Genomic DNA, 57,414 nt, shown 5'->3' with positions numbered 1-57,414 from the left:
GGCCCCGGTGACGATGGCAACCTTCCTGTTGGCAGTTGGACTCATCGGCGCATCCTCCCCAGTCCGCCGGCCCGCCATTCTCAAGGGGCGGGTCCGGGCCCTGACCGAGCCCTCAGAATGACACAGAAGAGCACCGCCAGACCGCAGGAAATTGCACCCTCACGCCCCTGCCCGCTGCGCGAGCGCCTCAAGATCAATGAGATGGCCGGCGCGCTCCCGCTTGGCCGCCAGATAGCCGGCATTTTCGGCCGTGGGCCGCCCCAGCACCCGCTCGTCGCCCGCCACCTCGATGCCCGCCGCAGCAAGTGCCGCGATCTTCTGAGGATTGTTGGTGATAAGCCGCACCCGCCGCACGCCCAGCTGCCGCAGCATCTCGCCCGCGAAATCGAAGCGTCGCTGATCGAGCCCGAAACCCAGCGCCGCGTCGGCGTCGAACGTGTCGTAGCCTTCGGACTGGAGATGATAGGCGCGCATCTTGTTAGCGATGCCGTTGCCCCGCCCCTCCTGGTCCAGATAGAGCAAAATGCCGCCGTCCCCCTCCGCCATCAGGCGGGCCGTGTCACGGAGCTGGTCGCCGCAGTCACATTTCAGTGAGCCGAACAGATCACCGGTCAGGCAGGCCGAATGCAGGCGCACCGGCACAGGCCCCGAAAGGTCCGGACGGCCCACGATGATCGCCACCTGGTCGCGCAGCCCCTCGCCGCCGCGAAACACCACGAATTCCGTCTCCGGCGCCCCCTCCAGCGGCACCCGCGCGCGGCCCACCACGCGAAGCTTGGCCACCTGCGCCTTGCGATAGGCGGCGATGTCGGCCTTCTCCACCTTCAGCAGGCCCGGCGCCGCCTCGGGCGCGACATCGGCGACCACGGCCGCAGGCAGCACCAAGGCCAGCCCCAGCAGATCGAGCCCGGCAACATCAAGGTCTCGGGCAGGCTGAACGGCGACGCCCGGCGGCAGGCGCGCCTCCACGTCCAGCGCAAACGCGGCCACCTGTGGAACCGCCGGCAGCGAGAGGAGGATGCGCCCGGCCGTGGCGGCCGGCCGGCCGAGCTTTTCCAGCCGCGGGGCGGGCAGCACCAGGCGCAATGTCCCGCCCACCCGGGCGAACGCCTCGGCCAGATGCGCATCCAACGCTTCGGCCCCGAGCAGCAGCACCGCCTCATCGGAGCCCGCGCCGGCCATGATCCGCACCGGGCGGCCGGCGCGCAACTCGGCGATGGCGCGCTCAACCGCGACCTCCGCGCCGCCCACCACGCCGAATTGATCCGCCGCGAACACCATGCACCCCCACAATCCGGCCACCCGGCCACCCTTTTGTTCCCACACCAGAAATGGCGAGCCTTCAGGCCGCGCACAAGGGCGCGACGCGCGCGGCTGCCCGGCGTCGCGGGCGGCACGCTGGGGAAGGTGGGCGGCGCGCGATCCCCAGCCCCGGAAGCGTAACCTTCCCCTCCGTTGACACGCCGGCAAACGACACCTACTCCTGTTAAGCCGGCCGGTTTGTAAAACAGAGCGGGCCCGTCTCGAGAAGGCCCGCTCAAAGAGGATCAAATCGCATGGCCCTACGCGTGTCGGGAAAGAACATGGACGTCGGAGAGGCCCTTCGGGCCCGGCTCACTGAGCGTGTCTCCGAAGTTATCGCAAAATATTTCGACGGCGGATGGTCGGGGCACGTGACGGTGTCTCCGGAAGGGTCCGGCTATCGCTCGGAATGCTTGCTGCATCTTGATTCGGGCGTGAACATCCAGGCCCAGGGCAACGCGCAGGAGGCCAATGCCTGCGCTGACTCCGCTGTGGAAAAGCTGGAGAAGCGCCTGCGGCGCTACAAGCAGCGCAAGATGCGGCTGAAGGATCGCTTGTCCGCCGCCTCGGTCGCGGACGAAAACTCCAAGGCGCAAAGCTATGTCCTGAGCGCCGTGCCCGAATCGGAAACCGAGGAGGAGCTCGACGCCTGGAGCCCCACCGTGGTGGCCGAGCAGGTCACCCGCCTGCGCACCATGTCGGTGGCCGATGCGGTGGTGGAGCTGGACATTACCGGTGCTCCGGTGGTTGTCTTCCGTCACGGAGGCCACGGGCGCGTCAGTGTGGTATACCGTCGGCCGGATGGCCATGTCGGGTGGATCGACGCTTCCGCCGAGGAAGTCCATTGACCCTCAACCCGGCTTGAGATTAGCGTCCGCGCCTTCTTGAAGTCCGGGCCTAAGCCGCAGGGAACCGATCTATGCCCCTTGCCGATCTCCTCGTACCGAACGCGGTTTTCCCGATGTTGCGGGCGAGCAGCAAGAAGCAGGTGCTCCAGGAGCTTGCCCAGCAGGCGAGCCAGCTGGTGGACCGGGACCAGCGGGAAATCTTCGAGACGCTCCTGCAGAGGGAGCGTCTCGGCTCAACCGGCGTGGGCAATGGCATCGCCATTCCCCATGGCAAGCTGCCGAATCTCGACAAGCTGGTGGGCCTGTTCGCGCGGCTCGAAAAACCCATCGATTTCGAATCGCTGGACGGCGAGCCGGTGGATCTCGTCTTTCTCCTGCTCGCACCCGAGGCGGCAGGGGCGGACCACCTGAAGGCGCTCGCCCGCGTCGCCCGCATGCTGCGGGACCCGGATGTGGTGGAAAAGCTGCGCGCCACCCGCGACGCAACGCTGATGTACAATCTGCTGACCGCCACCTCCGCCTCGAACGCCGCCTGAGCGGCTCGAGGCCAGAGCACCTCTGAGCCAAGCCAGCGCTCGCAGGGCGACATGACGGGGGCAGCGCCACCCGTCGGCGTCCGCACGCGAACTCCCAGCCAAACCCCTCCATCCCCGGCGAATCACCGTCGCGGATACAGATGGCAAAGGACTTGCGAGCGCAGGGCCGCAGGCGCGATTTCTTGTGAAGGCCTTGGCCGCTGCCCCGCGCGGTGGCTGTCCCGCCAGCCGCGTTCCGGTCAGGCTACGCTTGCAGATCAGGCGAGCGTGGCCGACGTCAGGGCACACCCTCGGCGCCAGCGGCGCGGCTCCGCAACGCGCGCAAAGGCGCAGCTTCGCCCGGCAATGTCACAGAGGTCCGCCGCGCTTTGCGCGCGGCGTTCCCGATTGGTCTTGTCTCAGTGCACGTCGCCCCTGGCTCAGTGCACGCTCACGGTGACCAGCTCATGCTCCATGGCATTGGCCAGCGCCGCCTCGCGGCTGTCCGTCAGCATAATGGGCGTGCCGTCCGCCGCATGAAGGGTGAACAGGGTCATTCCCGGCGCGATCTGGGGCGCCTGCGGGAAGAGGGCCTTCACGTCCTCCGAGCGGATGGTCCGGACATAGGCTATCTCGCCGCCACCCAGGCCTGCCAGGGCTTCCGGCGTCATCGCTTCAGGGGTCGTCCCGTGTGCCGAATTCGCAATCATCATTTCAACTCCTCACTCTGGCACGCCACCGTTCCACGCCCTCAGGGCCGCGAGACGATATCGATCCGCTTGACCTGCCGCTCCGGCTCGGGGCGGATCAGGTCCACGGAAAGCAGGCCGTTGCGCAGCTCAGCGCCGAGCACGTTCATGCCTTCCGCAAGGACAAAGGTGCGCTGGAACTGCCGCGCCGCGATACCCCGGTGCAGGAAGACGCGGTCTTGCCCGTCATCCAGCTGCCGGCCGCGGATGGTCAGCTCCTTCTCTTCGAGGGTGATCTCGATCTCATCGGCGGCAAACCCCGCCACCGCCAGCGTGATTCGCAGGCAGAGCGGCTCCCCCGCCGCCGCTTCGATCCTCTCCACATTGTAGGGAGGATACCCGTCGGCGCTCTTGGTCACCCGGTCGAGCACCCGCTCGACCTCGTCGAAACCCAAGAGAAATGGGCTCGACAACGAAGACACTCGCGACATGCCTCAAGTCCTCATCAAGCGACTTGGTCAAGCAATCTGGCTTGCCGGACGCGCACCTATCCGGCCGCGCCCACCGGGACCCTCAACGGCATCCCGACGATGGGGATATGGTGCGCACCTTGCCCCCGCGCAAGACGCCAGCCGCCGCGCCGAAGGAACCGAGCGGGCAACCCCGACCGCAGCGGGGGAAGCGACTGCGAGGACAGGTCTCCGCCCCGTGTCGGAGATGCCACAGGCCCTCGCCGACACATGCCGGAGCACTCCCGGAGGAGGCCCCGGCAGGGATCAGCCACGCGGTTCAGACTAGGGGGCTGCTCCGTGCGCCCCAGCGGCTTGAGCCGGCCGGGGCGCAGGGCGGTGCCTAGGCCACCCGCCGCGGACCCACGGCGAGGCGGGGGCTGAAGCTGTCCGGGTCCGCCGCCGCCCAATCCCCCGCATAGTGGGTCGAATCCGGCGCCGACAGGAGGATGTCGGCCGGCAGGAAAGGATAGATGCGGTCGAGGCGCTTGACCTCGTTGGGGCTCACCCGGTGCCAGATGTGGCTGGGCACGAGCTCGCTGGGATGGGAAAGGCCGGCGGCCGCCACCAGCTCGGCCAAGGCGGCCACCGTGTGCTGCTGGAAGTTGCGCACCCGCTCCGCCTTCTCGTCCACCACGAGGCCGCGCTGCAGGTGCGGGTCATTGGTGGTGACGCCGGTGGGGCACTCGCCGGTGTGGCAGCGCATGCTCATCACGCAGCCGAGGGAGAACATGAAGGCGCGGGCCGCGTTGCACCAGTCGGCGCCGATGGCCATGTTCGCCGCCATGGAGAAGCCGGACGTCACCTTGCCCGATGCGGCAAGCCGCACCTGCGAGCGAAGCCCGGTGCCCACCAGCGCATTGCGCACGATGATGAGCCCCTCGCGCAGCGGCATGCCCACATGGTCCGCCAGCTCGTGCGGCGCGGCGCCGGTGCCGCCCTCCGAGCCGTCCACGACGATGAAGTCCGGGTGGATGCCGGTCTTCAGCATGGCCTTCACCATGGCGAAGACCTCGGTGGGATGGCCGACGCACAGCTTGAGGCCCACCGGCTTGCCGCCGGACAATTCCCGCAGCCGGCCGACGAACTCCATCATTTCGGCGGGCGTGGAAAAGGCGGAATGGCGGGCCGGGGAGATACAATCCTTGCCCACGGGAATGCCCCGGGCCTCGGCGATCTCGGGCGTCACCTTGGCGCCGGGCAGCATGCCGCCATGGCCGGGTTTGGCGCCCTGCGAGAGCTTGATTTCGATCATCTTCACCTGATCGTCGGCGGCCCGCTCCCGGAACCGCTCGGCGGAGAAGGTGCCATCGGGATTGCGGCAGCCGAAATAGCCGGACGCGATCTCCCACACGATGTCGCCACCATGGATGCGATGGTACTTGGAAAGGCTGCCCTCGCCGGTATCGTGATAGAAGCCGCCCCGCTTGGCGCCCAGATTCAGCGCCTCGATGGCATTGCCGCCGAGCGAACCGAAACTCATGGCCGACACGTTGAGCACCGAGGTGGAATAAGGCCGGCTGCAATCCGCGCCCCCCACCATCACCCGGAACGGCTCCTTGCTGACGGGGGTCGGCGCGAGGGAATGGGTCATCCATTCATACTCGGCGGCATAGGTATCGAGCTCGGTGCCGAAGGGCTGGCGGTCCTCCTCGTTCTTGGAGCGAGCATAGACCAGGGAACGCTCGTCACGATTGTAGGGCTTCTCGGAAAGGTCGTCCTCCATCAGATACTGGCGCAGATAGGGCCGGATGGCCTCGAACAGCCAGCGCATGGAGCCGATGACCGGATAATTGCGCAGCAGCGAATGGTCCGGCTGGGTCACGTCGAACACGCCGAGCAGCACCAGCGGAAACAGCACGCAGAAGACGATCAGCCACCATTGGTGGGACGTGAACGACAAGATCACGCTGATCACGGCCCCGAGCGTGACGGCGATGAAGACGCTGTAGCGGCTCAGCAGCTTCTTGGTCCCTGGCGTCAACCATGCGCTTGGGGTGGTATTGCCCGTCATGATGGCGGTCTCCCGTTTGGACAAGCGCCAAGCTAGAGCATTTTCAGGCGAATGCGACCCCGCTTCCCGGCCGCCCCTGGCCTGTCCCCCTTCCCATCCACACCCGGCAGCGCGCAGGGCTGCGCCAAAGGCGAGCCGCTCATGGGCGGGTGGACACCCCGCGCAAAGGGCGCGAAAGCCGTGCCCTGTTTTGCCGCCCGACGTCACGGATTTGCAGTCTGCCGGGGGACAATCGCGCAGTGCATCTCAGCGCGAGATTTGCCCAGGCGTGTATCCATCCCTCGTCCCCAAACAAGACGAGGGAAACGCTTCCATTTCGGAGCAGCAAATGTATCTCTGGAAGGGGATTCAGAAGCGCAACTCCGGCACTTCTGATTAAGGGTTCCCGTTAAAGGAACACCAATAAGTTGGGGGCACGCTATGTTCTCATTCTCGATCCGGTCGCGACTTCTTCTTCTCTTTGGGGCGTTCATCATCGGCCTGGTCGCGATCAGCGCCGTCTTCCTGTCCGCGCTCAAGGACAGCATGCTGCACGAGCGCAAAGCCGGCGTGAGCCAGATCGTCGAGGCGGCGTACACGCAAATCCAGGGCCTTCACGCGGCCGCGCAGAAGGGCCTCATCACCGAGGCGGAGGCCAAGCGGCTGGCCGGCGACATCATCCACCGGACGCGGTTCGACGGAAATAACTACCTCTTCGTCAATGACGGCGAGGGTGTTTCCGTGTTTCACGGCGCGCGACCCGAGGTGGAGGGCCGCGACCGGAGCCAGGACCGCGACTCCCACGGCAACCTGTTCGTGCAGATGCAGCTGGCCAGCGCCAAGGCTGGCGGCGGCTTCACCAGCTATTACGCACCAAAGGCCGGAAGCGACTCGACCTCGCTCGAGAAGATTTCCTACAATCTCATGTTCAAGCCCTGGAACTGGGTTGTTTCCGCCGGCGTCTATATCGACGACATCGAAAACGAATTTTATGCGCAGGTGGTCCGGCTCGTCATCGTCATCGCGGTGGTTCTCGCTGTACTGGCCATCGTCGCATTCTTCCTCTACCGCTCGATCATGCGGCCCATGGAGCATCTCTCTTCCGAGCTGCACGCCATCGGCGACGGCAACCTCGGCATGGAGATCGCCACGGCAGAGCGCACCGACGAATTCGGGGCCATCGGCAAGGCTGTCATCTACATGCGCGACCGCATGCGGGAGGGCGAGCGGCTGAAGGAAGAGCAGAAGGCGCGCGAGGCCTCTGAACGCGAGATCCTCGCCCGCCGCGAGTCCCTGGCCGGCACCTTTGTGGAGCGGATGCAGCAGCTTGCGGGCAATTTCGCGGGCTCCTCGGGCGAGGTGGCAGATGCCGCCCGCAACCTCTCCGCCACCGCCGAGCAGACGTCGCAACAGGCCCATGTGGTCTCCGGCGCCGCCGATGAGGCATCGGCCAATGTCCAGACCGTCGCCGCCTCGGCCGAGGAGATGGCGGCCTCTATCCGCGAGATCAGCAGCCAGGTCGCCCATTCGGTGCAGATCGCGGACTCCGCTTATGTGGAGGCCCAGACCTCCAACGCCCGCATTTCCGAGCTCGCGGCTGCCGCCTCCGCCATCGGCGACGTCATCAACCTCATCAAGTCCATCGCCGACCAGACCAACCTTCTCGCCCTCAACGCCACCATCGAGGCGGCGCGGGCCGGCGAGGCGGGCAAGGGCTTCGCGGTGGTGGCCGAGGAGGTCAAGCAGCTGGCCCAGCAGACCGCCAAGGCCACCGAGGGCATCGCCGAGCAGGTGGCGGAAATCCAGAAGGCCACTGAAAGCTCGGTGCAGTCCATGGGCGGCATCGCGCGTGTGATCAGCTCCATCAAGGAGATTGCCTCGGCCATTTCCGGCGCCGTGGAGGAGCAGAGCGCGGCCACGGCGGAAATCGCCCACAACTGCCAGCGGGCCGCCAGCGGCACCCATCAGGTGATGGAGAGCATTTCCGGCGTCGGCCAGGCGGCGGGCATGACGGGGGCGGCCTCGTCCCAGTTGATGGCGCTGTCATCGGGCCTGTCGGGTCAGGCCCGGGAACTGCGCCAGGTGGTCGACACCTTCGTCGCCGATTTCGCGGCCGCCTGAGGGCACGCCTCAAGCGCGCGGCGCTGAGCAGCCCACCGGCAGCGCTCAGCGCCGCGCGCATCTGATACAGCGGCGCGCGGTCACGTCTGCGGCAAGCCGGCGCGGGCATGAACCGTAACGGCCCCGCGGCCACCGCCAGCGGGGCATTCGTCGAACCGGCCACCAGCCAAGGCGGCGGCAGAACCAAGCCTCAGCCCCACACCGACACGCCCCCGCTCCGGCGCGACGCCGTCACCGGAAGCGCGCATCGTCGACCACGCAGCCTCACCAAGCGTTTCAACGTGAAGCGCCCCGGAGTGAAATGGCAGCCGATTCACGCATGAACGGCACGCCCCTCCCGGAAGGCCACTGCGCCTATTCCCAAGCCCCTGCGCGCACGACGCGCCCTCCTGCGCGAACCGCTGAAGAGCCCCAACCGCACCTAACACCGCGCGCCAAGACACGTCGGCGCGAGCACATGAGATTTGATTGATCTGAAAGCTGGTGCTGCGAGAGAGGATTGAACTCTCGACCTCTCCCTTACCAAGGGAGTGCTCTACCACTGAGCTACCGCAGCATCTCGTCCAAGGGAGGGGAGGGAAAAATCATCCCCGCCTCGAACGCCGGCGAAGCATTGCTCGCCGTCAGGCGGCTTCATCTGCCACATGGATTCGGGGAGTGCAAGGGTGTTGGCGACACCTTTTTCATTCACCCCCTCCAGAGGCGGAGTTATGAACAGGTCACGCAGCAGGCCCCCTCGCCCGCTCCGCCGCGCCTCATCTGAAAGCCGCTTCGCCGGAGGAAGGGCCAAAAGGAGGGCGTTTTGCCCCGCCATTGCGCGGGGCACGCTTCTTTTTTGCGCGTGCACACGTCTTGAGCGTTGCGAGTTCCCTCTATAGCCTTCTCTCAGCAAGGCCAGTGCGGGGGACTCAATGGCTGCGGAAAAACCGCGCAATCAAACCATCGGTGCCGTCCGGCGGACATTCCAGCCCTGGGCCGATCCCGACAAAAAGCCGCTCATTCGCTTCGAGAACGTGGTGAAGCGATTCGGCGATTTCACCGCCGTCGACAATGTCAGCCTCGACATTTACGAGCGGGAGTTCTTCGCCCTGCTCGGCCCCTCCGGCTGCGGCAAGACCACGCTGATGCGCATGCTGGCCGGCTTCGAGGAGCCAACCGAGGGCCGGCTCACCCTGGCCGGCGAGGACATTTCCGGCATTCCGCCCTATCGGCGGCCGGTGAACATGATGTTCCAGTCCTACGCGCTGTTCCCCCACATGAACGTGCTGGACAACATCGCCTTCGGCCTGAAGCAGGACAAGATGCCCAAGGCCGACATCGCCGCCCGCGTGGAGGAGATGCTCAAGCTCACCAAGCTGGAGAAGTTCGCTAAGAGGAAGCCGCACCAGCTTTCCGGCGGCCAGCGCCAGCGCGTCGCCCTGGCCCGCTCCCTGGCCAAGCGGCCCAAGGTGCTGCTGCTGGACGAGCCCCTGGGCGCGCTCGACAAGAAATTGCGCGAGGAAACCCAGTTCGAGCTCATGGACCTGCAAATGGACCTGGGCATGACCTTCCTCATCGTCACACACGACCAGGAAGAGGCCATGACGGTGGCCGACCGCATCGCAGTGATGAATCACGGCGTGCTGATGCAGGTGGCCCCGCCGGCCGTGATCTACGAGCAGCCGGCCACCCGTTATGTGGCGGACTTCATCGGTGAGGTGAACCTCGTGGAAGGCAAGGTGATCTCCGCCTCCGGCGACGAGACGCGCCTCTCCTCCCCCATCACGCCCCATCCCCTGCGCGTGAGCCAAAGCCTGGGCCTCAAGCCGGGCGAGGAAGCCTGCATCGCGATCCGCCCGGAGAAGCTACGCATCTCCCTCGACGAGCCGGCCGACACCTCGGAAAACTGCTTCCGCGGTGAGATCTGGGACATTGGCTATCTGGGCGACCTCTCCATCTACCATGTGGAGCTGGAGTGCGGGCAGCGCATCAAGGTGTCCCAGCCCAATCTCTCGCGCGTGGTGCAGCGGCCCATCACCTGGGACGACAAGGTGTGGGTGACGTTCGCGCCCCATGCCGGCGTCATGCTCACCCGCTGAAGGAGGCGCTCATGGCCATGGCGGGAGAAAAGGGGCGCGGCCGGTATCTGGTCCTCGCGGTTCCCTATTTGTGGCTGGTGGCGCTGTTCCTGGCGCCCTTCCTCATCGTGTTCAAGATCTCGCTGTCGCAGGACGCGATCGCGCAGCCGCCCTATACGCCGCTGCTGGATCTCTCGGACGGCTGGGCCGGCTTCACGGATTACCTGTCCCAGCTCTCCTTCGACAATTACGCCTATGTGCTGGACTTCTCGAACGAGTTCATCCAGGCCTACGGCTCCTCCCTCATCATCGCGTCCATTTCCACGGTGCTGCTGCTGCTGGTGGGCTACCCCATCGCCTATGGCATGGCGCGGGCACCGCGCTCCATGCAGCCCACGCTGCTGATGCTGGTGATCCTGCCCTTCTGGACCTCGTTCCTGATCCGCGTCTATGCGTGGATCGGCATCCTCTCGCCGGAAGGGCTGCTGAACCAGGGACTGATGGCGCTCGGCATCATCAACGAGCCGCTGGAGCTCCTGAACACCGACATCGCCGTGTATATCGGCATCGTCTATTCCTACCTGCCCTTCATGGTGCTGCCGCTCTATTCCGCGCTGGAGAAGCTGGACCTGACCCTGCTGGAGGCGGCGGCGGACCTCGGCTGCCCGCCCACCAAGGCGTTCTGGACCATCACCTTCCCGCTCTCCTTGCCCGGTGTGGCGGCGGGCGCCCTGCTCTGCTTCATTCCGGCGGTGGGCGAGTTCGTGATCCCCGATCTGCTGGGCGGCTCCAACACGCTGATGATCGGCAAGTCGCTGTGGACCGAGTTCACCGTGAACCGCTCCTGGACCGTGTCCTCGGCGGTGGCGGTGCTGCTGCTCTTGGTGCTGGTGGTGCCCATCGTGATCTATCAGAACGTGCAGCAGCGTGAACTGGAGGCCGGAAAATGAGAAAGGGCCTCACCTGGTTCAACGTGACGTCCATCGCCCTGGGCTTCGCGTTCCTCTACATCCCGATCCTCATCCTGGTCATCTATTCCTTCAACGCGTCACGCCTTGTCACGGTGTGGGCGGGCTTTTCCACCCAGTGGTATTGGGCGCTGCTGGAGAACGACCAGCTGATCGATGCCGCGTGGGTCACGTTGCGCATCGCCTTCTTCTCATCGCTGGTGGCGACGGTGCTCGGCACCATGGCGGCTCTGGCCCTCACCCGCTATGGGCGCTTTTGGGGGCGCAGCCTGTTCTCCGGGATGATCTATGCGCCGCTGGTCATGCCGGAAGTCATCACTGGCCTGTCGCTGCTGCTGCTGTTCGTGGCGGTGAATTTTGACCGCGGCTTCTGGACCGTGCTGCTGGCCCACATCACCTTCACCATGTGCTTCGTGGCGGTGGTGGTGCAATCGCGCCTCGTCACCTTCGACCGTGCGCTGGAAGAAGCGGCCCTCGATCTGGGTTGCCCGCCGTTCAAAACCTTCTTCACCATCACCTTGCCGCTGATCCTGCCGGCGGTGGTGTCGGGCTTCATGCTGGCCTTCACCCTGTCCCTGGATGATCTCGTGATCGCGAGCTTCACCACGGGCCCGGGGGCCACCACCCTGCCCATGCGCATCTATTCCCAGGTGCGGCTGGGCGTGACGCCGGAAATCAACGCGGTCTGCACCATCCTCATCGCCATCGTGACGGTGGTGGTCATCGTCGCCTCCATCGTCACCAAGCGGGCGGAAAACCTGCGGCAGGCGGAGGAGCGCGCGGCCCTTCAAGGCTGAGCATCCGGGCCGCGCCCCGGCGCGCGGCCCCATCCCCCGCAAGGCTGCGGCTTGACCGGCAAGGGCTGTTGACCTAACTCCGACAGCACACGCGAGCGGGCCTCGAGGGGACCGCGCCTGTGGGCCTCGGCGTCAGGGCGAATGCCTCCTCCGCGGCAAGGATTATGGAGCGTTTTCGCGCGAAGTCGATGCCGGTTCGCGCGAAGAAGACGCGTCAACTCAATACATTAGAGCGTTATCCGTAAGCTGGTGCGAGCGGAGGGCGCTCTAGGGACCCTGGACATTCTCGTGCGTTCCTCTGGTAGGAGGCGGAGCGGGGAACGGGTCCACGGAGCGGACCTGGTTTATGCGATATCGGGCGGATATCAGCGGCCTTCGCGCGCTGGCGGTGCTTCCTGTCGTTCTGTTCCATGCGGGTTTCACGGCGGTGCCGGGCGGCTTCGTGGGTGTCGACGTTTTTTTCGTCATCTCCGGCTACCTCATCACCACCATCATCGCATCGGACCTCGACAAAGAGGGCTTCAGCCTGACGCGTTTCTATGACCGGCGCGTGCGGCGCATCCTGCCCGCTTACGTGCTGGTCGCGGTGGTCACCACGGTGGCGGCGCTGATCATCCTGCCGCCGGCGGTGCTTGCCCGGTATGGAGAGCAGCTGCGGGCAGCCTCGGTCTTTTTCGCCAATGACTACTTCCGCTCCACGGTCTTTTATTTCGGGCCGGATGCCCATGAGCAGCCACTGCTGCACATGTGGTCGCTCTCCATCGAAGAGCAGTTCTATCTCTTCTGGCCGCTGCTGCTGGCGGCGTTCACCCATCCGCGTCTGAAGCGCCTGCGGCCCTACCTCATCTTCGGCCTCATGGCCTTTTCGCTTTACGATTCAACGCGTAATGCGATCCTTGAGCCCAACCGGGCCTATTTCAATCTCTCGGGGCGCATCTGGGAACTGCTGCTGGGGGCCACGCTCGCGCTCGGCCTGCTGCCGCGCATCCGCCGTCCGATCATCGCGGAAGTCCTGGCGGCGGCTGGCGTGCTGATGATCCTGGGCGCCTCCGCATTCTTCACGCGGCAAACCACCTTCCCCGGCGCCATGGCCCTCATCCCCACCCTCGGCGCGCTCTTCATCCTGTGGGCGGGTGAGCAGGGACGGGTGACATGGGCCGGCCGCCTGCTGTCCATCACCCCCTTGGTGTGGGTGGGGCTGATCTCCTATTCGCTCTATCTCTGGCACTGGCCGATCCTGGTGTTCCTCTGGCTCGTGACCGGGCGGGAACCCTCCACCCTCATGCTGGTGGCGGCGATCGCCGCGATGCTGCTCCTCTCGTTCCTGTCGTGGCGGTTCGTGGAGGCGCCCTTCCGGCGTTCCGCCTTCTCCTCGTTCCGCTCCGAGATGCGCAGCATCGGCATTGGCGTGTGTGCCCTCCTCATCCTGATCGGCGTGGGATCCATTCTGAAGTGGACCCACGGCCTGCCCAGCCGCTCATCGGCCGTGGCCGAGGAAGTGGAGCGGCAGACCAAGACCCTGTGGAAGGGCACGGACGCCTGCCTGCTCGGCTCGAACGGCCGTGACGTCCCCGTTTCCGACGAGACCTGCCGGTTCGGCTCCACCGATCCGCATGCCCCGCTCATGGCGCTTTGGGGTGACTCCTTCGCCAACCACCATGCCCCGGCCGTTGATGACGTGGCGCGCGACCTCGGCTTCGGCCTGGTCCAGATGACGCGCTCGGGCTGCTTCTCGCGGCTGCCCGACGACAAGGCCAGGACCCGGGATGAGAAGGTGTGCAACGCGTTCCGCGAGCGCTCTCTCAAGGCGATCTTCGACAATCCGGAGATCAAACTGGTGGTGCTCGGCGGCAACTGGCGCGCGGCGCACGACCCTGAGGAAACCCTCGCCTCCCTTGCCGCCGCGGTGAAGGAGTTCACCGCCACCGGGCGGGCGGTGGTGCTGATCGCGCCGCCCGTGGCCTTCATGACCGGCGGCGGACGCTGCGTGATCCAGCAAAGCTTCCTGGGCAACAGCCCCGAGCACTGCGGCATCGACGCCAAGAAGTGGGCGCAACACGTCATCCCCACCGAACAGGCGCTTGCCCGCATGGCGGAAGGCAACCCGCTGGTGCGCGTCGTGATCCCCCGCGAACACTTCTGCGACGGCGACCAGTGCAGCCCGGTGCTCAATGGCAAGGTGGTGATGGCCGATGGCGGCCATCTCAACGTGGCCGGCTCCATGGTCCTGCGGGATGACATCGACAAGGCGGTGGAAAGCCTCCTGCCGGCCATCAAATCCCACTGAGCCCGGCGTCCTTCGCCGCGCTCTTTGGGGGATATCAAGGCCGATCAGCGTCACGCACCGGGGCTTGCCCCCACGGGGTGCTGCTTATTGCCCATGGTGCAGGCCTGCGGCCCGCGCGCACGGTCTTTGCGTGAGAAAGGGGCGCGGCCCGACACCGGCGGGCCCCGGGGCGCGAGGAGGCCCCGCACCCGCCGCGCCTCAGCGCGACCGCCTCCCGCGCGGTCAGGACGCGGCGCCGGGCCGCTCCTCGTCCGCCGCGAGTGCGCAGAAGTTGGTGTAGATCGCGGCCATGACGTCGGTCACGACCGGATTGCAGATGTAATAATACAGATGCCGATGCTCGCGGCGGAAGGAGACGATCCCCTCGCTCTTCAGCTTCGACAGATGCTGGGACATGGACGTCTGTGAAATGCCGGTGGCCTCCGAGAGCTCGGAGACACTCTTCTCGCCGGATGAGAGCTGGCAGAGAATGCGGAGCCGGCGGGGATTGGCGAGCCCGCTGAGAAACTGCGCCGCCGCCTCCGAGCGGTCGTCGGCAAACGCGCGCCCGCTTTCGCCGCCCGCGACCCCCTCGATTTCGGTCTGGTCGACCTCGCTCATCCCGCTTCGCCCTTGCACCCTTGTGCTCTTCGCTCCGGCCCCGGCCTCGCAACACCCATACAGCATATGGCCGCGATTGACATATCATGATGAGCTGATATTAGGACTTCATCATATGTCAGGGGTTGCCAATGAGCAAGGATTACAAGGAGCTGATCGCCGACATCTCGCGCTATACGGGCGAGCTGCGGAAGGAAGTGCCGGATGCCATGGCGGGCTTCTACAGCATGGCCAAGGCCGCCAGCGCCGACGGCGTGCTGGACAAGAAGACCAAGGAGCTGATCGCGCTCGCCATTGGCGTCACCCAGCGCTGCGACGGCTGCATCGGCTTCCATGCCAAGGCCCTGAAGGAGCTGGGCGCGACCCGCGCCGAGGTGTCTGAGATGCTGTCCATGTGCGTCTATATGGGCGGCGGCCCGGCCCTCATGTATGCCGCCGACGCCCTGCGCGCCTACGACCAGTTCAGCGCCGCCTGATCGGCCCCGCGGCAGCCGCCGTGAAGCTCTGCAAGGGGCCGCCTCAGCGGCCCCTTCTCGTTTTCCCCTTCGATTCGCATCCGTGCCGGCATCCGGCTGCCACTCACGAGAGGCGTGCACATGGCGGCGGCGCGCGATATGCTGCGCGCGTTCTTATGTCCGCGAGGCAGATCGCGAATTCATTTTTGGCTGCGGGGGGCCACCCCCGCCTTGAGGGGAGCGAAGCGGGAATGTACCGCGCCATTACACGGCAGATCCAGGTCACCGCGACACCGCGCTACGTGGCCGAACGGTCCGAGCCCGAACACAGCCGCTATTTTTGGGCCTACACGATTGAAGTCGCCAATCTCGGTTCCGAGACCGTGCAGCTGAAGGCGCGCCACTGGGTCATCACCGACGCCCACGGGCAGGTGGAGGAAGTGCACGGTGCCGGCGTGGTGGGCGAGGAGCCCCTGCTTCCGCCCGGCGGCCGGTTCGAATATACGAGCGGCGTGCCGCTCAACACCGCCACCGGCATCATGCGCGGCAGCTATGACATGCAGACCGAGAGCGGCGAGACCTTCTCCATCGAGGTTCCGGCCTTCTCCCTGGACGTGCCCGACGCCCGGCGCGTTCTGAACTGAAGACCGGCGGGCCCGACCCGGCGCGCAGCTGAAGCATTTCCCTGTTTCGCAAAACTGGGGAAATGCACTAGTTTATTGAGTTGATGCGCCTTCTTCGCGCGAAGACGCTCTAGGCGGGGGCCACATGCACGCGGCGCGTATTCCGACGGTGGAGGCCCAGGCCCTCTCCGTTCTCAATCTGCGCCCGGTGGCGGCGACCCTCGGCATCCTGCTGGCCATTCTCGGCGCCAGCATGCTGCTGCCGGCCGCGGTCGATTTCGCCTCCGGCACCACCAGCCGGGGCGCCTTCGTCGGCTCCGCCGCCATCACCATCTTCGTGGGCGTGCTGCTGTGGACCTCGGGCCGCACCACCGGCACGCAGAAGCTGGATCTTCGCCAGGCCTTCCTGCTCACCACCAGCGTGTGGGTCGTCCTCACCATCTTCGCCGCCCTGCCGCTGATGTGGGGCGCCTCCCAGCTCACCTTCACCAAGGCGGTGTTCGAGGCCATGAGTGGCCTCACCACCACCGGGGCCAGCGTGATGTCCGGGCTCGATGCGCAGCCCCGCGGCATCCTGCTGTGGCGGGCGCTGCTGCACTGGTTCGGCGGCATCGGCATCATCGGCATCGCCATCGCCGTGCTGCCGGTGCTCTCCATCGGCGGCATGCAGCTCTTCCGCACGGAATCCTCCGACAAATCGGAGAAATTCCTGCCGCGCGCGGAGGCCATCGCCAAGGGCCTCATCGTCGCCTACGTGCTGCTCACCGCCGTGTGCGCCATCTGCTACCGGGCAGCGGGGCTGAATCTGTTCGATTCCGTCACCCTTGCCATGTCCACCCTGTCGAGCGGCGGCTTCGCCAATTCCGACTATTCGATGATGGTATTCAAGAACCCGGTGGTCGACTATGTGGCCATTGTGTTCATGCTGGCCGCCGCCCTGCCCTTCCCCCTCTACGTGCGCGCGCTGAGCGGCGATGTCCGGCGGCTGTTCACCAATTCCGAAGTGCGGGTGTTCTTCACCATCGTGGCGCTGTTCACGGCCGCGTCCTTCCTGCAGCAGACCCTCCAGGGCATCGCCACTGGTGAAACCGCCTTTCGCGGCGCCCTGTTCACCGTCGCGTCCATCATCTCCACCACCGGCTTCATGACGGTGGATTATTCCAACTGGGGCGCGCTCTCGAACACGATCTTCTTCGTGCTCATGTTCCTCGGGGGCTGCACCGGTTCCACGTCCGGCGGGCTCAAGGCCATGCGCGTGGCCATCACCGGCAAGGCCATCCGCCAGCACTTCAAGCGCATCGCCTTCCGCCATGGCGTCTTTCCCCTGCGCTATGGCGGCGCCCCGGTCGCGGACGATGTGGTGGCCTCGGTGCTCGGCTTCGTCTTTCTCTACTTCTTCACCTTCCTGCTGGTGGGCGTGGCGCTCAATCTCATGGGGCTCGACCTCACCACCGCCTTCTCGGCGGCGATCGCGTGCCTCGCCAATGTGGGCCCCGGCCTCGGTCCGGTGGTCGGGCCATCCAGCAACTTCGCCAGCCTGCCCGACGGCGCCATCTGGCTGCTCACCCTCACCATGATGCTGGGGCGCCTGGAGATCATCACCGCCCTGGTGCTGCTGCTGCCGCGCTTCTGGGTGCGCTAGCACGCAGTCGATCCCGGCTCACATGCGGGGACGCGCGCCAACGCGCCCCGGCGAACTGCCCTTCAGAAATGGGCGAGATAGCCCCCATCCACCGCCAGCACGTGGCCCGTCACGTAGGACGCCGCCGGCGAGGCCAGGAACACCGCTGCGCCCGCCACCTCCTCCGGCTTCCCCCAGCGCCCAAGGGCGGTGCGGCGCGAAAGCCATTCGCACACCGCCCGGTCGCGGCCCAGCTCGGCATTGGGCTCGGTGAGGAAATAGCCTGGGGCGATGGCGTTCACCGTGATGCCATGGGGCCCCAGATCCGCCGCCAATGCGCGCGTGAGGGCCTCAAGCCCCCCCTTGGCCGCCGTATAGGCCGCATCCCCCGCCCGTGACAGCGGTCCGGCGATGGACGTGATGTTGATGATGCGTCCGCCCGCGCCGCGCGCGACCATGCCCTTCGCGACCTCGCGCGTGATGTGGGCCGGCGCCATCAGGTCCAGTTCCACCAGCCGGCGAAAGTCCGACTGTTCCATGTCGAGAAAGCCGCGCCGGTCCCGCGCGCCGGCGTTGTTCACCAGGATATGGACGGGCCCCAGCCCAGCGATGGCCGCGCTCACCGCCGCCTCGTCGAACACGTCGAGCACCAGCGGCTCGGCGTGCCCGCCCTGGCGAATGATCGCGGTGACGGCGACCGCGAGCCGGTCGCGATCACGCCCATTCACCAGCACATGGGCCCCTGCCCGCGCCAGCGCGGCCGCGATCTCGAAGCCGAGCCCCGCGACCGACCCGGTCACGAGCGCGGTGGAGCCGCTGAGGGAAAAGGAGGGATGGGACATGGGCACCTCCGCGCAGTGCAGCCCGCCGGCGCAGGCCTCTGTCCGCTCCTACACGCCGCCGACCGCCCCGTCATCCTCCCGCCGGATTTGCGCGAGCAACCGCGGCAAGGAGTGCAGCCGCGAAGATCGCACAGAACAGGAAGCCGCCGGCCACCCTCCGAACTGCACAGGAAAACAGCGTCACATCGTGCACGGGCAGCGCAAGCCGCACCGGTCGTCCCGCCCGATTGAGCCAGCGGCGCTCTGTGCCGCGCGCCGCCACCAACCGGCCGACCGGTCGGCAACGAACGCGGCAAGGATCGGAAACGCGAAAGCTTCTCTTGGAACAGGAAGCCGCCGGCCACCCTCCGAACTGCACAGGAAAACAGCGTCACATCGTGCACGGGCAGCGCAAGCCGCCCCGGTCGTCCCCCCCCCGATCGAGCCGCCCACACGCCGCGCCCGTGCGCCGCCATCCTCCGGCCGACAGGTCGGGAGCGAATGCGGCAAGGGGCGCAGGGGCGAGGGCTTCACTTAGAACAAGAAGCCGCCCGCCAAAGCGCCCAGAATGGCGCAGGAGAACAGGGATCCATCGTGCACTGCTAGCGCAAGCCGCCCGGGTCGCCCCGCCCGATAGAGCCATGCCGTGCAGCCCACCGTGGCCACAGACCAGCCCGCGCCCACGGCCAGCAGGGCCGCAGTGATTCCTTCCGCCGAGCCGGACAACTGAAGCGGCACCGCAACCGCCACCAGCGCAAGGCCGGCCATCGCCAGCAACACCGGAGACACGCGGTCACCCACCAACGCCAGCGGCACCGCCGGGGCATACATGGCGGCCACGTGCAGAGCGATGAAGCCGAACACCGCCGCCTCGCCGATGCCGCAACCCATCAGGGCCAGAGGCGCCCCCGACATCACGGCGCTCATGCCGAACCAGGCGAGCGCACCGAGCAGGGTCGGCCCCACAACGGCCGCCAGCGGCGCGACCGATTTCGGCCGGAACACCGGCGGTGGATCGGGCGCAAGAGTCACCGCGACGCCCAGGGACAACGCATGGGCCAGAGCGGCAAGCCCCGCCGCACCCACGAGGAAATAGGGGGCGGCCAGGCTCTCCGCGAAGCCGGCCAGCGTCGGTCCCGCCAGGGCCGCCAGCACGCCGCCCGCGAGCACGCCCGCCGTCGCTGCCGCCGGCCGACCGCTCGCGGCGGCAGCCTCATGCCGATAAAAGAAGGAAAAGCCCTGCGCCATGCCGAGCCAAAGGGCCCCCAGGCAGGCCCAGGCGAACTGACGCTGCAACAGTGCCGCCACGAGCAGCGCGCCACCCGCCAGCCCCAGCGAAGCGCCGAGGGCAAAGCCCGTACGCCGCCCGAACGCATCCCGCAGGAACGAGGCCGGGAACGACGCGAGCGCGGCCCCGAGCAGCATGGCGGCAAACGGCCAGGTGGCAAGCGGAGAGGTGGTGAGCCAGGGAATCGGCGAGGCCATGGGCGGCGCCAGCATCGCCCCCGCCAGCGGCAGCGCGGCGGAGGCCACGGTCTGCGCCAGCACGGCGAAGGCGAAGCCCAGCGCCAGCCCAAGGGTGGGAATGGCCTTCGGGCCATTATCGTTGGCCGGCGGATCGAACTGCGGATCGCACACGCAGACCAGCATGCCCGCCCGGGGCTCAGAAGCCTGTGCCTGGGGCCTCATGTCTTCAGATCATCGTCATTGAGGATGCGTACGGCGGCGCCGTCGAGATCCTCGAACTGGCCGCTCTTGAGGCTCCACAAAAAGCCGGCGAGCCCCAGAAGGCCCAGGAACAGAGCGATCGGGATGAGATAGATGAGGACGTTCATGCGACGGCCTCCTTGAGCTGGGTCGCGTCGAGGGCCTCATCCTTGCGCCCGGGCCGCGCCGCGCGCAAGGCATTGACGGTGACGAGAATGGACGAGCCGGACATGGCCAGCGCCGCCACCAGCGGCGTAACCACTCCGCAAATGGCGAGCGGCACGGCAACGAGGTTGTAGATGACGGCAATGCCGAGATTCTGCCGCATCAGCCGAGAGGCGATACGCGCCCCATCCACAACCGCCCGCACCGGGGCCAGACGCCGCCCCAGGAAGACCGCATCGGCGTGGGCCTGCGTCACCGCCGCGCCGGTGGCTGGCGAAAGGGAAACCGTAGCGGCCGCCAGGGCCGGCGCATCATTGAGCCCGTCGCCCACCATCAAAACCCGGTGGCCCTGCGCCTTCAGGGCGTCCAGGGCCGCAATCTTGTCGGCAGGCTTCAGGCCGGCGCCGACCTCGGTGATGCCCAGGGCCGCAGCCACCGGCGCCACGGCTTCAGCCCGATCGCCGGAAAGAATGCGGATGTCGAGTTTTCGCGCCCGGAGCGCGGCCACCACCTCCGCGGCATCGGGCCGCAGTGCCTGCTGCACGCCGATCACGAGCACCTTCTCCCCCGCCCTGAAGGCGATGAGGGACACATCCGGTTCGAGATCGTGGGGGGCCTCGGCGCGACAGAAAACGAGGCTGCCGAGGCGCAGCTCGACACCGTCCACCATGGCGCGCACGCCCTGGCCGGGCACCTCGACCACATCGGCGAGCGCACCGCCATTCGCGTGGGCCGCCACGGCATGGGAAAGGGGATGGCGGCTGGACAAGGCAAGCCGCCCCGCGAGCCCCACCAGGACCGGTTCCGCCCCCTTGGGTAAACGCAAGGCCGGCTCGGGCAGCGTGAGGGTGCCCGTCTTGTCGAACACGACGGTGTCGACTGACGCGAGGCGCTCCAGAAGGTCGCCCGCATTGATGAGGAGGCCGGCGCGGAACAGGCGCCCGGTGGCCGTCACCTGTACCGCCGGAACCGCGAGCGCCAGCGCGCAGGGGCAGGTGATGATGAGCACCGCCACCGCGATCATCACCGCGAAATGCAGATCCGCACCGGCGATCAGCCAGCCCACCATCGAGACCAGCGCCGTGAGATGCACGACCGGCGCATAGAGCCGCGCCACGCGATCGGCCAGCCGCACATAGGCGCCGCGTGCCGCCAGGGCGCCGTCAAGCAGCCGCTGCACATCGTCCACCAGGGTGTTCTGGCCACCCGCGGTCACGCGCACATGCAAGGCGCCATCGCCATTGAGGCTGCCGGCATAGACAACGGCACCGGCCGCGAGCTCGCGCGGCAGGGTTTCGCCCGTCACCAGGCTTTCATCGACACTGGAGCGGCCGGAAGCGACCACCCCGTCAGCGCCCACGCGCTCACCGGGCGCCACCAGCAACATATCCCCCGGCTGAAGGGCCTGCACCGGCACCAGCACGGGATTGCCCTCCGCATCGAGCCGGTGTGCCATTTCGCCCCGCAGCGCCGCCACATTGCCCGCCACGGCGCGGGTGCGCCGGCGCGCCTCGTGGTCCAGGTAACGGCCGGCCAGCAGGAAGAACAGCAGCATGATGGCGCTGTCGAAATAGGCATCGGGCCGGCTCATGGCGGTTTCAAACACGCTCATGCCCAGCGCCAGCGTGACGCCGATGGTGATGGGCACGTCCATGTTGAGCTTGCCGGACCGGATGGCGCGCAGCGCGCTCTGGAAGAAGGGCTGGCCCGCATAGGCCGCTGCAGGAAGGGCAATGAGCGCCGAGAGCCAGTGGAAAAAGTCGCGCGTCTCGGGCGTGATATCCGTGACGTTGCCGGACCATACGGAGATGGACAGCAGCATGATGTTCATCATGGCGAAGCCGGCCACACCCAGGCAGCGCAGCAGCCATTGGGCGCGGCGCGCCTCCTCCTCCTCCACCCGGCCGGCGAAGGGGTGGGCGCGGTAGCCCAGTTGCTCCAGCTTGGCCACCACATCGGACGCGCTCGCCTGCGCGCCCCAGGCCACGGAAAGACGGTGGGTGGAATAATTGAGCCGCGCGCGCACCACGCCGGGAAGCGACTGCACGCCATTTTCAATGTCGGAGATGCAGGCCGCGCAGTCGATACCGTCGATGGCGAGGCTCATCTGCGAGAGACCGTCATCGCCCTTCGCCACGAAGATGGAATAATCAACAGCCTCAGCCATGACCCACCCGGCACCTGCCTGCGTTCTCGCGCACCTTGTGGCACCCCTCGGGGCCTTCGCGCTGCGCGTTGCCTGAACGGCCAAAACTTCGCCAGCCGACCGCTGCGGCCGAGCCCTGCCTTCCAGCTAAACGCCCTGCGGGACAATGTGGCGGCAGGCCGCGCGCAGGGTTGCGACACGTTTTGCCCCCTCGCCGGCCGCCTCTGCATCGCAGCTTGGCCGCCGCACCGCAAGCCGCGGCGCGAGAATCCGCCCAGGCCTCAAATAGAAGTGAGTACGACGGCCCATCCGGCGCAACGAACCGGCAGCGCCATCGTACTCCAGGCAGAGATGGCCCTCCACCGGAAGCGACCATCCCGCAGCCTCGGCGCCGCACCCGTTTCCCCGCATAAGGCAGGTTCGCGCGCAACGATGCCGCTTACGGAAGCTGCACCCGATTCTTGGACCGGAACAGCCGCTCCCCGCCTTGCGAGAAATCAATCACCAGGTCCCATTGGCCCGGCCCGGCGTCGGTTTTGGCCTCGTAGCGCCCGCCGCCGAGGGGGACCAGATCGAGCACCACGTCCCGCCGGGCGTCGGTGGGGTGTGCGAAACGGCCATCCGCGACGAGATTGGTCAGCGGCGTGCCGCTGGCGTCCATCACCTTGAGGTCGACGGTCCTGGCCGTGCCTGCGGGCGTTTCCAGATCCACGTCCACTGACCAGTGGCGGGCTTCCTGCGCATCCGCGGCGCTCGATTCCTTGCTGAAGGTGAGGCCCGCTTTGTATGAGCTCTCGGTTTCAAGCCCGGCAAAGGTGCTGACGGCGTAACGCGCCATAATGACGTTGACGGTCATGACGACAGCGAAAAAGGCCAAAAGCCCCAGCAGCACCATGGTGCCGGTGATTCGCCGCGGGGGCCTCTGCCCACGTTCCGCTGCCACCATCGATCGCTCCTCACCCGCTCCCGGCCGCGATGCGGCCACTTGCTCTGATCCCGAACCCCGATGCTCCGAGGGGAGCGCCGGGGCTGGAAGGCATCAAGTCGCGAGCTTCGATGGCGCAGGCAAGCCTGCTCCAATTGATGCGCCGGAGACCGGGCGGATGCTCTTGCTCCCGCCTGGCTGCCAGCTGTCTCGCGCTTCCCTAGGGGCCGATGAAGTGGTCGGTGACCGACGCCTCACGCCCCGTCGCCACATCCCGTATCTGGAAAGTGAGCGGAAGTGAGGCAGCGGCCGGCAGCTTGTCCTGGGTCGTCACCAGCACGCGCAACTCGCGGGTCTGGTCGGGGCCGATGGTCAGGGCGCCAGCCTGATCGCCCACCACATCGAGGCGTCCACCGGGCACGCCGGAGATGGACAGCGCGAAGGTGCGGTCCTGGAGCTGCTTGTTGGTCAGCCGCAGCGTGTAAGCGTTGCGCACCGAACCATCGGAGAGCCGCACGAACAGCGGATTGCGGTCATGCAGGGCGGACACACCCTCGGTGGCCCGGTTGACCAGCGTGGTGAGCATGAGCGCGCACACCGCACCGATCAGCGCCACATAAAGCAGTGTCCGCGGGCGGATGAGGCGCTGAACGAACGGCTTGCCCGCAAGCCGCGCCTCCATGTTCGCCTCGCTCTCATAGGTGATGAGCTCGCCGGGCCGGTCGATCTTCTTCATGACCGTGTTGCAGGCGTCGATGCAGAGGCCGCACTGAATGCAGGCCAGCTGCGAGCCCTGACGAATGTCCACGCCCGTCGGGCAGACATTGACGCACTGGCCGCAATCGATGCAGTCACCCGCCGGCTGGCCCGCCGCGCGCGCGGCCGCAGCCTTCTTAACGGAAGCACGCGGCTCGCCGCGGTCGAAGCAATAGGTGACGTTAAGGGCGTATTCGTCCGTCAGCGCCGCCTGGATGCGGGGCCAGGGACACATGTAGGTGCACACCTGCTCCCGCATGTGGCCCGCAAGCGCATAGGTGGTGAAGGTCAGGATGCCGATGGAGATATAGGCCACCATGGGCGCCTGGAAGGTCACCAGCTCCTTCACCAGGGTGGGGGCATCGGCGAAGTAGAGAACCCAGGCGCCGCCGGTCCACCAGGCGATCAGAAGCCAGATGGAGTGCGTCAGCGTGCGGCGGACGATCTTTTCCAGGTTCCAGGGGGCGGCATCGAGACGGATCCGCTCCCGGCGATCGCCTTCCACCAAGCGCTCGACCGCCATGAAAAGGTCGGTCCACACGGTCTGCGGGCACATATAGCCACACCACACGCGGCCAGCGAGTGCGTTCATGAGGAACAGCACGAGCGCCGCGAGAATCAGGAGGCCAGCGACGTAGTAGAATTCCTGCGGCCAGATCTCCAGAAAGAAGAAATAGAAGCGCCGCGCTGGCAGATCCAGCAGCACTGCCTGGTTGGGCGCATCGGCGCCGCGATCCCACCGCACGAAGGGCAGGAAATAATAGATGGCCAGCGAGACAATCAGCACCGCCCACTTGATGGTGCGGTAGCGCCCGTGCACGGCCTGCGGAAAGATCTTCTTCCGACTCTCGTACAGCGGGATATCGTCATCCGGCCCGACCACATTGGGGCCGGGATTGGACGCCTGCGAGTTGGCTTCTGGCTTCGTCAGGGCAGTCATTTATTCGATCGCCGAAGTTTGACCCCAAGACCAAGACCATGAGGTCCAAGACCACGGGGCGACGCGGAGGATGCCCCCGCCGATCATCTCCCCCGGGGCCCGCCACTGGCGGTCTGCAGATCGGGGAAGGACGCGGCCCCCACGGCGGCCACGCCTTTGGGAGCGTTCAAACATTCATGCTCTAGAATATAGAACAATGTCAGTTGGTCTAAAAGCCACACCGACATTTCGTCGCGGCGGCAGCCGGCGTTCCGCCGTAATGTCTCGCCCATCGCATCAGCCGCGGGTGCCAACACCAGACCTGAGTACGGTCCCTGGCGGTGGCGCGACTTCGCTCCCGAAAGCGAAGCTGCATCGACAAAAGCCGCACGTTGGAACGCAAAAAGGCTCCCCGGACGTCGCGCGTCCGAGGAGCCCATTCCGATCGGCCAGACCTCAGCGGCCGCCGCCCAGCGAGTGGACGTAAACGGTCAGCACCTTGACGGTGGTGGGGTCGAGGCGGCCATGCCAAGCCGGCATCACGTTGCCACGACCATTGGTCACCGCATACTCGATGGTCGCCTTGTCGGGACCATAGAGCCAGATGTTGTCCGTCAGGTTGGGCGCGCCGACTTCCTGATTGCCCTTGCCCTCGGGACCATGGCACGCGGCGCAATTGGCGAGGAACACTTCCTTGCCCTTCGCATAGTCCGCACCGGGCTTATCCAGACCGGAAAGCGTGCGCACATAGCCCGCAACCGCGGAGATCTCCGGCCGGGTGAGGATGCCGTCGCGACCGAAGGCCGGCATGTTGCCCACATGGGCCTGATCGTCACCGGACCGGATGCCGTAGCTGATGGTCTGGTAGATCTGGTCGAGGCTACCACCCCACAGCCAATCGTCGTCGTTCAGGTTCGGGAAGCCCACGGCGCCGCCGCCGCCCTGGCCATGGCAGGGCGCACAATTGTCGGCGAAGGCCACGCGACCCTGGGCCCGCGCCAGCGTCAGCAGAGCGGGGGTATCCTCGATCTGCTGAAGCGAGGCGTCGGCCAGCTTCGCGGTGCTTTCCGCGCGCAGGGCCCGCAGGTCATCGATCTGCTGCGACACCGCGGAGCGCGAGTTCCAGCCCAGGAGGCCCGGCGTGGCCGTCGAGATCAGCGGCCACGCGGGGTACATGATCCAATAGGCGATGGACCACACAATGCAGGCATACCAGACCCACAGCCACCAACGCGGCAGAGGATTGTTCAGCTCCTCGATGCCGTCCCACTCATGGCCCGTGGTGCGGACGCCGGTGACCGTGTCGAGCCGGCCTTGATGAGAGTTTTCGGTCGTGCTCACGGGATCAATCCTCTTTGAGCGGAATATTGGCGGCGTCCTCGATTTCCTTCTTCCGTTTCTTGCCGGGCCAGAAGGCGTAGGCCACCACGAGCGCGAAGGCGATGACAAACAGCACCAAGCCCCACGTCTGCGCAAAACTCGCCACGGATTCGTAGCTCGCTGACATGGCTCACCTCACGTTCGCCTTGTTGTCGTAGAGCTTGAAGTCCACCAGCGTGCCCAGCATCTGCAGATAGGCGATGAGCGCGTCGGCTTCGGTCAGCTCGGCGGGGTTCCCGTCGAAATCACGCACCTGAGCCTTGGGATAGCGCTTCTGCAGCGCCTCCGCGTCGGCATCGGTGGTGGACTGGGTGAGGATGTCCGCCTGCGCGTTGGCGATGTCCTCATCCGTATAGGGCACGCCTTCCAGACGCAGCACCTTCATATCCTGCTGGATATGCTTGGCGTTGAGCTTGGTCTGCGACAGCCAGGGATAGGCCGGCATGATGGAAGCGGGAACCACCGAGCGCGGATTGTGCAGGTGCTCCTGGTGCCACACGTCGGAATACTTGCCGCCCACGCGCGCCAGATCGGGACCGGTGCGCTTGGAACCCCATTGGAAGGGGTGGTCGTACATGCTCTCGGCCGCCAGGGAATAGTGGCCGTAGCGCTCCACCTCGTCACGCAGGGGGCGGATCATCTGCGAGTGGCAGTTGTAGCAGCCCTCGCGGATGTAGATGTTGCGCCCCATCAGCTCGAGAGGGGTGTAGGGCCGCATGCCCTGCACCGTCTCAACCGTGCCCTTCAGGTAGAAGAGCGGAGCGATTTCCACCAGACCACCGATGGAGATCACGATGAGGATCCCCAGCATCAGCCAGTAGGTGTGCTTTTCGAAGATCTGGTGCTTGGCCCAGATGGACGTGCCTTGCGACGCCATGGGTCGTTTCTCCCTCATTCCGCGGGGGCGAGGGCGAGCTTCTGCTCGGCCACCGCCTGCGGCATGGTGATGGTCTTCCACACGTTCCAGGCCATGATCAGTCCGCCGGTGACGAACAGCAGGCCGCCGGTGGCGCGGATCACGTAGAGCGGGTGCACGGCCTCAACCGTCTCGATGAACGAGTATTCGAGGAAGCCGAGGCTGGTGTAAGCGCGCCACATCAGGCCCTGCATGATACCCGCAACCCACATGGACGAGATGTAGAGCACGATGCCGAGGGTCGAGATCCAGAAGTGCCAGGCGATGGCCTTCACGGAATACATCTGAGGCTTGTTCCACAGCCAGGGAACCAGGCAGTAGATGGCGCCGAAGGAGATGTAGGCGACCCAGCCCAGCGCACCGGAATGCACGTGACCGACGGTCCACTCAGTGTAGTGGCTGAGCGAGTTCACCGCCTTCACGGCCATCATCGGCCCCTCGAAGGTGGACATTCCGTAGAAGGCCACGGAGACCACCATCATGCGGATGACCGGGTCGGTACGCAGCTTGTCCCACGCGCCCGACAGGGTCATGAGGCCGTTGATCATGCCACCCCAGGACGGCATCCAGAGGATGACCGAGAAGGTCATGCCCAGGGTCTGCGCCCAATCGGGAAGCGCGGTGTAGTGCAGGTGGTGGGGACCGGCCCAGATGTAGATGAAGATCAGGGCCCAGAAGTGCACGATGGACAGACGGTAGGAATAGACCGGCCGCTCGGCGCGCTTCGGGATGAAGTAGTACATGATGGCCAGGAAGCCGGCGGTCAGGAAGAAGCCCACCGCGTTATGGCCATACCACCACTGGAACATGGCGTCCTGCACGCCCGACCAGTAGATGTAGGACTTGTCCGAGAACAGCGACACTGGAATGGTGACGTTGTTGCCCAGGTGCAGCATCGCAATGGTGATGATGAACGCCAGGTAGAACCAGTTCGCCACATAGATATGGGGCTCACGGCGCTTCCAGATGGTGGCCACGAACACCAGCAGATAGGTGACCCACACCACCGTCAGCCACAGGTCGGCATACCATTCCGGCTCGGCATATTCCTTGGACTGGGTGATGCCCAGCAGGTAGCCCGTACCGGCGATGACGATGAAGAAGTTGTAGCCCAGCACCACGAACCACGGCGCCAGATCACCGGCGAGGCGGGCGTGCGAGGTCCGCTGCACCACATAGAAGGAGGTGGCGATCAGCACGTTGCCGCCGAATGCGAAGATCACCGCGGAGGTGTGCAGCGGGCGCAGGCGGCCGAACGACAGCCAGGAGGTTTCGAAGTTGAAGGCGGGGAAGGCGAGCTGCCAGGCCGCCAGGTCACCGGCGAGGAAGCCGGCCACACCCCAGACCACGGCGGCGATCACGCCGAATCGCACCACATCGAAATTGTAGTTGGGCTTGCCGTCGATCAGCTGCGGCGTCGCGCCGGCCGGACGGTCCATGTAACGGTTGCCGATGGCGAAGACAGCGGCAATCGAACCCGCGGCAAAAAGATAGGCATGAAATGCGTAGGCCGACGAATAGGCCTTCGCCGCCACGATGATCGAAAGGAAGGCCAACGCAGCGAAGACCACGAGCAGCGCGGCCTCCCCAAACCGCATGGACTTCGCCGGGGCTGGGATTGGATCTTGAATTGTCGACATTGCAGAACCCCTTGCGCCGAGGCGTGACACTGCACTCGCACGGCCTCCAGCGCACCATGCGCACGAGGCCCATTTTCTCCTTGATACATGTCAAAGGTACGTGATGTCCCGGGGGTCATGAGCACTGCGGCGGCGCGTCGCGCCACGGTGGCGTTTTTCCACCATTTTCGGCAGTCATGACCTTACGTTCGCCGCAAGAATGCGGGCCGCCCCCAGCACCGGTTACCTTGGCATGCCATGCCCGGCGCGCCGGGTACCCCTGGCGCCGGACCACCTCGCGCCGGAGCGCGAGAGTGTTCTTCGTCGTCTTGGCGGCACCATTGCAGGCGCCGCTCCGGCACGCGGCAGGCCGCGGGCGCGTTCTCCATTTATCATGGAATGGACCCCTCCGCGTCTCATATCCGACGCAAAGAGGCCATTCGACCTTCGCGCGCGCCGCTACGCACGAACCATGCCAACGATGTCCTTGACATCGCGAATGGTCTGGTCGGCGATCACCCGCGCGCGCTCGGCGCCGTCGGCGAGAATGGCGTCGATGGCGCTCACATCGCCCATCAGGCGCTGCATTTCCGCGCCAATGGGGCCAAGCTTGGTCACCGCCAGGTCCACCAGCGCCGCCTTGAAGGCGGAGAACTGGGCGCCGCCGAAATCCTTCAGCACCTGCGCCTTATTGCCATCCGAGAGGGCGGCATAGATGCCCACCAGATTTTCCGCCTCGGGCCGCCCCTTCAGGCCCTCTTCCTCGGAGGGGAGAGGCTCGGGGTCGGTCTTGGCCTTGCGCACCTTGCCGGCGATGGCGTCGGCATCGTCGGTCAGGTTGATGCGGGAGAAGTCGGAGGCATCCGACTTCGACATCTTCTTGGCGCCGTCGCGCAGGCTCATCACGCGCGTGGCGGGGCCGGCGATGAGCGGCTCCGTGAGCGGGAAATAGCCCTCGCCATGGCCATAGGCGGCGATGGTGGGGGCGAAATCGGTGTTGAATTTCTGCGCGATGTCGCGCGTCAGCTCAAGATGCTGCTTCTGGTCCTCGCCCACCGGCACGTGGGTGGCGCGGTAGAGCAGGATGTCGGCGGCCATCAGGGTGGGATAGGCAAACAGGCCCACGGAGACGTTCTCGCGGTCCTTGCCGGCCTTTTCCTTGAACTGCGTCATGCGGTTCAACCAGCCCATGCGGGCCACGCAATTGAAGATCCAGGCGAGCTCGGCATGGCCGGACACCTGGCTCTGGTTGAACACGATGTGCGCCTTGGGGTCGATGCCGCAGGCGATGAAGGCGGCCGTCACCTCGCGGGTGTGGCGCTTCAGCTCCTCGGGGTCCTGCCAGACGGTGATGGCGTGGAGGTCCACCACGCAATAAATGCACTCGTGGCTGTTCTGCAGCTCCACGAAGCGCTTGATGGCGCCGAGATAGTTGCCGAGGTGCAGGTTGCCCGTGGGCTGCACGCCGGAAAAGACACGTTCTGCGACCGCCGCCATGGCGACCTCCTGAAGGGCGCCGCGCGCCCCGCTATTCCTGGATCAAGGGGCGGAGAAACCGCCCCGTTCCCGCATGAGCCCCCGCCGCACCCGCCATGCCGGCCGGGAATCCCCGCACCAGCGCCAGACGAACACCAAGGCGGAAGACCGCCGCCGGACCAAGCCGGCCGGGACACGGAACCAAGCGCGGCAGAGACACCGCGCCGCAGCCCCATACGGAACCGGCGCGTCATGCCACCCCTCTCGCGCCGATGCAAGGGACGCAGGCCCATGGATGTGCACCCAGGCGCGGCAAAACATCTGTTGGTGTGGCCGGCAGCCGCCGCGTGGGCCCATCGCCGGGCGCGCGACCCGACCGGATCTTTTGCCCCGGCCGCTTGAAGGGAGTCGCCCGCCGCTCAAGCCGCGAGAGGCTTCGTCATGCCGCCAGGCGGCGGATCAGGCGCTTCAGCAGCAGCCCGCACGCGCCATAGACCACCACGCCGAGCCCCACGAGGACCGCGAGGCGGCCCGCGCGTGCGAGTTCGCTGGCCGGTGCGGCCCAGCACGCGGCGCTCGTCCCCACCGCCGCGCCCATGAGCAGAGCCGCGCCCAGGAGGCCCGCCGCGGTGGCGACCACCCGCCGGTCGAGGCTCAGGGCCCCGCGCCACGCCAGCAGCGCCGTGAACACGACAAGCGAGGCGAAGGCGGAGAGCCCCACGCTCGCGGCGGCCCCGACCGGACCGGCAAGCGGCGTCGCCAGCGCCGCGGCGGCCAGACACAGCGCCAGCGAGGCCAGCGCGATGCGCTCAGCGCCGCGCACGAGGCCAGCTGCCGCCGCCGTGGCGGACAGTATACGCTCCAGCCCCTGCGCCGGCAGGGCAATGGCCAGCACCGCCAGCAGGGTCGCGGTGAGGCGGGAATCCTCCGCATCGAAGGCGCCGCGCTGAAACAGCACCACCACGATGGGATGGGCCAGGACGGCCAGGCCGATGGCGGCCGGCAGAGCGAAGGCCAGGGCGGTGAGCATGGCATTGCTGGCGGCCTCGGCGCCGGCCCTGCTCTTCTCCGCCGCGTGGCGGGCCAGCAGAGGCACCAGCACTGCCCCGGCGCTGGCCCCCACCAGCCCCAGGGGCAGGTCCATCAGCCGCTGAGCGTAATTGAGTGCCGCCACCGCCCCCTCGGTGCCCGAGGCGAAGGCCGCGGCGATGATGATTCGGAACTGGCTGAGCCCCGCGAACAGCAAAGCAGGAGACGCCGCCCGCAGCACAGCCCAGGCCGCCCGCCAGGGCAGTGCGGCCAGCCCTGCCCGCAAGGCCGGCATTCCATGCGCCGCCGGATGGAATGGCCGGCGCGGCGCCGCGTCGGCGGCGTGGGTCCCGAAGGCCCGCCTTCCAAGGGCGGGGGCGGCGGGGCATCCGCGCGCCGCCGCCATCATCAACGCCCATTGACTCACGCCCGCGGCCACCGTGGCGCCGGCAATGGCGAAGGCAGCCACATCACTGGCCACCAGCCCTCGCAGCAGCAGCACGAAAATGGCGGCCAGCACGGTCAGGTTGGCCGCCAGCGGTGCCAGGGCGGCCAGCAGCACGCGCTGGGCATTGTTCGCGATGCCCCCGTAGATGGCGGCGAGCCCCGCCAGCGGCAGGTAGAGCACGGCCACCCGCCCGCACAGGATGGCAACGTCGGCGCGATCTCCATCCGGCTGGAAACCCGGCGCCAGGAGGCGGATCAGCTGCGGCATGAACGCCACCGCCAGCAAGGCGAGGGCGAGCAGCACGCCTGCCAGCAGCACCAGCGTCGCCCCCGCCAGCCGCCGGGCAGCCGGTCCGCCGCCGCGCTCCGCCCGCACCAACGCGGGAATGAAGGCGAGGTTGAACGCCCCTTCCGCCAACAATCGCCGCGCCAGCAGGGGCAAAGAGAGGGCGGCGGTGAGCGCATCCGCCACCGGGCCGACGCCGAGAATAGCGGCCGTGGCGGCATCGCGCACGAAGCCGAGCACCCGCGACGCCAGCGTCGCCGCCGCGACCATGGACGTGCGGGCGGCAATGGGGGTGGTGGCGCCGGGCCCCTCGGAGCCGGCTTGCGCGGGAGACGACATGGCACGCCTATGCCCCCACCCTCGCCCGATGTCGAGGGATCGCTCCCGCTTGATCGCAGGCCCGGAACGGGTGGCTGTTCCGGTGGGATCGCGTGCGGCGGGCAGCGGCGAGGAATTGCATGTGGCTCCCACGCGCGCCGTGCGGACAATGCCTGTGCTGCGGAGCAAGGGGTTTTCTTGCCGCCCGCTGCTGCCAAAATGCGGCGTTGCCAGAGGCTGGCGTGAACACACGGCGGCGCCAACCGCTGGCGGGGCTCTTGGACCGCCCCCCCAGGGAACCAGGAGCGCCGCTCCGGCTCTTCTCTGCGCACCGGCTGCCGGGCGCGACCTCGCCCCGGAGCCGGCGGCAGAGGCGTACAACGGCGGTGCCCCAGCAGGTCCAGCCCGCTCACCCGCATCATCGACATCACCAGGGGACGGCATGGACGGCAGGCACTGCCGCCCCGTGGTGCGATTGAGAGATCAACTCGACCCTTGGAATCGGAAGTTCTTCTTCCCTTTCTAGGCACTTGCCACCTGCGGGGCTGCATCGCCCGAGATTCGGCATGGAGATGCATGCCAGAGGCGGAAGACACAGGCCGCCCGAGGCGCAGCCCCGGCCTCAGCGTATTGCCAGAGGACAGCTTGGACACACGGCTCCCGGCGGTCCCTGGCATGAAAGGGGAGCATCTCGCCCCTCGACATCAGAGGCGCTCCCTCCAAGTGACGCACGCCTGAGGGACATGCAGCCTTGGGACACGCGGCCTCGGGGCCGGCTGAGGCGTGCGGAGCGATGACGGGGCCACGATGCCGCCACCCGGCTACGCTGCCTCATTGGCATTGGGCGGCTGCCGGTGCCTTCCTTCAGTCGTTTGACCTGTGGTGACGGCGCTCGTCCGGCCCACTCGGCCTGCCCCTTTCCGCAAGGACGGATCGGCATTCATGAAACTGGGGCTGGCAGGCGCCTCATTCGCCCGCCCCATCCGGGGAGGATGAGGGAGGGCGCCAGCACCGCACCGGTCCCGCCGAAGCTCAGCGCGGAACGTGTCGTGACCTTGTGGCTCTCCCCGGCGCTGCCTTTCGCTGCGGCGCCGCACTTAGCGTCCCACGCCTCGCCCTGCCGCAGTGGACAGGGGAGCCGCGGCATGAGGCGCCCCCGACGGTCGGCCATAAGCCACGCCTCGGGCGCCAAATGTCCGCCGGTCCTCGGCCACCTCCGCGAGGGCACTGGCGGAAGGAAAAGGGGAAACCAACGCAGCAGCACCGCGAAGTGGGGGCACCTGCCAGCAGCATTGCGATTGAGGGCCCGTTCCGTTTGGCTGTTACGGCGCGGGCCCTTCGCTCACCAGCCGCGGCCATCGGCACGCGCGGTCCCCAACCCGCGCCTCGCGAACACCATTCGTCCGCTGCTCCGGGACGACCTGCGCTCCACGCCCGCCCCCTGCTAAAGCAGCGCACCACCGCACCTTGGCCAACACGCTCTCGCTGGTGCCCCCAGCATGGCCCGCCCCTCGCTGCGAACTGCGCCCCTGCGTCCTGTCCCCGCGGCTTGCGGGAGGCGATCGCCCTATCCTCACGCGGCAAGAACCAGCGCGCCGGGCAGATACAATTGCGGGCGCCTTCCCTTTGGCCGTCGCGGCTCGGGCCCTTCGCTCACCAGCCAAGCCCGGAGGGGGTGCGCGCTCCCCCAACCCGCGCCTCGCGAACACCATTCATCCGCCGCCCGGGGCGACCTGCGCTCCCCCCCACCGCCTACTGAAGCTGCGCGCCACCGTACCTTGGCCGACACGCTTGGGCTGGTGCCCCTGCGTGGCCGCCCCTCGCGGCGAACCGCGCGCCCCTGCTCCCTGTCGCGGCGGCTTGCGGGAAGCATTGCGCCTATCCCCGCGCCACAAGCACCGGCGCGCCGGGCAGAAGCGCGGACAGGCGGTCCAGCTCCGCCTGCGCGGCGTCGGCGGTGGGAAACGTCTCCCAGATGTATCGGTCGCGCTGGATGCGCGTGCGCCGCTCGCGATCCTCGGGCCAGGCGGAAAGCACCAGGAACGGCCAGCCGGCGGACGGCGGCTCATAAAGGGCGACGAAGGGCGCACCGTGGGACGGCGACGAACAGGCCGCGTCGGGCCCGGACTTGAAGTTCAGCCGCCCCGGCTCGGGCTGGGGAATGGGGCGCTCGAACGCGGCCTCGAGGACGTCGCGTTCCTGCGGCGTCTCCACGATCCACCCCTTGTAGGCGCGCCCCACCGCGATGGAGACCGGCTCGGGCAGTCGCCCCAGCACCATCTGGGGCAAAGCCGGATGAAAGGCCTCGTAGGTGACGGTCGGCAACCACTGGCGCAGCGGGTGGCTGAAATCGACGGGCATGGGCTCCTGTCTCACGATGGTGGTGCATCCCGGCGCAAGTGGGGGCAACCCGACACCCCGCGCTCCTGTCGCGATCCGCACCGCGCGGGGCGCTGTGGAAATGGCCCCGGCACGCGACGAACACTGGCTTAAAACAAAGAGTTACAAGGCTTGTGCCAAAGGCGCCTCAGCGGCCGGGTGATGCTGCGAGCCGCCACGGAGACAATGATCCCCCGCATGCGATACCCTGAGCAAGCAAGTTCAGGGCCGCGCGCCGCGCCCCGGTGCGGTCGCGCCGGATCCGCGTCAGCAAAATGGCAATGGTCGGCGGGGCAGTGTCGCACGCGCGGGCTTACGTCCAGCCCGACCACATGCAGGAGATCTCGCCATGGCCATGACCGATCGGGACCGCGCCGCGCGCGCCGCCCACGGCCTCATGTCCGCCGCCACGCCCGATGTGGGGCGGGCCGCCGAGGCCTGGCTGGCACGCCTGGCCCACGAGCGCCGCCTTTCGCAAAAAACGCTGGAGGCCTATGCGCGCGACCTCGCCACCGTGCTGCACCACCTCACCGTCCACCTGGGTGAGCGACCGGACCTTCCGGCTCTCGCGGCCCTGCGGCCGGCGGATGTGCGCACGGTTCTGGCCGCGCGGCGGGCGGAGGGGGTGGCGCCGCGAACCCTGGTGCGCCTGCTCGCCGCCGCCCGCTCCTTCGCCCGCCATCTGGAGCGGGAGGGACAGGGCAAGGTGGGGGCGCTGGCCGCGGTGCGCGCGCCCAAGGTGCCCAAAAGCCTGCCCAAGCCCGTTTCCATCGCCGCCGCGCGGGCCCTTGCGGACCCGGCGACGCGGGCCGGCGAGGCGCGCGAGCCTTGGGTGCTGGCGCGCGATGCCGCCGTGATCGCGCTGCTCTACGGCGCAGGGCTCCGCATTTCCGAGGCGCTGGGCCTTTCGGCGGGAATGGTGACGGCGGGAACCGACCAGATCACGGTGACTGGCAAGGGCAACAAGACGCGAATGGTGCCAATCATCGCTCCTGTCGCGCAGGCCATCGCGGAATACAAGGCGCTATGCCCCCATGTGCTGGCGCCGGACCGCCCCCTTTTCCGCGGCGTCAAAGGCGGGCCGCTCTCCCCGCGCATCGTGCAGCTCGCCATTGAGAGCATGCGCGGCGCCCTGGCCCTGCCGGAGAGCGCCACGCCCCACGCCCTGCGCCACTCGTTCGCCACGCACCTGCTGTCGCGCGGCGGGGATCTGCGCGCCATCCAGGAACTGCTGGGACACGCCTCCCTCGCCACCACTCAGATCTACACCGACGTGGACGCCGCCTCACTCATGGCCGCCTATCGCGCGGCCCACCCGCGGGCGTGAGCGGGCGCGAGGCATTTTGTGGCGCTGCCCGCGGGATGGGCAGTGAAGGCGAAATTTTCCTCACAGGAAGTATGGAATATTGTGAGGAAAGTGCTGTAATTGCGCCGCGGCATGCGTCGCCGCCCAACACAACGAGGCCTTCCATGACGCCCGTGCGTCCCGTCATCGAGCACATGTCCCTGGGCACCACCGACCTGAAAAGAGCCATCGCCTTCTATGATGCGGTGCTGGCGCCGCTCGGACTGGTGAAGGTGGCGGATTATTCCGATGATGGGGGCACCTCCGCCTGCTGGGGCCCCGCCGGCGCCCTGCCCGCGCCCGACAGCCCCCCGGGTTCCGCGCCCTTCTGGGTGGAACTGCGCCCGGACCCCATCCAGTGTCCGCCCGGCTTCCACCTGTGCTTCTGCGCGCCTGACCGCGCGGCCGTCCACGCCTTCCACGCCGCCGGCCTCGCCAATGGCGGCACCGACAATGGCGGCCCGGGCCCGCGCCCGCAATATGGCGAAACCTATTATGCCGCCTTCATCAAAGATCCGGACGGCTGGCGCATCGAGGCGGTCACCTACTCCGCCCAGTAGGAAGCCGAAAGCCGCCGCGGCTCTGGGGACATAAGGTTTGGCAGAAACCCTTTATTAGCCAAACCACTCCATCTTCACCCTATCGATCGGCGTTGCCGAAAGACCAAGTGACCTCCTTCCAACCCCTCCGGACACCCGTCCCGAGGGGTCTTTTTTTGCGCGCAAAAAACAACGGGCCGGCCCGAGCTTCCCTCGGCCGGCCCGTGGTTCTTGTGCTGCGCCCCGGTCGCGGACCGGGGGACAGGCGAGCCCGGAGGCAGGCCGCGCGGGGAAACCCCACGCGCCTGCGACAGGGCCGCGATCACATGTGGATGGCGCGCTTCTCCACGGCCATCGCCGCCTCCTTCACCGCTTCCGAGCGGGTGGGGTGGGCGTGGCAGGTGCGCGCGAGATCCTCGGACGAGCCGGCGAACTCCATCAGCACCGCACATTCGTGGATCATCTCGCCCGCCTCAGGGCCGATGATGTGGGCACCCAGCACGCGGTCGGTGGCGGCGTCGGCCAGGATCTTCACGAAGCCGTCGGTGGTGTTGTTCACCTTGGTGCGGCCGTTGGCGGTGAAGGGGAACTTGCCCACCTTGTAGGCGATGCCGGCCGCCTTCAGCTCTTCCTCGGTCTTGCCGACGGAAGCGACCTCCGGGAACGTGTAGACGACGCCGGGGATGACGTCATAGTTCACGTGGCCGGCCTTGCCCGCCAGCAGTTCGGCGCAGGCCACGCCCTCGTCCTCGGCCTTGTGGGCCAGCATGGGGCCGGCAATGACGTCGCCGATGGCATAGATGCCGGGGACCGAGGAGGCATAGTGCGCATCAGTGACGATGCGGCCCTTCGGATCCTTGGCCACGCCCACCTCTTCCAGGCCGAGGCCCGCGGTGTAGGGAATGCGGCCGATGGCCACCAGCACCACATCCGCTTCCAGCACCTCGGCGGCGCCACCGGCGGCGGGCTCCACCGAAACCTTCAGGGTCTTGCCCGAGCTGTCGACGCCCATCACCTTGGTGCCGAGCTTGAAGGTAAAGCCCTGCTTCTCCAGCAGACGCTGGAAGTTGCGGGCCACCTCGCCATCCATGCCGGGCAGGATGCGGTCGAGGAACTCCACCACGGTGACCTGAGCACCCAGGCGCCGCCACACAGAGCCGAGCTCCAGGCCGATGACGCCGGCACCCACCACCACGAGCTTGCCCGGCACCTTGTCCAGCGACAGCGCGCCGGTGGAGGAGACGATGCGCTTCTCGTCGATGGTCACGCCCGGCAGCGGCGCCACGTCCGAGCCGGTGGCGATCAGGATGTTCTTGGTCTCGAGGGTCTCGACCTTGCCGTCCGCGTTGAGCTTCACCTCAACCTTGCCGGGGGCCAGGATCTTGGCCACGCCCATATAGACATCGACCTTGTTCTTCTTGAGCAGGAACTCGACGCCCTTCACATTGCCGTCCACGCCCTTGTCCTTGAACGCGAGCATGGCCTTCAGGTCGAGCTTGGGCGCGGACACGCCGATGCCCATCTCGCCGAACTTGTGGCCGGCTTCCTCGAAGAATTCGGAAGCATAGAGCAGCGCCTTGGACGGGATGCAGCCCACATTGAGGCAGGTGCCGCCATGGGTGCCGCGCTTCTCGCACACAGCCACCTTCAGGCCGAGCTGGGCCGCGCGGATGGCCGCCACATAGCCGCCGGGGCCGGTGCCGATGATGATGAGATCGTAGGACATGAGATTTCCTCGAAGTGAGAGGCCGCCGCGCCCGCCTCAGGGCACCGCCGTGACCCTTTGCAGAGCGAGCCGGATGCCAAGACCGATCAGGAGCGCGCCGGTGATCCGGTTGAACCAGCGGCCAAAGCGGGCAAGGCCGTCACGCACGGCGCGCCCGGTGAAGAAGAAGGTGACGAGCGTGTACCAGCCGATCAGCAGCCCGGCCATGGAAAGCGCATAGCCCGCCTGGATGACGAGCGGCGTCTCAGCGCTCACCACGGTGCCGAACAGCGACAGGAAGAACAGCACTGCCTTGGGATTCAACGCATTGGTGAGGAAGCCGAGGGCAAAGCTGCGCCCCGGCGATAAACCGGGAGCCGAAGCCGCCGCCACCTCGGGCGACCCACCGGCCGCCGCGCTCCAGGTTTTGAAGCCGACATAGACCAGATAGGCCGCGCCCACCCATTTGAGCACACTGAAGGCGAGCAACGAGTGGGAGACCAGCAGGCCGAGCCCCGCCAGCGTATAGCTGGCATGAAGCAGAAGAGCCGTGCCGATGCCGAAGCTGGCGAAAAGCCCCGCACGGCGGCCGTGCACCACGCTCTGGCGCACCACCATCGCGAAATCCGGGCCCGGCGCGACGGCCGCGACCGCGAACACCGCCATCAGGGTCAGATATTCGGAAAGGTGACCCACCATGAAGGCGCTTCCCCCACCGGCCCAGGGGCCCGGCGCATCGCAGCCGATGCCCCGGGCACTCCAAGCCTTGCTACATCACAGGTCCAGCACGAGACGCGCGGGATCCTCCAGGGTCTCCTTCACACGCACCAGGAAGGTCACGGCCTCGCGGCCGTCGACGATGCGGTGATCGTAGGACAGGGCCAGGTACATCATCGGCTTGATGACGATCTGCCCCTTCACCACCACCGGACGCTCCTCGATGCGGTGCATGCCGAGAATGCCCGACTGCGGCGCGTTCAGGATGGGGGTCGACATCAGCGAGCCGTAGATGCCGCCATTGGTGATGGTGAAGGTGCCGCCCTGCATCTCGTCGATGCCGAGCTTGCCGTCACGGGCACGCTTGCCGAAATTGGCGATCTGCTTCTCGATGTCGGAGATCGACATCAGGTCCGCGTCGCGCACCACCGGAACCACGAGGCCCTTCTCGGTGCCCACCGCGATGCCGATATTGTAGTAGTTCTTGTAGACGAGGTCGGTGCCATCGATCTCGGCATTGACCGCCGGCAGGTCCTTCAGGGCCGCGATCACGGCCTTGGTGAAGAAGCCCATGAAGCCGAGCTTGGTGCCGTGCTTCTTCTCGAAGGCGTCCTTGTACTGGGCGCGCAGGGCCATCACCCCGGACATGTCCACGTCGTTGAACGTGGTGAGCATGGCGGCGGTGTTCTGGGCGTCCTTCAGGCGGCGGGCGATGGTCTGCCGCAGCTTGGTCATCTTCACCCGCTCCTCGCGGGCGGCATCCACCGGGGCGGAAGCGACGCGCGGGGCAGCGACCGGGGCCGCGGACACGCCAGAGGCAACGGCGGCGAGAATGTCGCCCTTGGTCACGCGGCCATCCTTGCCCGTGCCGGCGACGGCGGCCGGGTTGACGCCGGTCTCGGCGGCGATGCGGGCCACGGCCGGGCCGTTGGAACCGGCAGCCACCGGAGCGGCGGCGACGGCCGGAGCCGGAGCAGCGGCCGGAGCGGGAGCCGGGGCCGGGGCTGCGGCGGCAGGCGCGGCAGCAGCAGCGCCGGCGCCCTCGGTGATGGAGCCGAGCAGCGCGCCCACGCCCACGGTGTCACCGTCCTTGGCGATGATCTCGGCCAGCACGCCGGCGGCCGGAGCGGGCACCTCGACGGTCACCTTGTCCGTCTCCAGCTCCACGATGGGCTCATCGGCCTTCACGGCCTCGCCGGGCTTCTTGAACCACTTGCCGATGGTCGCTTCCGTCACGGATTCGCCCAGGGTGGGTACGCGGATCTCGGTCGCCATGGTGTTCGCCCCCTTCTGGGGGCCTCCCTCAAATGTCGGCATGTGCCGGGCGAACCCCGGCACGTCATGTGTGAAACTTATGCCGGGCCCAGGGCCCGGCAGGGGACGTGTGAAAACGCGGCCATGCTTGGGGCATGGCGGGAACTCTTGAGCGAAAGGAGCATCCGCCGGCGATGGAAGCCGAGAGCCGCCATCACGGCCCTCCCCCGGCTCCGCCCCACGCCGCCCCGCAGGCCGCCATACCGAATGGCGACCTCGGGTTCAGCCCCGCGCGCGGCGCCAGGAAGCGACGTGCGCGGTTGAGGAAGGTGGAGCTGGGTCTGCCGCACGGGTCCGCCTCAGCCCAGGGCTTCTTCGAGGAAGGCCTTGAGCTGGGCCATGTGCTTGGACATGAGGCCGGTGGCGGTGGCCGCCGACGCCGCGCGCCCCGCATAACGCGGCCGCTTGGACACGCCGCCCACCTGCTCCAGCACCCATTCCAGATAGGGCTGGACGAAGAACCAGGAGCCCTGGTTCTTCGGCTCTTCCTGGCACCACACCACTTCGGCGTTCTTGAAGCGGGACAGTTCCTGAACCAGCGTCTTCAGCGGGAACGGATAGAGCTGCTCCACGCGCAGCAGGTACACGTCATTGACGCCCCGCTTCTCGCGCTCCTCCAACAGGTCGTAATAGACCTTGCCCGCGGAGAGCACGACGCGCCGGATCTTCTCGTCCGGAACCAGCGTCACGCCGGCCACGTCGGGATGCGACTGGGCGTCGTCCCACAGCACCCGGTGGAAGGTGCTGCCGGCGGCCAGATCCTCCAGGCGAGACACCGCCTTCTTATGACGCAGCAAGGACTTGGGCGTCATCAGGATGAGCGGCTTGCGGAACTCGCGGTTCAGCTGCCGGCGCAGGATGTGGAAGTAGTTGGCCGGGGTGGTGCAGTTCGCCACCTGCATGTTGTCCTCGGCGCACAGCTGGAGGTAGCGCTCCAGGCGGGCGGAGGAGTGCTCCGGCCCCTGGCCCTCATAGCCGTGCGGCAGCAGGCACACGAGGCCGCTCATGCGCAGCCACTTGCGCTCGCCCGCCGAGATGAACTGGTCGAACACGACCTGGGCGCCGTTGGCGAAGTCGCCGAACTGGGCCTCCCACAGCACCAGCGCATTGGGCTCGGAGAGCGAGTAGCCATACTCGAAGCCCAGCACCGCCTCTTCCGAGAGCATCGAGTTGATGACCTCGTACTTGGACTGGGTGTCGGTCAGGTGGTTGTAGGGCTTGTAGCGGGCCTCGGTCTCCTGGTCGAGCAGCACCGAATGGCGCTGGGAGAAGGTGCCGCGCTCCACGTCCTGGCCGGACAGGCGCACCGGGTGGCCTTCCTCCAGCAGGGTGCAGAAGGCCAACGCCTCGCCGGTCGCCCAGTCGATCCCCTCGCCGCCCTCGATCGCCTTGCGGCGATTGTCGAGGAAGCGCTGGATGGTGCGGTGAACCTTGAAGCCTTCGGGCACCTCGGTGATCTTCGCGCCGATCCGCTTGAGCTCGTCCGCGGCCACGCCGGTGACGCCGCGGCGCGGATCGTCATTGTCCTGGGCCGCCTTCAGGCCGGCCCAGCGGCCGTCCAGCCAGTCCGCCTTGTTGGGCTTGTAGGCCTGGCCGGCCTCATATTCGGCTTCGAGGCGCTCGCGCCACGCCGCGCGCATGGTGTCCACCTCGCCGGCGGTGACCACGCCCTCGGCCTCGAGCTTCTTGGTGTAGATCTCGAGCACGGTGGGGTGCTGACGGATGACCTTGTACATCTTCGGCTGGGTGAACGCAGGCTCGTCGCCCTCGTTGTGGCCAAACCGGCGGTAGCAGAACATGTCGATGACCACCGGCTTGTGGAAGCGCTGGCGGAACTCGATGGCCACCTTGGCGCAGAACACCACCGACTCGGGATCGTCGCCGTTGCAGTGCAGGATCGGCGCCTCGATCATCTTCGCCACATCCGACGGATAGGGCGAGGAGCGCGAGTAGCGCGGATTGGTGGTGAAGCCGATCTGGTTGTTGATGATGAAGTGCAGCGAGCCGCCGGTGCGGTGACCCTTCAGGCCCGACAGGCCCAGGCACTCGGCCACCACGCCCTGGCCGGCGAAGGCCGCGTCGCCGTGGATCAGCAGCGGCAGCACCATGGTGCGCTCGCTGTCGCCGAACTGGTCCTGCTTGGCGCGCGCCTTGCCGAGCACCACGGGATCGACGATCTCCAGATGCGAGGGATTGGCGGTCAGCGACAGATGCACCTTGTTGCCGTCGAACTCGCGGTCCGAAGAGGCACCCAGGTGGTACTTCACGTCGCCCGAGCCTTCCACGTCGTCGGGGGCCCAGGAGCCGCCCTTGAACTCGTGGAACAGCGCGCGGTGGGGCTTGCCCATCACCTGGGTCAGGGTGTTCAGGCGGCCGCGATGGGCCATGCCGAACACGATCTCCTTGAGGCCCAGATTGCCGCCGCGCTTGATGATCTGCTCAAGGGCGGGGATCAGGCTCTCGCCGCCGTCCAGGCCGAAGCGCTTGGTGCCGGTGTACTTCACGTCGAGGAACTTCTCGAAGCCCTCGGCCTCCACCAGCTTGTTGAGGATGGCGCGCTTGCCCTCGCGGGTGAAGGTGACCTCCTTGTCGGGCCCCTCGATGCGCTCCTGGATCCAGGCCTTCTCCTCGGGGGAGGAGATGTGCATGAACTCCACGCCGACGTCCGCGCAATAGGTACGGCGCAGGATGGCCAGCATCTCGCGCACGGTCGCGAACTCAAGGCCCAGCACGTGGTCGATGAAGATCTTGCGGTCGAGGTCGGCCTCATAGAAGCCGTAGGAGACCGGATCGAGCTCCGGCGCATCCTTGGGCGGGGTCAGGCCCAGCGGATCGAGATTGGCGTGCAGGTGGCCGCGCATGCGATAGGCGCGGATCATCATGAGGGCCTTCACCGCGTCGCGGGTGGCCTGCTGCACGTCCTGGGCGGACAGTTCGACGCCGGCCGCCTGGGCCTTGGCCTTCACCTTGTCGGCGGCCTTCTTCTCCACCTCGACCCACTGGCCGTCCATGGCGGAAACCAGCTCGCCATTGGCGTGCACCGGCCAGTTGGCGCGCTTCCAGGAGGCGCCGCGGGCGTTCGCCAGCACCTGGGCGGGATCGTCCTTCAGGCCGGCGAAGAAGTTCTGCCACTCGGCGTCGACCGAATTGGGGTTCTGCTCGTAGCGGGCGTAGAGATCCTCGATCCAGGCGGCATTGGCACCGTCGAGGAAGGAGGTGTTGAGGAAAATATCGTTCTGTTCCGCGCGCGACATGGGTGTCTTCCCGGATGGCCTCGGGCCGGTCCTCCTTGTGCGCGTTTCGCACGGAAAACCAAGCCCGAAACCGAAAAATCTGCCACAAACATGACGCTCCGGCCGAAACCGGACCGCCTTTTCCACCCCCGCCCGGCTCGTGGCAGCCACGAATGGGGGTGCTCTTCAGCCCTACATAGTCCCGTCAGGCCCACGGCAAAAGCCGGCCTGACGCGCGTCAGCCGCATAGCCGCTCCGCCCCTCGCCGGAAAACACGGCGAAATTCAGAGCCGGCGCTTCCCCCTTCCCCTTCTTCTTCATCGCACCCTGCTCGCGGCCGCCCCCTGGCGTTGACCTCCCGCGAACCTGGGCGCCCCGACGGCCATGCCGTCCGGGTTCCCCGGAGGCGGATGAACCGCCGCCGGGACAATCGGAGCCCCGAGGGGCCAGCGGGCATCAGCCCTTCAGCACGTCCACCAGGGTCTTGCCGAGGCGGGCCGGAGAGGGGGACACCTTGATGCCCGCCGCTTCCATGGCTGCGATCTTGTCCTCGGCGCCGCCCTTGCCACCGGAGATGATGGCGCCGGCATGGCCCATGCGACGGCCGGGAGGCGCCGTGCGGCCGGCGATGAAGCCCACCATCGGCTTCTTGCGGCCCTTCTTCGCCTCGTCGGCGATGAACTGGGCGGCCTCTTCCTCGGCCGAACCGCCGATCTCGCCGATCATGATGATCGACGTGGTCTTGGGATCCGCCAGGAACATCTCCAGCACGTCGATGAACTCGGTGCCCTTCACCGGGTCGCCGCCGATGCCCACCGCCGAGGTCTGGCCGAGGCCTTCCTGGGTGGTCTGGAACACGGCTTCATAGGTCAGCGTGCCGGAGCGCGAGACCACGCCCACCGAGCCGGGCTTGAAGATGTTGGCCGGCATGATGCCGATCTTCGACTGGCCGGCGGTGACGATGCCCGGGCAATTGGGGCCGATGAGGCGGCTCTTGGAACCCGAAAGGGCGCGCTTCACCTTCACCATGTCCAGCACCGGGATACCCTCGGTGATGCAGACGATGAGGGGGATCTCGGCGTCGATGGCCTCCAGGATCGCGTCAGCGGCGCCGGGCGGCGGCACGTAGATGACCGAGGCGTCGGCGCCGGTCTTCTCCTTGGCCTCGATCACGGTGTCGAACACAGGCAGGCCGAGATGGGTGGAACCGCCCTTGCCGGGGCTGGTGCCGCCGACCATCTTGGTCCCGTACATGATGGCCTGCTCAGCGTGGAACGTGCCGTTCTTGCCGGTGAAGCCCTGGGTGATGACCTTGGTGTTGGCGTCGATCAGCACGGACATCACGCGGCATCCTTCTTCACAGCGGCCACGATCTTCTGCGCGGCGTCATCCAGGTCGTCGGCAGGGATCACATTGAGGCCGCTCTCGCGGATGATCTTCTTGCCCTCTTCCACGTTGGTGCCTTCGAGGCGCACCACCAGCGGCACCTTGAGGCCCACCGCCTTCACCGCCGCCAGCACGCCGTTGGCGATGACGTCGCACTTCATGATGCCGCCGAAGATGTTCACCAGGATGCCCTTCACGTTGGGATCCGCGGTGATGATCTTGAAGGCCGCCGTCACCTTCTCCTCGTTGGCGCCGCCGCCCACGTCGAGGAAGTTGGCCGGGCTCTCGCCATAGAGCTGGATGATGTCGAGGGTGGCCATGGCCAGACCCGCGCCATTCACCATGCAGCCGATGGTGCCGTCGAGGGCGATGTACGCGAGGTCGTACTTGGACGCCTCGATTTCCTTCTCGTCCTCTTCCGTCAGGTCGCGCAGCTCGGCGAGCTCGGGATGACGGAACAGGGCGTTGGAATCGAACGACACCTTGGCGTCGAGCACGCGCAGCTGGCCGTCCTTGGTGACGATCAGCGGGTTGATCTCGAGCATGGCCATGTCGCTCTCGACGAACGCGGTGTAGAGCGCGTTCACCAGCTTGCCGGCCTGCTTGGAAAGGTCGCCGGAAAGGCCCAGGGCCTCGGCCACCTTGCGGCCATGGAAGGCCTGCACGCCTGTGGCCGGGTCCACCGAGAAGGTCACGATCTTCTCAGGTGAGTTGTGGGCCACGTCCTCGATGTCCATGCCGCCTTCGGTGGAAACCACAAAGGCGACGCGGGAGGTCGCGCGGTCCACCAGGAGCGACAGGTAGAATTCCTTCTCGATGTCGGAGCCGTCCTCGATATAGAGGCGGTTCACCTGCTTGCCGGCCGGGCCGGTCTGCACGGTGACGAGCGTGTTGCCCAGCATTTCGCCGGCAAACTGCTTCACTTCCTCGATCGACTTCGCAAGGCGCACGCCGCCCTTTTCGCCGGCAGCGGCTTCCTTGAACTTGCCCTTGCCACGGCCACCGGCGTGGATCTGGGACTTCACGACCCACAGCGGGCCGCCGAGTTCCTTGGCTGCAGCCTCGGCGTCTTCCACCTTGAGCACGGGCACACCGCGCGACACGGGCGCGCCGAACGTCTTCAGCAGCGCCTTGGCTTGGTACTCGTGAATATTCATCTCTTCGTCCCCTAAAGGGTTGCGAAGTGCCCCTTCCCCCCTGAACCGGCCCCGACCGCTCCCACCGAGCCCTCGGCACGAACGGACGAAAGCCGCCTCCATTGCAGTGCTGGTGCAGTGCTGGGACCCGACTTCCGCCCGCGTCACACGACCCGGATGGAAAACCGCGCCCCGAGGAGGGGAACATTCGTCTCCTTCACCTCACCGGCTTGAGGCCGGCACGATGACGGCGCTCCCGTGGGAGAGCCGCCTTTGACCGAGATCACTTCCCAAGATCGGGTGCGACCTTCAGACAGGCCTCCATCAGTCCCTCGACCGATGCGACCGATTTTTCGAACATGGCGCGCTCCTGGTGGTCGAGCTCGACCTCCACGATACGCTCCACGCCCCGCGCGCCGATGACCACCGGCACGCCCACATAGATATCCTTCAGGCCATAGGCGCCATCGAGGCGCACGGCCGCCGGCAGAAGGCGCTTCTTGTCCTTCAGATAGCTCTCGGCCATGGCGATGGCGGACGCCGCGGGCGCATAGAAGGCCGAGCCGGTCTTCAGCAAGTTGACGATTTCCGCCCCGCCATTGCGGGTGCGCTCCACGATGGCGGCGATGCGCGCCTCGCTGGTCCAGCCCATGCGGATAAGGTCCGGCACCGGAATGCCGCCCACCGTGGAATAGCGCACCAGCGGCACCATGGTGTCGCCGTGGCCGCCCAGCACGAAGGCGGTGACATCCTCCACCGACACACCAAATTCATCGGCCAGGAAGTATCTGAAGCGGGCGGAATCCAGCACCCCCGCCATGCCGACGACTTTCGTCGCAGGCAGGCCGCTCGTGCGCTGCAAGGCCCACACCATCGCGTCCAGCGGATTGGTGATGCAAATAACAAAGGCTTCCGGCGCGTACTTACGTATACCCGCGCCCACCTGCTCCATCACCTTGAGGTTGATAGACAGCAGGTCATCGCGGCTCATGCCCGGCTTGCGGGGCACGCCGGCGGTGACGATCACCACGTCGGCGCCAGCGATGGCGTCATAGGTATTGGTGCCGGCGAAAACGGAATCGAAGCCTGCAACCGGCGCGAGCTGCGCCAGATCAAGGGCCTTGCCCTGGGGCACCCCTTCGACCACGTCGAACAGGACGACGTCACCCAAATCCTTCAGCCCAGCCAGAAGGGCGAGCGTTCCGCCGATCTGGCCGGCCCCGATGAGGGCGATCTTGTTGCGGGCCATGCCTGTTCCCCGGAAATGAGCCTGCCTATCGAGCAGGAGCCGAGCGGCGCTTGACTACTCCCATCTTGCAAGGCGTTCAAGCCGGCGGGCTTGCACAAATAGTGGGAGATGGCCGCCATTGACCGCTTCTTGTGCGCCGCAACACACCCCAATGGCCGCCGGCGGTAACACAGGCAGCAAAATCGCGCTCCCCCACGCGGTGCAACCGCAGGCCGAGCAGCCTATTTGCGACGCTCGCTCCCTATTTGCGACGCTCGCTCATGGCCTCCAGCAAATCCAGCTGAATTTCCTGAATCTGCGCCAGGCGGTCCCACTGCTGACCCAGCAGGTGGTCGAGCTTTTCATGCAGGTGGCGAATCTCCAGCTCCGCCTTCAGATTAACCTTGAAGTCGTTCTCCGCCCGCATCCGGTCGCGCACCTCCACCCGCTTCTGGCTCATCATGATGACCGGCGCCTGGATGGCGGCCAGGCACGACAGCACCAAGTTGAGCAGGATGAAGGGGTACGGATCGAACTGCGCGCGCCCGATGACGACCAGGTTGAAGACGATCCAGGCGCCGAGAAAGCCGGCAAAGAATCCAATGAAGCCCCAGCTGCCGCCAAATGTGGCCAGCGCGTCGGCCATGCGATCGCCGAACGTACGCTCCCGCTCGAAGCTCTTTTCCACGTCCTCCGCCAGGGTCTCGTTGGCGGCGAGGCTTTCCACCACCTCCATCTCGAGCTGGCCCAGCTCGCCGCGTTCGCGCTCCAGCAGGCGGGCGACGAAGGATGCGCGCAGCCGCGCCAGATCCTGCTTGCAGATATGACCGTCCTCGCTCAGCTCCGGATGGCTCTCCTGCGCGAAGGCGGCCAAGGCCGGGCGCAGCTCCTGCACCGGCACCACGTCCTGCCGCCGGAAACTGCGGGCGCACACATCGCAGGTCACCTTGGCCTCGGGCTGGTGGCCGCCGCTGGCGCCGGCTTCCAGCAGCCGGTGGCTACCGTGGTTCCGCGAATTCTCCGATCGGTGGCCCATGCCCAGCTCCTGAATCCGTCCGAGCGGCGGCGGCTGCCGCGTCGCGGGCGGATGTGAGCGCCACCCCGGGCCAGGATCAAGAGGGTTTCGCAACGGGATCGCCCATTCCCTGCCGAACCCCTCGGGGCGCAGAAACGGCAAAGCCGCGGCCGCTCCTTCCGGAACGCCGCGGCTGTTAGCCGTGATGGAAGTTGTCACCCTCCCCCCGCCTGCGCCGACCAATCCGCGCGATCAAAAACAAGGGGTACTTCGCAATGCCTGTTCAAACACCACGCATGCGGAGGGAGGGTGACCAGCCGCGCCAAAGGCGCGGCAGTGGCGTCGGCCCTCGCTCAGCTGCCGGTGGTCAGCGAAGTCAGGGGCACGAACGCGGGTTTGGGACCAGGCTCGACGGCGCGGTTCGGGTCGTGCTCCTTGAGCACCTTGAACACGCGCTCCGCCATGGGGTTCGACTTGATGAAGTCCTCATAGGCCTGGGCGAGCATGGTCTGCGCGGCCGCGAAGATCTCCTCGTCGTTCTTGCCTTCAAAATCAGCCGAGACGAGATATTGGCCCATGCGGCGCAGGATGTGCAGCCGCAGCACCTGCAGCACCTCAGGCTGATAATCCACCTTGAGGGTGGTGAAGAACTCTTCGGCGCTGGACAGCGACTTCAGCGTATCGAGAACCGACATTCCAAGCTCCATTCTTCTGTTGCCCCTCGCGGGGAAGCGGGCCCGTGTGGGACCCCTTCGGCGCACCCCAGCCGCTCCGGCTCCGGAGCGGGAAAATCGTCTTCGTCTCAGGCCGCCTCATCGGCGGCGGTCCGGCTGCGCTGCAGCTCGTACTGAAGGTGGGAGACCCGCGCTTCCAGGAACTCGATGCGATCCAGCAGGGAGACGATGGCCTCGCCCACCGGGTCGGGCATCAAATGATGCTCCAGGTCGATGCGGCCATCGCCCAGCTTGCGACGATCGGCGGTGGCCTTCACCACGCGGCCGGGAATGCCGACCACGGTCATGCCCGCCGCCACATCGTCGATGACCACCGAATTGGCGCCCACGCGGCAGCCCGCGCCCACGGTGATGGGCCCCAGGATCTTCGCGCCCGCCCCCACCAGCACCCCGTCCCGCAAGGTGGGATGGCGCTTGCCGGCGGTCCAGGAGGTGCCGCCCAGGGTCACGCCGTGATAGAGGGTCACGTCGTTGCCCACCTCCGCCGTCTCGCCGACCACCACGCCCGCGCCATGATCAATAAAGAAGCGATGGCCGATGGTGGCGCCGGGATGGATGTCCACATTGGTGAGGAAGCGGCCGAGCCACGACAGAAACCGGGCCGGGAACTTCACGCCCCGCAGCCAGAGCCGGTTGGCCAGGCGGTACCAAATGATGGCGTGGATGCCGGGATAGGTCAGCACGATCTCCAGCGTGTTGCGCGCAGCCGGATCGCGCGACTTCACGCAGTCGATATCCTCGCGAATGAGCGCCCACAGCGATTCCGGCGGCGCGGCGGCCGCTTCCGCACCGGTAGCATGCGTGGGCGTGGCGGGTTCCTTCAAGCGTCCCATGATCATGGTCAGGCTCCCATCACGGCCAGGTGGCGGCGGCGCAGCGCCTCTTCGGTGTAGCTCTCCTCGTAGAAGCGCCGCAGCACTTCGGGGGAGACGTTCTCCTTGGTGCGGGTCGCGTATTCGCGCACACGCTCCAGAATGGAGCGGCCCCGCGCCTCGTCCACGGAGAGGCCCTGCTCGGACAGAGCATGGGAGATGGCGGAAAGACCGGAATGCTTGCCCAGCACCAAGGTGTGCTTGCGGCCGAGCAGATCGGGATTGAGCGCCTCATAGGTGGCGCGGTCCTTCAGCAGGCCGGAGACGTGAATGCCGGATTCGTGGGTGAAGACATCCTCGCCGACGATGGCCTTGGTGCGCGGCATGGGACGGCCGGCGGCCTCCATCACCCGTTGCGCCAGGGGGCGCAGGGCGCGGGGGTCGATGCCCGTCTCTTCCCGCGCCGTCTGCCGCAGCGCGATGGCCACTTCCTCCAGCGGCGCATTGCCGGCCCGCTCGCCGAGCCCGGTCACCGTGACCGACAGGTGGCGCGCACCGCCCGTCACCGCCGCGAGAGAATTGGCGGTGGCCAGGCCCAGGTCGTCATGGGCATGAAACTCGATCTCGAGATCGGTGGCATTGGCCACCCGCCGCACCAGGGCATAAGCCGAAAACGGGTCGAGCACGCCCAGCGTGTCCGCCAACCTGAGGCGGAAGGCGCCCACATCGCGCGCCGCCTCCGCCACCTGGCACAGGAAGTCAGGATCCGCCCGCGAGGCATCCTCGCAGCCCACGGCCACCGTGAAGCCGATCTTGCGGGCGAGGCCCACCACATGGCGCAGCGCGTCCAGCGCCCAGGCCCGGTCACGCCCCAGCTTGCCCTGCAGCTGGCGATCGGACGTCGGGATGGACAGATTCACCGCGGTCACGCCCGCCGCCACCGCCGCGAACAGGTCCTGCTCGCTCATCCGGCACCAAGCCACCACCCGCATGGGCAGCTTGAGGGAGGCGATGGAGCGCAGGGTCTCGATTTCCTCATCCCCCATGGCGGGGGTGCCGGCCTCTATCTCGGGCACGCCGGCAGCGGCCAGGGCCTCGGCGATCTCGATTTTCTCGCGGCGGGTGAAGGCGACGCCCGGGGCCTGCTCGCCATCACGCAGGGTGGTGTCGTTCAGGAACACGGTGCGCGCCGGCTTCCCACGCGAGGCGCCCCCCAACCCTTCCGGAGCTGTACGACCCGAGCGACCCGAGGCGGCCGATGGTGACTTCGCGAGCATGGGTCCCTTCCAATCTACCAAGCGAGTGGCGTTGAAAAGCACCGGCGACGATGCGTCGGTACGGACAGCGTCAGACGGAACAACAGGCCGCCCGCGCGAGCGGTGATGCCGCGCCGCGCCGGAGCCATGAAGAGTGAGGAGAGAGACGGCATGGCGCGCCTCATCCGAGCCGACCGTGGCGGGCCGCGTGCGGCTCCACCACGAATCCGCCGCCATCCACCCCGCGGGCGGTGACGAAATCGATATGCAGGCCATCGGCGAAGGCGCGTGAGCGGTCATCGAGAAAGAGCTTCACGCCGCCTTGCTCGATCACCACGTCGTTTTTCCGCGCCACGTCCAGGTGCATCATGAGCTGCAAAGTGTGCGGCGCCCCCTCACCGGCCACCAGGCGCAGGCCCTCGGCAGAGCGAGCGGCCAGCGACAGGGCCACCTTCACCGCCTCAACCGCGCTGGTCGAAAGAGAGATCATGCCGCGATCCACCTGCCTGAGCGCCCAAAATGGCGCCTTGGAAGCCAGCCACCGAACCGGCGAATGGCCCCTCGCAGTCACCTATGCAATCAGCGGACCAATTTATTAGACATTTGATATTAAACAGAAAAATACGCCGCGCACCTGTCGCAAAGATGACAGCGCAGTTTCGGCGGACGGGCTTCGGCGGGTTCACGACAGTGGTTCTGTCCGGTCTCCGGATCTTTCCGGAAGCCGCAGGCCGTCGACGGAGGTTCTATGCTGTATCCGTGAGGATATAATATTTCCCGCCCGGCAGCTCCGCCGGTCCAGGGGAGAAAGATCCATGCAGATCAGCGCGCGCAATCAACTGAAGGGGAAAATCGTCGAGGTGCATGAGGGGCCGATCTCCGGCACCGTGAGCATCGACATTGGCGGCGGCAACATCCTGTTCGCCCACATCACCGAGCAGTCGGTGAAGGAAATGGGCCTGAAGGTGGGCGACGAGGTCACCGCGCTCATCAAGTCGTCCAGCATCCTGGTGGGCAAGTAAGCGCGGCACGCAGCCGACATAAGGGACCGGCGGCAACCCCGCCGGTCCCAAGCAGCCCCGCGCTGGCGCGCAAGAGCTAGGCGGGATCGATGACCACTTTCACGTCGGCCGGCTTCGCCCAATAGGGCGCCGACGTCACGAGGATGCGCGCACCGGCGGCTGCGTAGGCCGCCGCATTCTGCAGGTTCACCCCGCCCGCCGCGGCCACGATGGCGGCGGAGGCCTGGGCCTGAACGAAATCCGCCACCGCGCGGATACCCTCGGGCGCCATCTTCTCGCACTGGAGCACGTCCGGCCCAGCGGGCAGGATGGCGGCAACCTCCTCCAGCGTCTTCACCTCCACCACCACCTTCTTTTCCGGCATCGCGCGCCGCAGGTCCGCGATGCGCGCCACCGGATCATCCAGGAACACCCGATGTTCGGGAAACACCAGGAGGGTTTCCGACAGGCCGAGCCGGTGGGGGAAGGCGCCGCCCGCGCGGATCGCCGCGATCATCTGGGACTTGGCGCCCGGCAGGGTCTTGCGAGTGGTCACCACCGCCACGTCGGGCGCCACCGCACGCGCTGCAGCGATGAGGTCCGCCGTCAGGGTGGCGATGCCGGAGAGATATTCCACCAACGTCTGCGACACCTTCCAGGCGGCGAACACGCCCCCCGCCTCCCCTTCCGCGGAGAGGATGGCGGCGCCCGCCTCGACCCGCGCGCCAGAGGAGACGAGCCGCACCACCTCCACCCCCACCTTGCGAAACAGCGCCTCGGCCACCTCGATGCCGCACACGGTGGCTTCCGCGCGCATGAACATCAAAAGCCGCGCCCGTTTTCCGGCGATGCCGATGGCCTCCGTGGTGAGATCGCCATGGGGCGCGTCCTCGCCCAGGAGCTCATCGAGCATGGCCTCGGTCCACCACTTCATCATCCCGCGCTCCCGCAAAACGGCCTGCGTCCCGCGACCGCCAAACGGATGGCGACCACGAGACGCTCTATGCCGGTGAATATAGCAGCCGGACTATGGGAGCTTCGCCCCCAGGCGTCGACGGGACAAAGGGGCGCGCGCCGCGGGGCCACGCCCTGCCGGCTTGCGCTTCCGGCCCCCGCGCTTCGTGGCCGCCCGGGCGGCTGCGGGGGCACGGCCGGAAGGCGCCATGCTCAGGCGGGAGCAAGCGCCGCCTTCGCCGCCTTGGTGGCCTTGCGCAGCGGCCACAGGCAGGCCTCTGTAGAGGCGAGATCGAGGGCCGAGAAGCCATCGAGGGTCTCCGGCAACGGGTCGGCGCCCAGTTCCAGCAGGCGTTCCACCACATCCGCCTTGCCGCCGGAGGCCGCGTACATCAGCGACGTGGCGCCATTGTCGTTGCGGTTGTCGATATCGATACCCGCCTTCACCAGCGCGGTGATGATGTCGAGATGGTTGCCCACGCAGGCGAGCCACAGCGCGGTGTTGCCGTCGGCATTGCGCGCGTCCAGCACCGCGCCGAGGGCGATGAGCTGCCCGACAATGTCGCCCAGCCCCTCGCGCGCCGCCTTCATCAGCGGCGTCATGCCATTCTCAACGGTGGCGTTGACGCCATCCGCCGGAAAGCCGAGCCCGGTGAGCCAGCCGGACAGTGTCGCGTCCGGCGTGCCGGTGGGGGCATTGGCGTGCTCCCAGCTCTGCCAGGCCTCATAGCCGCCATCCAGGCTGTAGACGTCCTTGAAGCCGAAATCCGACAGGGTCTGCGCGAATTCCCGGCTGGCATGGCCATGATAGCAATAGATCAGCACCGGCACCGCCTTGGGCGTGCCCATGATGAGCTCGGACAGGCCCGAAAAGGTGATGTTGCGCGCACCCTCCACATGGGCCGCGCCATAGGCGCCGGCGTCGCGCACATCGAGGGTCACGGTGCGGGGGTCCCTCAGCAGGGCATCGGCTTCCCTGACGCCGATGCAGCGGAATGGAACGCGTTCGGCCATCTCAATCTCCTCAAGCCTTTCTGCCCGGATAGGCCGGGGACGAGACGATGCGGGCGTCGCTCATGGGCCGCCCCACCGTGAAGTGGTACATGGACTGGAACTGCCGCCCGTCGAGGCCGAGCAGCTGGTGCAAGTCGTCATCGAAGTAGCAGCCGATGCCGGTGCCGCGCAGGCCCGCCGCTTCCGCCTCCAGGTAGAGCGCCTGGCCGAGCAGGCCCGCCTCCCAGAACAATTGGCGATAGCGCCACGCCCCCTGCCCCAGCGCCGCGTCGAAGGTCGCCAGCATGCCAAGGGAGAAGCAGCTGTCGCCGGCGATGGCCTGATGACAGCTCAGGGTGCGGATGATGCCCCGCGCATCGGTGCGGGCGAGGCGGTAGAAAGGCAGATGGTCCGGGCAGCCCTCCGGCCGGGTCCATTCGAAATCGTCGCGCACGGCGGCGCGCAGCCTCTCGCCCACCTCCGGCAGGCGCGGCAGGGCGTAAACGCCGCTGTCGAGCCCCTCCACCTTGTGCACGAACACGATGGGATGGAGCGCGGGCGCGATGTCCCACACGTCGAACGGTGTCGTCCGGCGCGGCAGCAGCGCATCCAGCATCGACCAGAAGGTCTCGCGCGGCATGTGGAACCTGGCCTCGAACCGCTGCGCGCTGCGCCGGTTGAGGATGATGTCCGCCGCCCGGCGCGTGACGCTGGAGACGCGCGGCGGCAGGTCCGGTGCCGGTGCCGGCTCAAGCGTGGGCGCGCCGATGATGCGGGTGGCGCGCTCCACCTCGCCGATCACCGGCCAGCGATACATGGGATGGCGATCGAGCACGTTCGCCTTGCCCGCCCATCGCGCGGGATCGAGCGCCGGCAGTGCCCCGGCGTCGAGTTCCAGGTCCGGCTCGATGTCGATGGCCAGGAGAAGCTCCGGCTCCTCCCGCTCGGCCCCGGCGAAATCCGCCTCGCGGTCGAGCCCCATGAGCGCGGCCAGCGCCGCGCTGTCGAGGGCGGGCACCCAGCGCACCCGCCAGCCCAGGGACGCCGCCGCATAGCGAAAGGCCCCCAGGGCATGGCCCGTATCGAGCTGGCAATAGCGGAAGGCCCGCTCGCCATATTTCCACGCCTCGCGCCACGCGATGGAGCTGAGGCCGATCCACAGCCGCCCCACGGTCGCGGTCTCCTTCTCGGCGCTGGCGCAGCGCAGCTCCAGGAGATGGTCGCGGCTCACATAATGGTGCAGGCCGCTTTCCAGCGCCGGCACGTTCTGGGCGATGACATAGGCTTCGGTGGGATGAAGATTGCCGCTGGAGGGATTGGCGCGCACCGCCCAGCGGTCCGGACCGAGCTCCTTCCAGGCGGTGAGGCCCATGGCCAGTTCCAGCAGCGTCGCAACCGAGCCGAGGGTCAGCGGCGCCGGCGCCACGCGGTTGGGCGTGAACAGGTCCGCGAACGGCGTTTCGAGCTGGTCCGCCAGCAGCGGCAGCGCCGTGGCATCGGCGCCCTCGAAGGTGCGGAAGGGATTGGGCTGACCGTCCCAATCCAGGGTCTCGGGGCCGGCCGCGTAGCGCTTCAGGCTGTGCTTTGTGCGCTCGTGATAGGCGATGGCCAGTTCCGTCGGGGTCGCGGCCGGGGCCGCCGCGACGTTCATGGCTGAACGGACGGGGCGCGCGCCGCCGTCGGGTCGGGACAGGAGGGCCCGTCGGCCGGACGCGAACAGCCTTCCACCGGCGTCACGCCCTCACCCAGCAGCGACAACACGGGCTCGCGATCGAAGCCGGCGCAGCGCTGCCCGTCCACCTCCACCAGCGGACGACGAATGAGAATGGGCTGCTCCACCATCAGCGCCAGCGCCGCCTCCCCCTCCATGGCGGAAGGGTCGACGGCACCCGACTTCACCGCGGGGGCGGCCGGATTGAACCAGCTCGCCACCGGCGTCTCACCGAAGAAGGATTTCAGCCGCTCGCGGGTCCAGGGCTCGGTGAGGAGGCTTTTGACCTCCAGCGTGTGCCCGGCATTGGCCAGCATCAGCTTCTGCCGTGCATTGGTGCCGCAGCCGGGCTTTTCGTAGAAGACGACGCTCGCCACACCCCGCCCCTATTTCATGATGGAGAGCTGAACCAGCGGCACCGCGCCGCCACGGCCGAGCACCGTATCCACCTTCTTGCGCACGCCTTCGAGGGTGAGCGGCTTCACCACGGCACCCGCCGCGCCCGCCTTCAGGGCGCCCACGGCCACCGCCTCGTCCGCCTTGTCACAGACGATGAGGATGCGCACGTTGGGGAACTTCTCCTTCATCTCGGTGATGATGTCGTTGCCCCGGCTCTTGATGTAGCCGACACCCAGCAAGACCACGTGAGGCTGCAGCCAGCCGGTGCCCTTCTCATAGGCCTCTTCCGGGGTGGCGAGCTCGTGGGTCTCGATCTCGTCGTGCAGCATGAACTGCAGCGCCGCCCGGGTGATCTCATCCTCGTCCACGACGAAGACGCGCCGCTGGTCGACAGCCTTGGAAGTTTCAACGCCGATCTGCATGTCGCTCCTCGCTCCATCCTCAAAGCCGCAGGATCCTCAAAGCCGCAGGTTCGCCCGTCCGCGCGCGGGCAGAGCTGCCCTTCCCGTCAAGCAATATTCATTCCGCCCACGAAGCCTCGCCGCGCGCCGCGCAAGACGCATGAAGCCCGCGTGAAGTACGCATGCCAACGGCGCCGACGTTGTTTTGATTGCGACAGAGTCTCATGTCGCTGTCGGGTTCGACACAGCCCCGACATCCCTCCGGCGGCCGACACGATTTGATGTACATCAAGACTTTTCAGGCCTTCGCAGCGACTTTTCGCGGCCCGAGCGCACTTGGCACGCTGGTTGCTCCACTCCATCCCGCAACGGCGAGTGAGGGCTGAGTGCACGCCTAGGTCAGGACCAGCGATGGACCCAGGACCAGCGATGCGCTCCTTCCCGTAACCCGCGGGGCGTTTCCGACGAAATTTCTGATGACGTGAGAAACGGCCTCGCGCCACGCGCGCGCTGGTCTTCTGCAAATAGGTTCGAAGGAGAGCAAGATGTCGCTGCGACAGATCGCGTTTTACGGCAAGGGTGGTATCGGCAAGTCGACCACCTCCCAGAACACCCTGGCCGCTCTGGCGGAGATGGGCCACAAGATCCTCATCGTGGGCTGCGACCCGAAGGCCGACTCCACCCGCCTGATCCTGCACGCCAAGGCCCAGGACACCATCCTGTCGCTGGCGGCGAACGCCGGCTCGGTGGAAGACCTCGAGCTCGAGGACGTGATGAAGGTCGGCTACCAGGACATCCGCTGCGTGGAGTCCGGTGGTCCGGAGCCGGGCGTGGGCTGCGCCGGCCGCGGCGTGATCACCT

50 protein-coding genes and 1 tRNA gene (1 of these 51 only partly in view) are annotated in these 57,414 nt (G+C 67.2%); 14 read left to right on the top strand and 37 right to left on the bottom strand.

The features are described 5' to 3' along the window. Both L0966_RS21450 and ribA read right to left on the bottom strand, forming a co-directional pair. A protein-coding gene (locus L0966_RS21450) for an SDR family oxidoreductase (protein WP_234054143.1) crosses the window boundary here: on the bottom strand, window positions 1-45 show its start. It extends 714 nt beyond the left edge of the window; the window shows 45 of its 759 coding nt (coding positions 1-45); it begins with the start codon at window positions 43-45; its stop codon lies beyond the left edge, outside the window. A gap of 114 nt (window positions 46-159) precedes the next feature. Beyond that, window positions 160-1,302: a GTP cyclohydrolase II RibA gene (gene ribA / locus L0966_RS21445; RefSeq protein ID WP_370640799.1), complete on the bottom strand. Its 1,143-nt coding sequence runs from the start codon at window positions 1,300-1,302 to the stop codon at window positions 160-162. 254 nt (window positions 1,303-1,556) lie between these two features. Here ribA and hpf point away from each other — a divergent pair, with 254 nt between their 5' ends. Both hpf and ptsN read left to right on the top strand, forming a co-directional pair. Next, window positions 1,557-2,150, top strand: a complete 594-nt coding sequence (gene hpf / locus L0966_RS21440) for a ribosome hibernation-promoting factor, HPF/YfiA family (protein ID WP_234054141.1) — start codon at window positions 1,557-1,559, stop codon at window positions 2,148-2,150. Window positions 2,151-2,221: 71 nt separating this feature from the next. Beyond that, window positions 2,222-2,686 carry a PTS IIA-like nitrogen regulatory protein PtsN gene (gene ptsN, locus L0966_RS21435; RefSeq protein WP_234054139.1) on the top strand — a complete coding sequence of 155 codons (465 nt, stop codon included), beginning with the start codon at window positions 2,222-2,224 and terminating at the stop codon, window positions 2,684-2,686. Between the two features lie 419 nt (window positions 2,687-3,105). On the opposite strand, the gene L0966_RS21430 is transcribed toward ptsN, so the two are convergent. From L0966_RS21430 to L0966_RS21420, 3 genes are all read right to left on the bottom strand, one after another. Next, window positions 3,106-3,375 (bottom strand): DUF1150 domain-containing protein, encoded by a 270-nt coding sequence (locus tag L0966_RS21430; protein ID WP_234054149.1) that lies wholly within the window; start codon window positions 3,373-3,375, stop codon window positions 3,106-3,108. Between the two features lie 41 nt (window positions 3,376-3,416). Further along, window positions 3,417-3,845, bottom strand: coding sequence for an Hsp20 family protein (locus tag L0966_RS21425; protein WP_234054137.1), 429 nt, complete (start codon window positions 3,843-3,845; stop codon window positions 3,417-3,419). A 361-nt stretch (window positions 3,846-4,206) separates the two neighbouring features. Next, window positions 4,207-5,877 carry an FMN-binding glutamate synthase family protein gene (locus L0966_RS21420; protein WP_234054134.1) on the bottom strand — a complete coding sequence of 557 codons (1,671 nt, stop codon included), beginning with the start codon at window positions 5,875-5,877 and terminating at the stop codon, window positions 4,207-4,209. Window positions 5,878-6,297: 420 nt separating this feature from the next. Between L0966_RS21420 and L0966_RS21415 the strand changes: the two genes are divergently transcribed. Next, entirely contained in the window at window positions 6,298-7,977 is a 1,680-nt protein-coding gene (locus L0966_RS21415; protein WP_234054131.1) for a methyl-accepting chemotaxis protein, read from the top strand. 481 nt (window positions 7,978-8,458) lie between these two features. Here the strand turns inward: L0966_RS21415 and L0966_RS21410 are convergent. Then, window positions 8,459-8,533 (bottom strand) — tRNA-Thr (locus L0966_RS21410). Window positions 8,534-8,888: 355 nt separating this feature from the next. Between L0966_RS21410 and L0966_RS21405 the strand changes: the two genes are divergently transcribed. From L0966_RS21405 to L0966_RS21390, 4 genes are all read left to right on the top strand, one after another. Next, window positions 8,889-10,055: an ABC transporter ATP-binding protein gene (locus tag L0966_RS21405; protein ID WP_234054123.1), complete on the top strand. Its 1,167-nt coding sequence runs from the start codon at window positions 8,889-8,891 to the stop codon at window positions 10,053-10,055. Between the two features lie 11 nt (window positions 10,056-10,066). Then, window positions 10,067-10,984, top strand: a complete 918-nt coding sequence (locus L0966_RS21400; protein ID WP_234054122.1) for an ABC transporter permease subunit — start codon at window positions 10,067-10,069, stop codon at window positions 10,982-10,984. After that, the gene (locus L0966_RS21395; protein WP_234054121.1) at window positions 10,981-11,799 is read left to right on the top strand and encodes an ABC transporter permease; all 819 of its coding nucleotides are present in this window, start codon (window positions 10,981-10,983) and stop codon (window positions 11,797-11,799) included. The genes L0966_RS21400 and L0966_RS21395 overlap by 4 nt, the downstream gene beginning before the upstream one ends. 346 nt (window positions 11,800-12,145) lie before the next feature. Then, complete coding sequence (locus L0966_RS21390) at window positions 12,146-14,086, top strand: acyltransferase family protein (protein WP_234054120.1); 1,941 nt, start codon at window positions 12,146-12,148, stop codon at window positions 14,084-14,086. 222 nt (window positions 14,087-14,308) lie between these two features. On the opposite strand, the gene L0966_RS21385 is transcribed toward L0966_RS21390, so the two are convergent. Then, on the bottom strand, window positions 14,309-14,686 hold the full coding sequence (locus L0966_RS21385) for a helix-turn-helix transcriptional regulator (protein WP_234054119.1): 378 nt from the start codon (window positions 14,684-14,686) through the stop codon (window positions 14,309-14,311). A 131-nt stretch (window positions 14,687-14,817) separates the two neighbouring features. Between L0966_RS21385 and L0966_RS21380 the strand changes: the two genes are divergently transcribed. The 3 genes from L0966_RS21380 to L0966_RS21370 all read left to right on the top strand — a co-directional run bounded on the left by L0966_RS21380 (window position 14,818) and on the right by L0966_RS21370 (window position 17,406). Then, complete coding sequence (locus L0966_RS21380; RefSeq protein WP_234054116.1) at window positions 14,818-15,162, top strand: carboxymuconolactone decarboxylase family protein; 345 nt, start codon at window positions 14,818-14,820, stop codon at window positions 15,160-15,162. 230 nt (window positions 15,163-15,392) lie between these two features. Next, window positions 15,393-15,785, top strand: coding sequence for a Co2+/Mg2+ efflux protein ApaG (gene apaG / locus L0966_RS21375; protein WP_234054115.1), 393 nt, complete (start codon window positions 15,393-15,395; stop codon window positions 15,783-15,785). 124 nt (window positions 15,786-15,909) lie between these two features. Next, the gene (locus L0966_RS21370) at window positions 15,910-17,406 is read left to right on the top strand and encodes a TrkH family potassium uptake protein (RefSeq protein WP_234054114.1); all 1,497 of its coding nucleotides are present in this window, start codon (window positions 15,910-15,912) and stop codon (window positions 17,404-17,406) included. Window positions 17,407-17,468: 62 nt separating this feature from the next. Here the strand turns inward: L0966_RS21370 and L0966_RS21365 are convergent, their stop codons facing one another. From L0966_RS21365 to L0966_RS21305, 13 genes are all read right to left on the bottom strand, one after another. Beyond that, complete coding sequence (locus tag L0966_RS21365) at window positions 17,469-18,227, bottom strand: SDR family oxidoreductase (protein ID WP_234054113.1); 759 nt, start codon at window positions 18,225-18,227, stop codon at window positions 17,469-17,471. 513 nt (window positions 18,228-18,740) lie between these two features. Further along, window positions 18,741-19,895 carry a hypothetical protein gene (locus L0966_RS21360; protein WP_234054112.1) on the bottom strand — a complete coding sequence of 385 codons (1,155 nt, stop codon included), beginning with the start codon at window positions 19,893-19,895 and terminating at the stop codon, window positions 18,741-18,743. Then, window positions 19,892-20,041, bottom strand: coding sequence for a cbb3-type cytochrome oxidase assembly protein CcoS (gene ccoS / locus L0966_RS21355; protein ID WP_234054110.1), 150 nt, complete (start codon window positions 20,039-20,041; stop codon window positions 19,892-19,894). Before ccoS ends, L0966_RS21360 begins: the two co-directional genes overlap by 4 nt. Then, the gene (locus L0966_RS21350; RefSeq protein ID WP_234054107.1) at window positions 20,038-22,245 is read right to left on the bottom strand and encodes a heavy metal translocating P-type ATPase; all 2,208 of its coding nucleotides are present in this window, start codon (window positions 22,243-22,245) and stop codon (window positions 20,038-20,040) included. The genes ccoS and L0966_RS21350 overlap by 4 nt, the downstream gene beginning before the upstream one ends. A gap of 418 nt (window positions 22,246-22,663) precedes the next feature. After that, on the bottom strand, window positions 22,664-23,170 hold the full coding sequence (locus tag L0966_RS21345) for a FixH family protein (RefSeq protein WP_370640800.1): 507 nt from the start codon (window positions 23,168-23,170) through the stop codon (window positions 22,664-22,666). Window positions 23,171-23,369: 199 nt separating this feature from the next. After that, window positions 23,370-24,845, bottom strand: a complete 1,476-nt coding sequence (gene ccoG, locus L0966_RS21340) for a cytochrome c oxidase accessory protein CcoG (RefSeq protein ID WP_234054102.1) — start codon at window positions 24,843-24,845, stop codon at window positions 23,370-23,372. Window positions 24,846-25,280: 435 nt separating this feature from the next. After that, window positions 25,281-26,165, bottom strand: a complete 885-nt coding sequence (ccoP, locus tag L0966_RS21335; protein WP_234054100.1) for a cytochrome-c oxidase, cbb3-type subunit III — start codon at window positions 26,163-26,165, stop codon at window positions 25,281-25,283. 4 nt (window positions 26,166-26,169) lie between these two features. Beyond that, entirely contained in the window at window positions 26,170-26,331 is a 162-nt protein-coding gene (locus tag L0966_RS21330) for a cbb3-type cytochrome c oxidase subunit 3 (protein ID WP_234054098.1), read from the bottom strand. Between the two features lie 3 nt (window positions 26,332-26,334). Beyond that, a complete protein-coding gene (gene ccoO / locus L0966_RS21325; protein ID WP_234054093.1) occupies window positions 26,335-27,081 on the bottom strand; it encodes a cytochrome-c oxidase, cbb3-type subunit II in 747 nt (248 codons plus the stop codon). Window positions 27,082-27,095: 14 nt separating this feature from the next. After that, window positions 27,096-28,718 (bottom strand): cytochrome-c oxidase, cbb3-type subunit I, encoded by a 1,623-nt coding sequence (gene ccoN, locus L0966_RS21320; RefSeq protein ID WP_234054091.1) that lies wholly within the window; start codon window positions 28,716-28,718, stop codon window positions 27,096-27,098. 480 nt (window positions 28,719-29,198) lie between these two features. Beyond that, window positions 29,199-30,236, bottom strand: a complete 1,038-nt coding sequence (trpS, locus tag L0966_RS21315) for a tryptophan--tRNA ligase (protein ID WP_234054090.1) — start codon at window positions 30,234-30,236, stop codon at window positions 29,199-29,201. Between the two features lie 418 nt (window positions 30,237-30,654). Next, a complete protein-coding gene (locus L0966_RS21310) occupies window positions 30,655-32,316 on the bottom strand; it encodes a lipid II flippase MurJ (protein WP_234054088.1) in 1,662 nt (553 codons plus the stop codon). A 1,857-nt stretch (window positions 32,317-34,173) separates the two neighbouring features. Continuing rightward, window positions 34,174-34,656 carry a hypothetical protein gene (locus tag L0966_RS21305; RefSeq protein WP_234054086.1) on the bottom strand — a complete coding sequence of 161 codons (483 nt, stop codon included), beginning with the start codon at window positions 34,654-34,656 and terminating at the stop codon, window positions 34,174-34,176. Between the two features lie 415 nt (window positions 34,657-35,071). Between L0966_RS21305 and L0966_RS21300 the strand changes: the two genes are divergently transcribed. Then, the gene (locus L0966_RS21300; RefSeq protein ID WP_234054148.1) at window positions 35,072-36,001 is read left to right on the top strand and encodes a tyrosine recombinase XerC; all 930 of its coding nucleotides are present in this window, start codon (window positions 35,072-35,074) and stop codon (window positions 35,999-36,001) included. 143 nt (window positions 36,002-36,144) lie between these two features. Then, window positions 36,145-36,579 carry a VOC family protein gene (locus L0966_RS21295; protein WP_234054085.1) on the top strand — a complete coding sequence of 145 codons (435 nt, stop codon included), beginning with the start codon at window positions 36,145-36,147 and terminating at the stop codon, window positions 36,577-36,579. Between the two features lie 301 nt (window positions 36,580-36,880). Here the strand turns inward: L0966_RS21295 and lpdA are convergent, their stop codons facing one another. From lpdA to L0966_RS21235, 12 genes are all read right to left on the bottom strand, one after another. After that, entirely contained in the window at window positions 36,881-38,284 is a 1,404-nt protein-coding gene (gene lpdA, locus L0966_RS21290) for a dihydrolipoyl dehydrogenase (protein ID WP_234054084.1), read from the bottom strand. 36 nt (window positions 38,285-38,320) lie between these two features. Then, window positions 38,321-38,962, bottom strand: a complete 642-nt coding sequence (locus tag L0966_RS21285) for a LysE family transporter (protein WP_255684225.1) — start codon at window positions 38,960-38,962, stop codon at window positions 38,321-38,323. A gap of 75 nt (window positions 38,963-39,037) precedes the next feature. Next, window positions 39,038-40,255 carry a 2-oxoglutarate dehydrogenase complex dihydrolipoyllysine-residue succinyltransferase gene (gene odhB / locus L0966_RS21280; protein WP_234054083.1) on the bottom strand — a complete coding sequence of 406 codons (1,218 nt, stop codon included), beginning with the start codon at window positions 40,253-40,255 and terminating at the stop codon, window positions 39,038-39,040. A gap of 338 nt (window positions 40,256-40,593) precedes the next feature. After that, a complete protein-coding gene (locus L0966_RS21275) occupies window positions 40,594-43,548 on the bottom strand; it encodes a 2-oxoglutarate dehydrogenase E1 component (protein WP_234054082.1) in 2,955 nt (984 codons plus the stop codon). A gap of 435 nt (window positions 43,549-43,983) precedes the next feature. Next, entirely contained in the window at window positions 43,984-44,868 is an 885-nt protein-coding gene (gene sucD / locus L0966_RS21270; protein WP_234054081.1) for a succinate--CoA ligase subunit alpha, read from the bottom strand. Beyond that, window positions 44,868-46,070, bottom strand: a complete 1,203-nt coding sequence (gene sucC, locus L0966_RS21265; protein WP_234054080.1) for an ADP-forming succinate--CoA ligase subunit beta — start codon at window positions 46,068-46,070, stop codon at window positions 44,868-44,870. The genes sucD and sucC overlap by 1 nt, the downstream gene beginning before the upstream one ends. A 262-nt stretch (window positions 46,071-46,332) precedes the next feature. Beyond that, window positions 46,333-47,298, bottom strand: coding sequence for a malate dehydrogenase (gene mdh / locus L0966_RS21260; RefSeq protein WP_234054079.1), 966 nt, complete (start codon window positions 47,296-47,298; stop codon window positions 46,333-46,335). A gap of 241 nt (window positions 47,299-47,539) precedes the next feature. Beyond that, entirely contained in the window at window positions 47,540-48,313 is a 774-nt protein-coding gene (locus tag L0966_RS21255; RefSeq protein ID WP_234054078.1) for a DUF1003 domain-containing protein, read from the bottom strand. A 332-nt stretch (window positions 48,314-48,645) separates the two neighbouring features. Beyond that, window positions 48,646-48,987 (bottom strand): nitrogenase stabilizing/protective protein NifW, encoded by a 342-nt coding sequence (gene nifW / locus L0966_RS21250; RefSeq protein ID WP_234054077.1) that lies wholly within the window; start codon window positions 48,985-48,987, stop codon window positions 48,646-48,648. 107 nt (window positions 48,988-49,094) lie between these two features. After that, complete coding sequence (gene cysE / locus L0966_RS21245) at window positions 49,095-49,865, bottom strand: serine O-acetyltransferase (RefSeq protein ID WP_370640798.1); 771 nt, start codon at window positions 49,863-49,865, stop codon at window positions 49,095-49,097. 2 nt (window positions 49,866-49,867) lie between these two features. Continuing rightward, a complete protein-coding gene (gene nifV, locus L0966_RS21240) occupies window positions 49,868-51,019 on the bottom strand; it encodes a homocitrate synthase (RefSeq protein WP_234054076.1) in 1,152 nt (383 codons plus the stop codon). A gap of 256 nt (window positions 51,020-51,275) precedes the next feature. After that, window positions 51,276-51,584, bottom strand: a complete 309-nt coding sequence (locus tag L0966_RS21235) for an iron-sulfur cluster assembly accessory protein (RefSeq protein ID WP_234054075.1) — start codon at window positions 51,582-51,584, stop codon at window positions 51,276-51,278. Between the two features lie 325 nt (window positions 51,585-51,909). On the opposite strand from L0966_RS21235, the gene L0966_RS21230 reads away from it, so the two are divergent. Continuing rightward, window positions 51,910-52,116: a molybdopterin-binding protein gene (locus tag L0966_RS21230; RefSeq protein ID WP_234054074.1), complete on the top strand. Its 207-nt coding sequence runs from the start codon at window positions 51,910-51,912 to the stop codon at window positions 52,114-52,116. A 76-nt stretch (window positions 52,117-52,192) separates the two neighbouring features. Here the strand turns inward: L0966_RS21230 and modD are convergent, their stop codons facing one another. The 5 genes from modD to L0966_RS21205 all read right to left on the bottom strand — a co-directional run bounded on the left by modD (window position 52,193) and on the right by L0966_RS21205 (window position 56,574). Then, window positions 52,193-53,032, bottom strand: a complete 840-nt coding sequence (modD, locus tag L0966_RS21225; RefSeq protein WP_370640797.1) for a ModD protein — start codon at window positions 53,030-53,032, stop codon at window positions 52,193-52,195. A gap of 230 nt (window positions 53,033-53,262) precedes the next feature. Beyond that, window positions 53,263-54,063, bottom strand: a complete 801-nt coding sequence (locus L0966_RS21220; RefSeq protein ID WP_234054073.1) for an ankyrin repeat domain-containing protein — start codon at window positions 54,061-54,063, stop codon at window positions 53,263-53,265. Window positions 54,064-54,073: 10 nt separating this feature from the next. After that, window positions 54,074-55,693: a SagB/ThcOx family dehydrogenase gene (locus L0966_RS21215; protein WP_234054072.1), complete on the bottom strand. Its 1,620-nt coding sequence runs from the start codon at window positions 55,691-55,693 to the stop codon at window positions 54,074-54,076. Next, window positions 55,690-56,130 (bottom strand): ArsC/Spx/MgsR family protein, encoded by a 441-nt coding sequence (locus L0966_RS21210; protein ID WP_234054071.1) that lies wholly within the window; start codon window positions 56,128-56,130, stop codon window positions 55,690-55,692. The genes L0966_RS21215 and L0966_RS21210 overlap by 4 nt, the downstream gene beginning before the upstream one ends. Window positions 56,131-56,139: 9 nt before the next feature. Then, window positions 56,140-56,574 (bottom strand): response regulator, encoded by a 435-nt coding sequence (locus L0966_RS21205; protein WP_234054070.1) that lies wholly within the window; start codon window positions 56,572-56,574, stop codon window positions 56,140-56,142. 524 nt (window positions 56,575-57,098) lie between these two features. Between L0966_RS21205 and L0966_RS21200 the strand changes: the two genes are divergently transcribed. Next, window positions 57,099-57,414 (top strand): AAA family ATPase (locus tag L0966_RS21200; RefSeq protein WP_234054069.1); only part of this gene is annotated, 316 nt, incomplete at its 3' end.

Source organism: Xanthobacter sp. NM-59 (assembly GCF_021401125.1).
GTDB lineage: Bacteria > Pseudomonadota > Alphaproteobacteria > Rhizobiales > Xanthobacteraceae > Xanthobacter.
The sequence above is the reverse complement of the archived record's forward strand: the minus strand, read 5'-3'. Positions and strand labels throughout refer to the sequence as shown.

Bases quoted from the DNA above. Each gene is read 5' to 3' on its own strand.
- cysE (WP_370640798.1), bottom strand. From the start codon at position 49,865: ATGATCATGGGACGCTTGAAGGAACCCGCCACGCCCACGCATGCTACC.
- L0966_RS21310 (WP_234054088.1), bottom strand. From the start codon at position 32,316: ATGTCGTCTCCCGCGCAAGCCGGCTCCGAGGGGCCCGGCGCCACCACC.
- L0966_RS21415 (WP_234054131.1), top strand. From the start codon at position 6,298: ATGTTCTCATTCTCGATCCGGTCGCGACTTCTTCTTCTCTTTGGGGCG.
- L0966_RS21400 (WP_234054122.1), top strand. From the start codon at position 10,067: ATGGCCATGGCGGGAGAAAAGGGGCGCGGCCGGTATCTGGTCCTCGCG.
- L0966_RS21385 (WP_234054119.1), bottom strand. From the start codon at position 14,686: ATGAGCGAGGTCGACCAGACCGAAATCGAGGGGGTCGCGGGCGGCGAA.
- ccoG (WP_234054102.1), bottom strand. From the start codon at position 24,845: ATGACTGCCCTGACGAAGCCAGAAGCCAACTCGCAGGCGTCCAATCCC.
- L0966_RS21285 (WP_255684225.1), bottom strand. From the start codon at position 38,962: ATGGTGGGTCACCTTTCCGAATATCTGACCCTGATGGCGGTGTTCGCG.
- L0966_RS21305 (WP_234054086.1), bottom strand. From the start codon at position 34,656: ATGCCCGTCGATTTCAGCCACCCGCTGCGCCAGTGGTTGCCGACCGTC.
- mdh (WP_234054079.1), bottom strand. From the start codon at position 47,298: ATGGCCCGCAACAAGATCGCCCTCATCGGGGCCGGCCAGATCGGCGGA.
- L0966_RS21420 (WP_234054134.1), bottom strand. From the start codon at position 5,877: ATGACGGGCAATACCACCCCAAGCGCATGGTTGACGCCAGGGACCAAG.
- L0966_RS21390 (WP_234054120.1), top strand. From the start codon at position 12,146: ATGCGATATCGGGCGGATATCAGCGGCCTTCGCGCGCTGGCGGTGCTT.
- L0966_RS21275 (WP_234054082.1), bottom strand. From the start codon at position 43,548: ATGTCGCGCGCGGAACAGAACGATATTTTCCTCAACACCTCCTTCCTC.
- L0966_RS21360 (WP_234054112.1), bottom strand. From the start codon at position 19,895: ATGAGGCCCCAGGCACAGGCTTCTGAGCCCCGGGCGGGCATGCTGGTC.
- nifW (WP_234054077.1), bottom strand. From the start codon at position 48,987: ATGTCGGTTCTCGATACGCTGAAGTCGCTGTCCAGCGCCGAAGAGTTC.
- L0966_RS21405 (WP_234054123.1), top strand. From the start codon at position 8,889: ATGGCTGCGGAAAAACCGCGCAATCAAACCATCGGTGCCGTCCGGCGG.
- L0966_RS21300 (WP_234054148.1), top strand. From the start codon at position 35,072: ATGTCCGCCGCCACGCCCGATGTGGGGCGGGCCGCCGAGGCCTGGCTG.
- hpf (WP_234054141.1), top strand. From the start codon at position 1,557: ATGGCCCTACGCGTGTCGGGAAAGAACATGGACGTCGGAGAGGCCCTT.
- L0966_RS21380 (WP_234054116.1), top strand. From the start codon at position 14,818: ATGAGCAAGGATTACAAGGAGCTGATCGCCGACATCTCGCGCTATACG.
- L0966_RS21230 (WP_234054074.1), top strand. From the start codon at position 51,910: ATGCAGATCAGCGCGCGCAATCAACTGAAGGGGAAAATCGTCGAGGTG.
- ccoS (WP_234054110.1), bottom strand. From the start codon at position 20,041: ATGAACGTCCTCATCTATCTCATCCCGATCGCTCTGTTCCTGGGCCTT.
- L0966_RS21345 (WP_370640800.1), bottom strand. From the start codon at position 23,170: ATGGTGGCAGCGGAACGTGGGCAGAGGCCCCCGCGGCGAATCACCGGC.
- L0966_RS21220 (WP_234054073.1), bottom strand. From the start codon at position 54,063: ATGGCCGAACGCGTTCCATTCCGCTGCATCGGCGTCAGGGAAGCCGAT.
- odhB (WP_234054083.1), bottom strand. From the start codon at position 40,255: ATGGCGACCGAGATCCGCGTACCCACCCTGGGCGAATCCGTGACGGAA.
- L0966_RS21350 (WP_234054107.1), bottom strand. From the start codon at position 22,245: ATGGCTGAGGCTGTTGATTATTCCATCTTCGTGGCGAAGGGCGATGAC.
- L0966_RS21215 (WP_234054072.1), bottom strand. From the start codon at position 55,693: ATGAACGTCGCGGCGGCCCCGGCCGCGACCCCGACGGAACTGGCCATC.
- L0966_RS21255 (WP_234054078.1), bottom strand. From the start codon at position 48,313: ATGGGCCACCGATCGGAGAATTCGCGGAACCACGGTAGCCACCGGCTG.
- lpdA (WP_234054084.1), bottom strand. From the start codon at position 38,284: ATGTCCTACGATCTCATCATCATCGGCACCGGCCCCGGCGGCTATGTG.
- ccoN (WP_234054091.1), bottom strand. From the start codon at position 28,718: ATGCGGTTTGGGGAGGCCGCGCTGCTCGTGGTCTTCGCTGCGTTGGCC.
- L0966_RS21395 (WP_234054121.1), top strand. From the start codon at position 10,981: ATGAGAAAGGGCCTCACCTGGTTCAACGTGACGTCCATCGCCCTGGGC.
- L0966_RS21370 (WP_234054114.1), top strand. From the start codon at position 15,910: ATGCACGCGGCGCGTATTCCGACGGTGGAGGCCCAGGCCCTCTCCGTT.
- modD (WP_370640797.1), bottom strand. From the start codon at position 53,032: ATGATGAAGTGGTGGACCGAGGCCATGCTCGATGAGCTCCTGGGCGAG.
- ptsN (WP_234054139.1), top strand. From the start codon at position 2,222: ATGCCCCTTGCCGATCTCCTCGTACCGAACGCGGTTTTCCCGATGTTG.
- apaG (WP_234054115.1), top strand. From the start codon at position 15,393: ATGTACCGCGCCATTACACGGCAGATCCAGGTCACCGCGACACCGCGC.
- ccoO (WP_234054093.1), bottom strand. From the start codon at position 27,081: ATGGCGTCGCAAGGCACGTCCATCTGGGCCAAGCACCAGATCTTCGAA.
- L0966_RS21235 (WP_234054075.1), bottom strand. From the start codon at position 51,584: ATGATCTCTCTTTCGACCAGCGCGGTTGAGGCGGTGAAGGTGGCCCTG.
- L0966_RS21365 (WP_234054113.1), bottom strand. From the start codon at position 18,227: ATGTCCCATCCCTCCTTTTCCCTCAGCGGCTCCACCGCGCTCGTGACC.
- L0966_RS21425 (WP_234054137.1), bottom strand. From the start codon at position 3,845: ATGTCGCGAGTGTCTTCGTTGTCGAGCCCATTTCTCTTGGGTTTCGAC.
- L0966_RS21205 (WP_234054070.1), bottom strand. From the start codon at position 56,574: ATGCAGATCGGCGTTGAAACTTCCAAGGCTGTCGACCAGCGGCGCGTC.
- trpS (WP_234054090.1), bottom strand. From the start codon at position 30,236: ATGGCGGCGGTCGCAGAACGTGTCTTTTCCGGCGTGCAGCCCACGGGC.
- L0966_RS21295 (WP_234054085.1), top strand. From the start codon at position 36,145: ATGACGCCCGTGCGTCCCGTCATCGAGCACATGTCCCTGGGCACCACC.
- sucC (WP_234054080.1), bottom strand. From the start codon at position 46,070: ATGAATATTCACGAGTACCAAGCCAAGGCGCTGCTGAAGACGTTCGGC.
- L0966_RS21330 (WP_234054098.1), bottom strand. From the start codon at position 26,331: ATGTCAGCGAGCTACGAATCCGTGGCGAGTTTTGCGCAGACGTGGGGC.
- L0966_RS21430 (WP_234054149.1), bottom strand. From the start codon at position 3,375: ATGATTGCGAATTCGGCACACGGGACGACCCCTGAAGCGATGACGCCG.
- sucD (WP_234054081.1), bottom strand. From the start codon at position 44,868: ATGTCCGTGCTGATCGACGCCAACACCAAGGTCATCACCCAGGGCTTC.